Genomic DNA, 57242 nt, shown 5'->3' on the forward strand with positions numbered 1-57242 from the left:
CTGGCCCCGTCGTCTAGCGGCCCAGGACGCCGCCCTCTCAAGGCGGTAGCGCCGGTTCGAATCCGGTCGGGGCTACATCTGTGCACAACCCGTCTCACCTCGGTGAGGCGGGTTGTTTCGTTGGCGCGCACGGCCGTTTTGTTGGCACGCACGGTCGTCGACGGTGCCCACACCCCACGCTCGCCCCGACGGACGGTGCCGCTAGACTACAGCGGCGCCGCCTGTGAGGGTGGTGAACAGGAAAGTTCTGGCCCCGTCGTCTAGCGGCCCAGGACGCCGCCCTCTCAAGGCGGTAGCGCCGGTTCGAATCCGGTCGGGGCTACAAAACCAAGGCTCACCTCGCCGCGCGAGGTGAGCCTTTCCCGTACCCGCCCGTCTCCCCATCCCGTCTCCCCGGCCTTCCCGCGTTGATCATGAGGTTGACGGGTGCGACACGCCGACTCGAGCGACGCCAACCTCATGATCAACGCGGGGTGCGGGGTGCGGGGTGACGGTTAGAGGCCGGAGAGGCGTTGGCCGGCTCTTACTACTGCCATGGCGTGGCGTTCGCCGGGGCGGCGGCCGAGGCGCTCTATCGGGCCGGAGATGCTCACCGAGGCGATCACGCGGCCGGTGCGGTCGCGGATCGGGGCGGAGACGCTCGCCACACCGGCCTCACGTTCGGCCACGCTCTGCGCCCAGCCCCGGCGGCGGACCTCCGCCAGTGTGCGACCGGTGAACTTGCTGCGCGGCAGCAGCGGCATGACCGCCTCCGGAGGCTCCCAGGCGAGCAGGATCTGGGCCGCCGAGCCGGCGGTCATCGGCAGCACCGAGCCGACCGGGACGGTGTCCCGCAGCCCGCTCGCGCGCTCCGCCGCCGCCACGCAGATTCGCTCGTCGGCGCGGCGCAGGTAGAGCTGCGCGCTCTCACCTGTGGCGTCGCGCAGCGCGGCCAGCAGCGGCTCGGCGGCGGTCAACAGGACGTCCGGCGCCGCGTTGGCCAGCTCACCCAGCCGGGGGCCGGGACGCCAACGCCCCTGGGTGTCCCGGACGAGCATCCGATGGATCTCCAGCGCCTGTGCCAGCCGGTGCGCGGTGGCCCGGGGCAGCTTCGTGCGTTCAACGAGTTCGGCCAGGCTGGCGCCGTCGACACAGGCGGCCAGGATGACCACCGCCTTGTCGAGAACGCCGACACCGCTCATACTGTGTCCCACAAGCCGAAACTTACCTCCCAGAATTTAGGATGTCCAGATGGTGGGAGTCACTCCTGAGCCGAGGACCCTGGCCGAGAAGGTCTGGGACGCGCACGTCGTACGGTCCGCCGCTGGTGAGCCGGATCTGCTCTTCATCGACCTGCACCTGCTGCACGAGGTGACCAGCCCGCAGGCGTTCGACGGGCTGCGGCTCGCCGGACGCCGGGTGCGCCGTACCGACCTGACCCTCGCGACCGAGGACCACAACACCCCGACCGGGTACGCCGATCCGGCGTTCCGGCTCCGCCGCGGTGACCTGCTCACCATCGCGGACCCGACGTCGCGTACGCAGATCGAGACGCTGCGCCGCAACTGCGCCGAGTTCGGCGTGCGGCTGCACCCGCTCGGCGACGAGAACCAGGGCATCGTGCACGTCATCGGCCCGCAGCTCGGTGTCACCCAGCCCGGCATGACGATCGTCTGTGGCGACTCGCACACCGCCACCCACGGCGCGTTCGGCGCGCTCGCCTTCGGCATCGGCACCAGCGAGGTGGAGCACGTGCTGGCCACCCAGACGCTGCCGCAGAGCCGGCCGAAGACCATGGCCGTCAACGTCACCGGCCAGCTCGCCCCCGGCGTCACCGCCAAGGACCTGGTGCTCGCGCTGATCGCCCAGGTCGGCACCGGTGGGGGTCGCGGGCACATCGTCGAGTACCGCGGCGAGGCCATCCAGGCCCTCTCCATGGAGGGGCGGATGACGATCGCCAACATGTCCATCGAGTGGGGCGCCAAGGCCGGCATGATCGCGCCGGACGAGACGACCTTCGCGTACCTCAAGGGTCGGCCGAACGCGCCCCAGGGCGCGGACTGGGACGCGGCGGTTGCCTGGTGGCGGACGCTGCCCACCGACGAGGGCGCGCGCTTCGACGCCGAGGTGACCCTGGACGCCAGCCGCGTCACCCCGTTCGTGACGTGGGGCACCAACCCCGGGCAGGGCGCGCCGCTGAGCGCGCCGGTGCCCGACCCGGAGGAGTTCGTCACCGACTCGGAGCGCGCCGCCGCCCGCCGCGCTCTGGAGTACATGGACCTGCGCCCCGGCACCCCGCTGCGGGACCTGCCGATCGACGTGGTCTTCGTGGGCTCCTGCACGAACGGCCGCCTTGAGGATCTGCGGGCCGCCGCCGACGTGCTGCGCGGTCACCGGGTCGCCGACTCCGTTCGGATGCTCGTGGTGCCTGGGTCCGCCGCCGTCCGGGAGGCCGCCGAGGCCGAGGGCCTGGACAAGGTCTTCGCCGACGCCGGCGCCGAGTGGCGGTTCGCCGGCTGCTCGATGTGCCTGGGCATGAACCCCGACACGCTCAAGCCCGGCGAGCGCTCGGCGTCCACCTCCAACCGCAACTTCGAGGGCCGGCAGGGCCGGGGTGGTCGTACCCACCTGGTCTCCCCGCCGGTCGCCGCAGCCACGGCCGTGGTCGGGCGGCTGGCCGCCCCTGCCGACCTGTAGAAGGGACTCCAGGAGATGGACAAGTTCACCACCCACACCGGCACGGCCGTACCGCTGCGCCGGTCCAACGTGGACACCGACCAGATCATCCCGGCCGTGTACCTCAAGAGGGTGACCCGGACCGGCTTCGCCGACGGGCTGTTCAACGCTTGGCGGGAAGACCCGGCATTCGTTCTCAACGATGAATCCTATTCCGGTGCGTCGATCCTCATCGCCGGTCCGGAGTTCGGCACCGGCTCCTCCCGGGAGCACGCCGTGTGGGCACTGCGGGACTGGGGCTTCCGCGCAGTGGTGGCCCCACGCTTCGGTGACATCTTCCGCGGCAACGCGCTCAAGGAGGGGCTGCTGCCGGTCGAGTTGGAATTGAAAGCCGTCGAGGAGTTGTGGGATCTCGTCGAGGCGGATCCGACCACTCCGGTGACCGTCGACCTGACCGCCCGACAGCTCCGGGCGGGGGACGCGACCTGGTCGTTCCCGCTGGACGACTTCAGCCGGTGGCGGCTGCTGGAGGGCCTGGACGACATTGGACTCACCCTCCGCCACGCCGCCGACATCGACTCCTACGAGGCGTCCCGACTGCCGTTCCTGCCCTCGGTGGCATAGCCGTACGCGCGCCCGCACAGCGGATTTCGCCCCCACCGGTCCGACCGGCGGGGGCGAATCCGTTACGACACAAGGGCTTTTTTCCACCGAATGTTTGTGTCCAGGCAGCACAGGGCATACGGTGCGCGCAGAATGGCTCGCGTCGAGTCAGTTGCACAATCGGGAGGAAGTCGTGAACAAGGCCGAGCTCATCGAGGCGCTCGCCGTTCGCCTGGGGGACCGGAAGACGGCGACGGCCGCGCTCGACGCGGTCCTCACTGAGGTCCAGGCGGCGGTCACCAAGGGCGAGAAGGTGGCGATCACCGGATTCGGAGCATTCGAAAAGCGTGTGCGTGGCGCACGAACAGCGCGCAACCCGCGTACCGGCGAGGCGGTGAAGGTCAAGAAGACGTCCGTCCCGACCTTCCGCCCCGGCGCCGGGTTCAAGGAGATGGTGGCCAGCGGCAAGGTGCCGAAGGCCACGGTGGCGGCGAAGAAGACCGCCACCACCACGGCCAAGACCGCCGGCACCAAGGCGGCGGGCACCAAGGCGGCGGGCACCAAGGCCACCGCCACCAAGGCGGCCAGCAAGAAGACCGCCCCGGCCAAGGCGAGCAAGACGACCACCACCGCCGCCACCAAGGCGGCCAGCAAGAAGACCGCCCCGGCCAAGGCGAGCAAGACCACCACGGCGACCAAGACGGCCGCCAGCAAGAAGACCGCTCCGGCGAAGAAGACCGCCGCGGCGACCAAGTCCGCCACGGCGAAGAAGACCACCGCGGCGGCGAGCAAGAGCACGGCGGCCAAGAAGGCGCCCGCGAAGAAGGCTCCGGCCAAGAAGACGGCCAGCAAGCGCTGACCGCCTGTTTGCCCAAAGGGCGCCCACCGTCTCGGTGGGCGCCCTTTGCGCGTGCCGGGACCATTGACCCGGCCGGGCCGTACGCGCAAAATCGCCGTGCCGGCCCCCCTCATGGACCGGTCCGCCGACGGGAAATGGGGCGCCGGTGCGCTACCGCCAGCTCACCACCGGGTCGCTCGCGCTGGGCGTCGTCCTGTTCATCGACGTGCTGCGCGTGTGGCTACCCGGCATCATCACCATCTTCGGGCAGGCCGCGTCCACCCCTGCGGAGTTGATGGGCGCGTTCGCGCTCGGCTGGTTCGTCCTGGCGATGGCCGCGCCGGCACTGGTCCGGCGGGTGGGCCCTCGGTGGGTCGCCGGCACCGCTGCCGTGCTGCTGGCCGTGGCACGGCTCGCGCTCACCAGCACCCCCGGCGGCCGTCCGCAGCTCTGGTTGGCCACCGCCGGTCTGCTCGCCGGCCTGATCTGGTTGGTGGGTGTCGCAGGTGGCACCGACCGTCCGGTGCCGGGACTGGCCCTGGGGTTGGCGGTCAACGCCGCCGTGCACGCGATCCTGGACACCTACGACCTCGTCTGGCGGGGCGGCTGGGTGGCCTGGCTGCTCAGCGCCGTCGCGGTGGCGCTGTTCCTGCTCGGCACGGCGCTGAGCATGGCGTTGCCCGCCGCGTCACCGGGTCCGGGTGGCGCCCGGTCCTGGCTGCTGGCCGGGCCGGTGCTGCTGCTGGCCGGCATGGTGGCTCTCGCTCCGGCCCTGGCCGAGGCGGGAATGTCGTACCTGGTCGCCGGTGGCGACGTCGCCCGCTCACCGCTGTTCGGCCTGGCGCCGGTGCCGCTGGCGGTCGCCGGGTTCCTGCTGGCGGCTCTGGCGGGCCCGACCCGACGGTGGGGCCGACCACTCGGGCCGGTGGCCCTGCTGACGGGCGTGGTGCTCTTCGCCCTCGACCGTGGCGACCTGCTCGTCGCGGCCATCCTGCTCACCGCCGTCGGCCTCGGCGCCTGCCTGGCCCTCACCGACGTTCCGGGCCGCACCGACGCCGTCGGCACCGCCGCCAACGATGCCCCCGCCAACGATGCCGCCGACCAGACCGACGCCGACGCCGAGGCCGCAGGCGATGCGGGAGCGACAGGCGCGGACGACACGCGCCGAGCGGCGGCCCGCCGGGGGTACGCGGTCGCTGCCGGTCTGCTGCTCTTCGTGCTGGGGGCCGTGGGCTACTACTCCGCCTACGACCTGGGCTACCCGAACGCGGCGTTGCCGGTGGTGGTTGCCGTGGTGGTCGCCGCCGTGGCCCTGGTAGCCCGTCCATCGGACCACTGGCGTCCCGGCCCGCTTCCGCCGCTGCGGACCGCCGGCGCGGTCGCCGCGCTGGCTCTGCTCGCGCCGCTGCTGGCCGACGAGGTGGCGGTGGCGAGCAACCGGGAGGGTCCGCCGGAGCGGTTGCGGGTGGTGGCGTACAACATTCGGATGGGCTTCGGGTTGGACGGCCGGTTCGACCTGGCCGGGCTGACCGCCGCGATCGACAGGCAGCGACCCGATGTGGTGCTGCTCAGCGAGGTGGACCGGGGCTGGCTGCTCAACGGCGGCCACGACACGCTGGATCTCCTGTCCGACCGGCTCGGCATGCCGTACGTGTTCGGGCCGGCCGCCGATCCGGTCTGGGGTGACGCGGTGCTCAGCCGGTGGCCGGTGAGCGACCTGCGGTCCCGGTCGTTGGCGTCCCTCGGGGCGCCCACCGGAGCGCAGGCTCTCGCCGTCACCCTGGACCTCGGCGACGGCGTGCGTACCGCAGTGGTGAGCACCCACCTGCAGCCGCCGCCCGACGCGGGCCCGGTGGCGCAGGCCCGCGCGGTAGCCGACTTCGCCCTCGGGTACGCGGCCGGCCGGCCGCTCGTGGTGGCCGGCGACCTGAACACCGAGCCGGGCGACGAGGCGTTCGAACAGTTCACCAGGGCCGGCCTGGTCGACGCGTTGTCCGCCGCCCGGCCGCTGGCGACGAGCCCCGCCGACGATCCGCGCCAGCAGATCGACCACGTCTTCGTCTCGCCCGGCCTGGCCCCGAGCGATCCGGTCGCGCCACGCGGCGAGGCCAGCGACCACCTGCCGGTGGCGGTGACCCTCACCCTGCCACCCCGCTGACGGCCGCCAGTAGGCGTTCTGGCCGGCCGCTGGAGGCGGTTGGCGGCGAGCCGACGGCGCCCGCGTACAGGCCGCTACAGGCGGTCGGTGGCGAGCAGTCGGTCGCCGTCGAAGGCGAGCAGCCAACCGCCGCCCTTCGGGGTGGTGAAGTCCTCGTCGGCGCGGCCGGTCAGCCGCTCCAACGCGCCCGGCAGCACCTTGCCCTGGCTGCACACCGCCACCTGCCCGCCGGCGCAGGCCAGCTCCAGCAGTTGGGCGGCGGTGGCGAGCACCCGCTCGTCGCGTTGTTGACCCGGCTGCGGCTCGTCCAGGTCGCCGCAGATCTCGATGGGGAGGTCGAGTAGCGCGGCCGTCGGGTCCAGGGTCTGCACGCAGCGTCGCGGCGAGGCCGACAGGAGCCGGGCCGGCCGGACCACGGCGATCAGCGGTGCCAGGGCGTACGCCTGGGCCCAGCCCTCGTCGTCGAGCGGACGGGCGGTGTCCGGGCCGCTCCAGGTGGCCCGTTTGCCGGCGTGGCCGTGCCGGACCAGCGCGACGGTCGCGGTCACCGGCGGCAGCGCGGCGAACGCGGCAAGCACCTCGGCGTCGTGCGGGTAGCTGACCAGTCGGATCGCGTCGTCCACGGCGAGCCACCGGATGTCGTCGACCTCGGTGCCCGGCTGGAAACCGCCGTCGGCGACCGCGAGTATCGACCAGTAGTCGACAAGCTTGGACTGCCCCTCGCTGCGGTAGCGCACCGACGGCAGCCGCACCTGCGGCACACCCCGCACGTCGGCTTCCTCGGCCACCTCCCGCACCGCCGCGACGAGCGGGTGCTCGCCCGGTTCGAGCTTGCCCTTGGGCAGCGTCCAGTCCCCGTAGCGGGGGCGGTGCACGACGCACACCCGTACGCCGTCGGCTGTCGGTCGCCAGCAGACCCCGCCGGCGGCCCGGATGCCCGTCACGGCAACCATCTGGTCCGCCGTCGGCGGGTGGCCCGGTGCCACGCGGCGGGGAACCGGTCCCGCATCAGGCGGACCGTGTGGCGTTCCCGCTCGGCCAACCGCCCGGCGGTGACCGCCAGCTCGTGGTCTTCCGGCCGGTCGGCGGCGAGGGCGAGCCAGGTCTCGGCGGCGACCGCGGCGTCCTGGTGTTCGCCGAGCACGTCCTGGACGCGTGCCAACGCGCGGGCCAGCCGCCGTGCGTCGCTGCCGACGGCCGGGAGCACGGCGGTGACCGCGTAGCGGGCCTGCTTGCCCTCCTTGCGGACGGCGTGCCAGCGGTCGTCGGGGGCCGACGGGTCGAGCCCGTCCACGCCGTCCGGGCCGGCGAGCTGCCGCCACGGGCGGGCCACCAGCTTCGGTAGCGTCCGCGCCGCGGGGGTGGCCGCCCGGCGGGTGAGCCGGGGCGCGCGGGCGGCCAGCACCAGGGAGTCCACCAGGGCCAGGTAACGCGGCGAGCGCAGCGCCTCGTCGATGGCGGCGTGCGCCTGCCGCTGCCGTTGCGCGAGCGCCTCGTCCAGCCGGTCCACCGCGCCCGCGTCGAGCGGGCTGAGCGGGTCGGCGGTCGCGGTGCGCCGCAGCCTGTCGCGCAGCACCTCGGCGTCGCGGGCCGCGCCGAGCACCCCGGCCAGCCAGCGCAACTCGTCGCGTAGGGGCCGGGCCCAGCTCCGGCGCACCAGCGGCCGGAAGGTGCGCAGGTCGCTGCGCAGCCGTCGGCAGGCCACCCGCATCTGGTGTACGGCGCTGTCGCCGCCGTCGGTCGAGGTGCGCAACCGCACCAGCGGGTCGTGCGCCAGGAGCCGGCCCACCTCCTTGCGAACCGCCTCGGTGACCAGCTCCCCGGCGCTCGGGTCGGTCGTCAGCCCGCCCGGCCCGACCAGGTCGGGTTCGGACTGCGCCACCTCCCCCAACGCGCGTACGTGCTTCGGCGTGAACGATCCGCCCCGCGCCCCTGCCTCGCGCAGCACGCCGCCGATCCGGTCGAGCAGCTTTCGGTTGCCGGCCTTCCGCTCGACCTCCACCTCGCGAAACGTGTCGGAGGCGGTGCCGGCCTCGTCGAGCACTGTCACCCGGTCGTCGACAACCTCGGCGAGCACCCTGCCGGCCCGGTCGCACACCTCGTGGGCGTGCCGGACGGTGCGGACGACAGTCACGGGCGCCAGCGGCGCGCCCCGATGCAGGGCGGTGACCAGCTCGACCAGCTCCGGCGGAGGCTGCCTGACCGGCCCGGGGCGGGAGATCTCGTGCCGGACGCCGGGCGTGCCGGTGGGCAGCTTCACCGTCCACGGCAGCTCGTCACCCTCGCGGTGGCGCAGCGACGCCCCGGCGCGGGCCAGCCGCAGGTCGACCGTGTCGAGGTAACGGGCGACGAGCGTCACCGGTGGCAGCTCCCGGACCCGGCCGCCGGCCGGGGCCACGGCGGACAGGTCCGGCAGCACGAAGCTGTCGTCCACCTCGTACTTCTGCTCCTCCTCGACCATCAGCTCAGCCTATGCCGCGATCGGTCAGCCGGCCGTGCCACCGACGCGGCGCAGCAGCAGTTCCTGCAGATGCACCCGGGCCGCCTCCTCGCCGCCGGTACGCCGCGTCCAGGTGCCGTCGCCGGCCAGCTCGAACGCGTCCACGTCCGGGCTCATCGCGGCGGTCAGCACGTGGTCCAGTTCGGCGCGGGCGACCGGATCGGTCACCTGCACCAGCGCCTCCACCCGCCGGTCCAGGTTGCGGTGCATCAGGTCCGCCGAGCCCATCCAGAACTCGGCCTCCCCGTTGTTGCCGAACCGGAAGACCCGGGAGTGCTCCAGGAACCGGCCGAGGATCGAGCGGACCCGGATGTTCTCCGACAGCCCCGGCACCCCCGGGCGCAGCGTGCACATGCCCCGGATGAGCAGGTCGACGTGGACGCCGGCCTGGGAGGCACGGTAGAGCGCGTCGGTCACGCCCTCGTCGACCAGCGAGTTGACCTTGAACTGGACCAGACCGGGCATGCCCAGCCGGACGTGCGCGATCTCCCGTTCGATGCGTTCGATGAGGCCGCTGCGGATGCCCTGCGGGGCGACCAGCAGCCGCCGGTACGCGGTCTGCCGGCTGTAGCCGGTCAGCACGTTGAACAGGTCGGTCAGGTCCGCCCCGATCTCCGGGTCGGCGGTGAGCATGCCGAAGTCCTCGTACAGGCGGGCGGTCTTCGGGTGGTAGTTGCCGGTGCCGATGTGGCAGTACCGGCGGATCTGGTTGCCCTCCTGCCGGACCACCAGCGCGGTCTTGCAGTGCGTCTTGAGCCCCACCAGGCCGTACACCACGTGGCAGCCGGCGCGCTCCAGCGTGCGGGCCCAGCCGATGTTGGCGACCTCGTCGAAGCGTGCCTTCACCTCCACCAGCACCACCACCTGCTTGCCGGCGGCGGCCGCGTCGACGAGCGCGTCGACGATCGGCGAGTCCCCGCTGGTGCGGTAGAGGGTCTGCTTGATGGCAAGCACGTTGGGGTCGGCGGCGGCCTGCTCGATGAAGCGCTGCACGCTCGTGGCGAACGAGTGGTACGGGTGGTGCACCAGGATGTCCCCGTCGCGCAGGGTGGAGAAGACGCTGCGCGGCACCTCGCCCTCGGCGAGGCGGGGATGCGTGGCCGGCACGAACGGCGGGTCCTTGAGATCGGGGCGGTCGGCCTCGCCGTACACCTGCCACAGCGCGGACAGGTCCAGCAGGCCGGGCACCCGCAGCACGTCCTGGTCGTCCATGTCCAGCTCGCGGACGAGCAGTTCCAGTACGTGGTCGGAGATCGAGGCGGCGACCTCCAGGCGGACCGGCGGCCCGAACCGGCGTCGGGCCAGCTCCCGTTCGAGGGCCTGGAGCAGGTCCTCGTCGCGGTCCTCGTCGACCTCCACCTCGGCGTTGCGGGTGACCCGGAACAGGTGGCACTCGACCACCTGCATGCCGCTGAACAGCTGGCCCAGGTGCACCGAGATCAGGTCTTCCACCGGCAGCATCCGCACGCCCGGCTGGTCCCGGTCCACCCGTACGAAGCGGGGGACGTTGTTGGGCACCTTCACCCGGGCGAACAGTTCGGAACCGCCGTCCGGGTCGCGAACCGCCACCGCCAGGTTGAGCGACCGCCCGGAGATGTACGGGAACGGGTGCGCCGGGTCCACCGCGAGCGGGGTCAGCACCGGGAAGATGTGCTCCCGGAAGTAGGTGCGCAGCCGCTCCCGCTCCGGATTGCCCAGCTCACTCCAGCGCAGTATGCGGATGCCCTCGTCGGCCAGCTTGGGCAGCACGTCGTCGACGAAGCAGGCGGCGTGCCGGGCGCCCAGTTCGGCGGTCCGCTCGGCGATCAGCTCCAGCTGCGTACGCAGGGGCAGCCGGTCCCCGCCGCGCACCGGCAGGCCGGCGGAGAGCCGCCGCTTCAGCCCGGCGATCCGCACCATGTAGAACTCGTCGAGGTTGCTGGCGAAGATCGCCAGGAACTTGGCCCGCTCCAGCAGGGGGGTGCGCTGGTCCTCGGCGAGGGTGAGCACCCGCGCGTTGAAGTCGAGCCAGGACAGCTCCCGGTTGAGGAACCGGTCCTCCGGCAGCGGGGGAGCAGCCGGCGGGTCGTCTTCCTCACCGCCAGCGGAGGGGCCGCCGGGCAGGGCCGCCCCGGCCGCCGGGCCGTCCGTCTCCGTGGGAGGAACGCCGGGTTCGATGACCTCGTCGAGCCCGGAGGAGGCGGCGCCCGGGTCGTCGGCGAGAGTGTCGGCGCGGGCGGCGCCGGCCCGTTCGGCCCGGGACGGGCGGAAACGGCCGTCGGTGCCGCGGACGCGGGCGCCGTTGCGGGGGTCGGTGGCGGGAGAGGTGACCGGATGCTCGCGAGGGGTGCTCACCCGCTCATAATCACCCGATTCGAGTTAACGCAAAATGAACTTGGCCTCGCCAGCTCAGTTCATCGTCGGCAATGTCACCCGGACGACCTCGCCGTCGGGATCGGTGTCGATGCGGACCCGCTGGCCGAGGCGGAGCAGCCGCAGGCCGGAGGCGTCGAACGCCCGGGCGGGAAAGCGCAGCTCGGTGCCGTCGTCGAGCAGCAGGACACCGCTGCGCGTCGCCGCGTCGTAGGTGGCCACCGTGCCCTGCATGCTGGCACCGTACACCGGCGGGGTCGGCTCGTTCAGCGCGCCGGGCAGCCGGCGGCTCGGCTCGTTCAGCGCGCCGGGCAGCCGGCGGCGAGCAGCGCTGCGGTGCGCGGGCCCAGCCCGAGCCGCTCGGCGGCGGCCAGGTCCTCGGCGGTGTCCACGTCCCGCCGCAGGCTGGGCCAGTCGCCGGCCAGCGGCAGCGCCCCACTCTCCGCGTGCGCCGCCGCCGACCCGACCCCGAACCGTGGGTCGAGGTCGACACCCGGCGGCGCGGCGAGCAGCACCGTCCCACCGCCGGGGGCGTCCGCCACGAACCGGCGTACCCCCACTGTGTCGTGCTGGGCGGCGAGCAGCGCGTCGGCCAGCTCGGCCGGGCGCAGCGCCGGCAGGTCGGCGGTGAGCCCGGCCACCCACCGCCCGGGGGTTTGTGCCGCACCGTGCCGGAACGCGGCGTTCAGGCCGGCATCCGGCACGTCGGGCAGCGTCCGCGCCCCGGCGGCCCGCGCCGCGGCCGCCACCCGTGCGTCGTCGGTCACCACCAGGGCCTCGGCGACCGCCGGGCAGGCCAGCACCGCGCGGAGCGTGTCGGCCGCCAGCGCCAGCGCCAGATCCTCATGCGGTACGCCGGGCAGCGCGCCCCGCAGCCGGCTCTTGGCCGCGGCCAGACGCTTCACCGGCACCACCACTGCCCACCTCGGCTGACTCACGTCCGCAATCCTGCCAGCCGGACGACGGGACCCTCGCTGGCCGTACCGGGGGCGAGCAGGCATGATTTCCGCTGCGGGTGTCGCGGGTGGGGCACGCGGCGGGTCGGGGCGCGACGAGGAGGCACAGTGGCACGGCGGAGGCTGGGGTTCTGGCAACGGTTCGCCGTGGGGCTGGTCAAGCCGGTGATGACCGTCTGGACCCGGCGGACCTGGCGCGGCCAGGAGCACCTCGCCTCCGACGGCGGGATGATCATCGTCGCCAACCACATCTCGCACGCCGACCCGCTGGTCTCCGCGCACTTCATCTACGACTCCGGGCGGTGGCCGCAGTACCTGGGCAAGGCCAGCGTGTTCCGGGTGCCGGTGGTCGGGTGGATCCTGCACCGCTGTCGGCAGATCCCGGTCGAGCGCGGCAGCGTGGACGCCGTCCGTTCGCTCGACAGGTCGATCGCCGCGCTCGACGAGGGGGGCGCGGTGGTGATCTACCCGGAGGGCACCACCACCCGGCAGCCGGACCTGTGGCCGATGAAGGCAAAGACCGGCGCCGCCCGGCTGGCCCTCGCCACGGGCGCACCAGTGGTGCCGCTGGTGATGTGGGGGCCGGAGCGGATCTTCGACCCGCGGACCAGCCGGCTGAACCCACGCCCCCGGATCCCGGTGACAGTGGTCGCCGGCGAACCTGTCGACCTGAGCCGCTGGGCGGGCGCTCCGCCGACCCGGGCCACCCTCGAGGAGATGACGGACGCCATCATGCTGCGGCTGCGGGACATGCTCGTCGAGATCCGTGGCGGCACCCCGCCGCCGTTGTGGGAGCGACCCATCCGACCGTCCGTCGAGCGCCACCACGGTGAAGCGGCATGAGCGGCCACGTCGCGGTGCTGGGCGCCGGCTCCTGGGGCACCGCCTTCGCCAAGATCCTGGCCGACGCGGGGCGGGACGTGACCGTGTGGGCCCGCCGCGCCCCGGTGGCCGAGAGCATCCGCGCCGAGCGGCGCAACCCGGAGTACCTGCCGGACCTGCTGCTGCCCGCCCGGGTCACCGCCACCACCGACGCCGTCGAGGCGATCAGCGGCGCCGAGGTGGTGGTGCTGGCCGTGCCCTCGCAGACCCTGCGCGGCAACCTCGCCGAGTGGGCCGGGCACCTGCACCCGGACGCCACACTGGTGTCGCTGATGAAGGGCATCGAACTCGGCACCACCAAGCGGATGAGCGAGGTCATCGTCGAGACCGCCCGGGTGGCCGCGGACCGGGTGGTGGTGGTCTCCGGCCCGAACCTGGCCCCCGAGATCGCCGCCGAGCAGCCGGCCGCCACGGTGGTCGCCGGCACCAACAACGACCGCACGGCCCTCGTGCAGTCGTCGATCCGGACGCCGTACCTGCGTCCGTACACCAACGACGACGTGATCGGCTGCGAGTTGGGCGGCGCGGTCAAGAACGTGATCGCGCTGTCGTACGGCATCGCCACCGCGATGGGCTTCGGCGACAACACCCGAGCCATGCTGATGACCCGGGGGCTGGCCGAGACGGCCCGCCTCGGTGTGGCGCTCGGCGCGGACCCGATCACCTTCGCCGGCCTGGCCGGCATGGGCGACCTCGTCGCCTCCTGCTCGTCCCCGCTGGCCCGCAACCGCACCTTCGGCGAGCACCTGGGCCGGGGCGAGACGCTGGAGCAGGCCCAGGCGGCGACGCGACAGACCGCCGAGGGAGTCAAGAGCTGCCTCGCGATCCGTGACCTGGCCCGGGCGCACGGGGTGGAGATGCCGATCACCGAGCACGTCGAACGGATCTGCCACGAGGGGATGGACCCGCGCCTCGCCGTGGACACGCTGATGAGCCGAACCGCCAAGCCCGAGTCGTACGAGTGAGGGAACCGATGAGCGAACTGGGAGACGGCACCCGCTGCGTACGCGCCGGCCTGCCCGAGCCGGCACCGGGCGACCCGTTCCTGCCCGGTCCGGTCTTCGCCGCGCCCTACCACCTCGACCCCTGGCAGGGCCAGGGCACGTCGCCTAACGGCTACGGCCGCCCGGACAACCCGACCCGGCGGCTGCTGGAGGCCGCCGTGGGCGAGTTGGAGGGCGGGGACTGCCGGGTCTTCGCCAGCGGTCAGGCCGCCATCACCGGGACGCTGCTCACCCTGCTGCGCCCGGGGGACACCGTGGTGCTGCCCACCGACGGCTACTTCCCCGTCCGGGCGTTCGCCACCGCCGTGCTGGAGACGATAGGCGTGCGGGTGGTCTTCGTGCCGACCGTGGGGCCGTACCCGTCCTTCGAGGGGGTCCGGCTGGTGCTGGTGGAGACCCCGGCCAACCCGGGTCTCGACGTGGTGGACGTGGCGGCCCTGGCGGAGCGGGCGCACGCCGCCGGCGCCCTGCTCGCTGTCGACAACACCACTGCCACCCCGCTCGGGCAGCGCCCGCTCGACCTCGGCGCCGACCTGGTGGTGGCCTCCGGCACCAAGGCGCTCACCGGCCACTCCGACCTGCTGCTGGGCTACCTGGCCAGCCGGTCCGCCGAGGTGATCGAGGCGGTGACGCTCTGGCGTACCGGCACCGGCTCGGTCCCGGGCGCGTTCGACGCCTGGTTGGCGCACCGGTCGCTGGCGACCCTCGACCTGCGGCTGGCCCGGCAGAGCGCGAACGCCGCAGCCGTCGCCGACCTGCTGGCGGCCCGGCCGGACGTGACAGGTCTGCGCTGGCCGGGGCTGCCGGCCGACCCGGCGTACGCGGTGGCCTCGGCGCAGATGCGCCGGATGCCCGGGGTGCTCTCGTTCGACCTGGGTGACGCCGACCGGGTGGCCCGCTTCGTCGAGGCCGCGCGGCTGGTGGCGGCGGCCACCTCCTTCGGGGGTCTGCACACCACTGCCGACCGGCGGGCGCAGTGGGGGGACGACACCGCCCCCGGCTTCGTCCGGCTCTCCTGCGGCGTTGAGGACACGGCCGACCTGGTGGCGGACATCACCGCCGCCCTCGACGCCGCCGGGCCGGCCTGAGGGGTCCTGTGACGTTGAGCGACCGATCCGCCCTGGTACGCCGGCTGCGCGCCGCAGGCTGCGTGTACGCCGAGGACGAGGCGGAGCTGCTGCTTGCGGCTGCGGACTCCCCGGCGACGCTTGCCGATCTGACCGCCCGCCGCGTGGCCGGCGAGCCACTTGAGTACCTGCTCGGTTGGGCCGAGTTCTGCGGCCTGCGGATCGCCGTCGACGCGGGCGTCTTCGTGCCGCGCGGCCGGACGGCCCTGCTCGTCGACGCGGCAGTCGAGCTGACCGGCCCGACGCCGGCAGTGGTCGACCTCTGCTGCGGCTCCGGGGCCACCACCGTCGCGCTGGCACGCCGGCTCGCGCCGCGCTGGCTCGCCGCCGCCGACATCGACCCGGCGGCAGTCGCCTGCGCCCGCCGCAACCTCGCCGGCCTGCCCGCCGAGGTGTACGAGGGCGACCTGTTCGCGCCGCTGCCGGCGCAGTGGCGGGGGCGGCTCGACCTGGTGGTGGCCAACGCCCCGTACGTGCCCACCGACGCGGTGGCGCTGATGCCGCCGGAGGCGCGGCTGCACGAGGCCCCGGTGGCGCTCGACGGCGGGCCGGACGGGCTCACCGTGCTGCGCCGGGTGGGCGTCGACGCGGCGCACTGGCTGGCACCCGGTGGACACCTGGTCGTCGAGGCCGGCACCACGCAGACCGACGCGCTCTGCGACGCGTTCCGCGCGGCAGGGCTGGTTCCGAGCGTGCGGCACGACGAGGATCGGGACGCCACGGCGGTAACCGCCCGCCGTCCAGCCTGACCTCGCCCGTGGGTGCTGTGGCACCCCACCCGGTTTCGGTGGGCGGGCGTGGCGGGGGAGCCGGGTTGGCACTAGCCTCGGCTCACACTCACGAGGGCGGGAGGCGGTTTCGGTGGGCAGCGCAGGGGTGCCGGTGGTCGTCGGCCTGGACAACGGTGGCACCAGCAACAACGCCACCGTGCTGACGCTGGACGGCCGTTTCCTGGTCGACGGCCTGCTGGAGATTCCCAGCGAGGTACGCGCCGGGCCGGACGCGGCGATCGAGGCGCTGGCCCGGGCGCTTGACGGCGCCCTGGCGCAGACCGGCGTGCCGCGCGAGTTGGTCCGGGCGGTCGGGCTGGACACGCCCGGCCCGGCCAGTGCCACAGGCGTCATCTCGTCGCGCGGCTCGACCAACTTCTCCCAGCCGGCCTGGCGCGGCTTCGACGTGCGGGGGGCGCTCCAGCGGCGGCTAGGCCTGCCGGTGATCTACCACAACGACGGCAACGCGGCCGCGCTCTACGCCCACCACGTGTACTTCGGCGACGAGGCGATGAGCCGCTCGTCGGTCTCGGCGATCGTCGGCACCGGCCTCGGCGGTGGGGTGATCGAGAGCGGCAGGGTGATCGCCGGCGCGGCCGGGATGGCCGGCGAACTGGGCCACGTGCACATCCCGCTGAACGGGCTGCTCGGCCCGGGGCAGTCGGAGCCCACCTGCGCCTGTGGCTTCACCGGCGACGTGGAGAGCGTCGCCTCGCTTACCGGTATCGAGCGCAACCTGCTGCCGTACTGGCTGACCCGCCATCCCGACCACCCGCTGGCGGCCGAGCCGGTGGCGCGGGCGGCGAAGCTCGTGCGGGGCTACGGCGAAGCCGGTGACGAACTGGCCCGTGGCCTCTTCGGCCAGCAGGCGATGGCGCTGGGCCGCCTGTTCACAGTGGCGGCCAACTTCACCGACCCGCACGCGTACTTCGTCGGGGGCGGGGTGGTCGAGGCGGCGCCGGAGTTCCGCGACTGGTTCCTGGCGAAGGTCCGCGAGCACACAGTCCTGCGCGAGGAGCAGGCCGCGGTGGCCACCTTCGCGCTGGTGCCGGACCGCGACATGGCCGGCGCCCGGGGCGTGGCGATCGCCGCCCTGGAGGCGCTTCGCGCGGTGCCCGAGCCCCGCCCGCTTGTCGCCTGAGCACTCGCTCGTCGGCCCGCTCGCTCGCTGCGTACCTGTGCCGCGCCCCGCGCTCCGGGCTGTGCGAGTCCGGAACGCGGGGCGGCGGGCCGTCGGTGGTCGGGGGCCGGGTTCGGTAGGTGCTCCGGTCAGGGGCGTGGCGGAGCCTGGGCGAAGGCCGCCCAGGCCGCCGGGGGGAACAGCAGGGCCGGGCCGGCCGGGTCCTTGGAGTCGCGGACGGCCACCAGTCGGGGGATCGTGGCCACCTCCACGCAGGCGCCCTCATCGCCGCTACGGCTGCTCTTGCGCCACGCCGCCGCGGCCAACGCCGCTGTGATCGTCGGTGTCATCGGTCCTACCGTCCCTTCAGGACTGACAGAAGCTTCGCCCGGCTGTCCGCCGGACTGAGCGCCACGCTGCGCAGATGCTCCATGATCTTGGTGCAGGTACGTGTCTCGCCCGCGCGGTCGAGGATCATCTGACCGGCGACGGTCTCCACCGAGGCGATGATCGGGTCCTCCGGGTCGGCGAACTCCAGGATGTGCAGCGAGCCTCGGGTGCCCCGGTGGTAACCGGCGGAGAGTGGGATCACCTGGACGGTGATGTTCGGCAGTTCGGCCATCTTGACGAGGTGCCTTAGCTGGCCGTCCATCACCGACGGGTCGCCGACCGGGCGCAGCAGCGCGCCCTCGTCGATGATCGCGTCGAGGATGGGTGGTGTGTCGGCGGTGAGCCGCACCTGGCGGTCGAGGCGGACCTTGACCCGCTGCTCGACCAGCTCGTCGCTGAGGGTGTGCGGGCCGCCGCGCATCACGCCGCGGATGTAGTCGGCGGTCTGCAGCAGGCCGGGCACCACCGACGGCTCGAAGTTGGCGATGGCGGTGGCCTCCGCCTCCAGGGCGATGAAGTCGATGGTGCGCGGGTCGAGCAGGTACGAGTACGACACCCACCAGCCCGGTTTGCGGGCGTCCTTGGCGAGCTGCACCGCGGCGGCCACCTCCTCGGAACTCACCCCGTACGAGGTGAGCAGGGCGCGCACGGTGGCCGGGCTGATGAGCGTCTGGGCGTTCTCGTAGCGGGAGAGGGTGCTGCGGGTGCTGTTGATCTCATCCGCGGCGGTCTCCAGTGTCAGCCCGGCGGCTTCCCGGTGGTGGCGCAGGGCGATGCCGAGTCGGCGGGCGCGGGCGGTCTTCGGGGCCATGCATCGATGGTCGCACACATTCATGGGAACGGGTACATGAGAGATGGCCGATGAGAGTTGCATTCATGGCTGTAGACGTGTCAATCTGTCATCGCGTCCTCACCGCCGGTTGTCGTGGCGACGGTGGTGGTGAGCGACCGGAGGGGATAGGGCGCGCGGTGATCGGGTTTCTCCCCCGTACCCGATCGCCGCGTGCCGTCCGTTCCCGACCGCCGGAAGGAGACGACGTGCGTACCGATCCGAAGTCTCCTGCCCCGCAGCGCGAGGGCCGGCGATGACCCGCTTCCTGGTCGTGCTCACGGACGTGCGCCCCGTCGAGGGCATCGACCGCAACGAGCGCGTCGCCCCCGAACGTCGCCGCCAGGTGGTCGGCGCCAGCAGCAGGGAGGCCGCCGACCGGATCGCCGGGGCGTTCATGGCGCTCGGCATGGTGCGGGCTGGCCGGCAGCGGGTGAAGGTGATCGCGGTCGGCCGGCGGCACACCGGAGACTGAGCAGCGCCCTGGAGCATTCCGTCACGCACCGTATATGCTCCGTTGACCGATTGCGTGTCGGTCCGTGGCTCGCCGGGTATCGCCCCGCCTGATCGCCACGCACAGTAAGGTCAACCGCGTGAGCGCCACCGGCGAGCACGACCAGCCGCAGTCGCGTACGAAGAGGTGACCGGAGTGACCACCCCAGGCAAGACCCGCGTGGCGATCGTCTTCGGCGGTCGCAGCCCGGAGCACGGCATCTCCTGCGTCAGCGCCGGCAGCGTGTTCGGGGCGCTCGACCCGGACGAGTACGAGGTGGTGCCGGTGGGCATCACCCGCGCCGGCCAGTGGGTCCTGACCAGCGGCGATCCCGCCCAGCTCGCCATCAACGCCCGCCAGCTTCCGGAGATCACCGCCGACTCGGGCGCGGACATCGTGCTGCGCGCCGACCCGACCGGCAACGGGCTGATGGTGCTCGACCCGACCGAGGGCCCTCGGGCGCTTGCCGACGTGGACGTGGTCTTCCCGGTCCTGCACGGCACGTACGGCGAGGACGGCACCATCCAGGGCATGCTGGAGATGGCCGGCATCCCCTACGTGGGGGCGAACGTGTTCGCCTCCGCCGCCGCGATGGACAAGGAGTTCACCAAGAAGCTCTGCGCGGTCGAGGGCATCCCGGTCGGCGCGTACGCGGTGCTGCGCAACGGGATGACGCTTGGCGAGCAGGACAAGGAGCGACTCGGCCTGCCGGTCTTCGTCAAGCCGTCCCGCGCCGGGTCGTCGTTCGGCATCACCCGGGTCACCGACTGGGCGCAGCTGGACGCCGCGGTCGCCACCGCCCGGCAGTTCGACCCGAAGGTCATCATCGAGGCCGCGATCGTCGGCCGCGAGATCGAGTGCGGCGTGCTGGAGGGCGAGGCCGGTGGTGCCCCCGAGGCGTCCGTGCTGGCCGAGGTGCGGGTCGTCGCCGACCACGACTTCTACGACTTCGAGGCCAAGTACCTCGACGACTCCTGCGAGTACGACATCCCGGCCGGACTGCCGGACCGGGTGACCCGCCAGGTGCAGGAGTACGCCGTCCGCGCGTTCACCGCGCTTGACTGCGCCGGCCTGGCCCGGGCCGACTTCTTCGTCACCCCCGAGCTGGACGTCTACCTCAACGAGATCAACACGATGCCCGGGTTCACCCCGACGTCGATGTTCCCCCGGATGTGGGCGGCCTCCGGCCTGGAGTATCCCAAGCTGGTCAACCGGCTGATCCGTACCGCCCAGCGGCGCGGCGTCGGCCTGCACTGAGCCGCCTGCCCCGACGCGTGGCCCGCCGTTGCGGGCCGCGCGTCAGTACGTCAGCGCTGGCAGCCGGCGGGGACGGCCCCGCCCGAGGGCACCGACGCCACGATCGCGCTGGAGATCGGCGAGGCCCACTGCAACGGCTGCTCGTACGAGCGCGGAATGCGGACGGTGACAGGCGTCTCCCGGTCGACGGTGGTGAGCACCGTCACGTCGGCCTCCTCGACGGGGTGCCAGCAGACCCGATTCACCACCCAGACCTCGTCGGTGGCCGGGACCGTCGGTTCGGTGCCCCCACAGGCCACGGTGAGCGCGGGGTCGCCGTACGCGGCGTTCTGCTCCGGACCCGCGGTGACCGGGCGCTGGGCCAGGTCACGGATGGTCTGCGGCAGTTGGGAGAGCAGCGCGCGGCAGACCGTGGCCGGACGCTCGGCCAGCGCCGGGGCGGCCATCTCGACCGGAGCGGTGGACTGCACGCGTGCCGTGCTCGCCGAAGGGCTCGGCGCGGCGGCCGGCGTGTCCGGGGCGAGCTTGGCGAAGGCCAGCACGGCCACCAGCAGCGTGACCGGCAGTGCGATCAACGTGGCCAGCAGGGCGGCGCCCCGGATGGTCCGGTCCCGGCCGGCCGGCGCGTCGGCGCCCGGGTCGGCGCTCTCACGGATACCGTCAGCCGGCTCGGGCGTTCCGTCAGTCGGCTCGCGGTTCCCGTCGTCGTCCAGGGCAGCCGAGGAGGTCGTCATCTCGTCCACTTACAGCCGCACCACCGAACACGTGAGGGTGCGGGTGATGCCGGGCACCATCTGCACCTTGCTGACGATCAGTTTGCCGAGCTCGTCGACGGTGTTCGCCTCGGTGAGGACGACCACGTCGTACGGCCCGGTGACGGCGTCGACGCGTACCACGCCGGCGATGTCCGCGATGAGACCCGCCACGTCACGTGCGCGGCCGACCTCGGTCTGGATGAGGATGTACGCCTGTACCACGACTCGACCTCCGTCCGTCGCCGCCCGGGAGCGGCCCGAAGGGTGAAACTACCTTACGGACCAGGTCTGATCCCTATCGGTGGTCAAGGAGCAGCGGTGAGCGAGCGCGGCGGTGCCGGGCAGCACGGGCGGAACGCCGGCGGTGGGGCCAGCGTGGCCGGGATCGGCGAGTTCGGGCTGATCGGGCGGGTCACCGCCCGGTTGGCGATGGGCCCGACGACACTGCTCGGCCCGGGTGACGACGCGGCGGTGGTGGCCGCGCCGGACGCCCGGGTGGTCGCCTGCACGGACGTGCTTGTCGACGGGCGGCACTTCCGGCGGGACTGGTGCTCGGCGGCGGACGTCGGCCACCGGGCCGCAGCGGCCAACCTGGCCGACATCGCGGCGATGGGCGCCACCCCGACAGCCCTGCTGGTCGCTCTGTGCATGCCCGCCGACCTGGAGACGAGCTGGGCGGAGGGCCTGGCCGACGGGCTGGCCGCGGAAGCCGCCACGGTCGGCGCGAGCGTGGTCGGCGGGGACATGTCGGCGAGCCCCACCCTGACCATCGCGGTCACCGCGCTGGGCGACCTCGGCGGCCGGGCGCCCGTGGTGCGCTCCGGCGCCCACCCCGGGGACGTGCTGGCCCTGGCCGGCCGCATCGGGTACGCGGCAGCTGGGCTGACCGTGCTCACCCGGGGGTTCCGCACCCCCCGGCTGCTTGTCGAGGCGTACCGGCGGCCGCAGGTCGCCTACCCGGCCGGGCCGCAGGCCGCCCTGCTCGGCGCGACCTCGATGATCGACGTGTCGGACGGGCTCCTCGCCGACCTCGGGCACGTGGCACGGGCCAGCGGTGTGGCGATCGACGTGCACCGCGACGCGTTCGAGGTGCCCCGGCAGATGGCCGACGCGGCGCAGGCGCTCGGCGTCGACCCGTACACCTGGATTCTCGCCGGTGGCGAGGACCACGCGTTGGCCGCGACCTTTCCCCCGACGGTGGCGTTGCCGCCGGAGTGGCGGCCCATCGGTCTGGTGACGGAGGGTGCCGAGGTGACAGTCGACGGCGGCGCGTACGACGGGCCCCGGGGCTGGGACCACTTCCGCTGACGCCGGGAGCCCGCCGTATTCTGGGCACTGTGAGTGAGATCGAGATCCGGGTCGTGCGGTTCGACGCGCCGGTGGCGCAGCAGTTGATCCGGGCCGCGCTGGCGGACCTGGCGACCCGTTACGGGGGTACCGGCGACGACACCCCGGTCGCCGCCAACGAGTTCGAGCCGCCGGACGGCGCGTTCCTCGTCGCCTACCTGGCCGGTGAGCCGGTCGGCTGCGGCGGCTGGCGCAGCCACGGCGCGGACACCGCCGAGCTGAAGCGGATGTACACCGCCCCGGCGGCCCGTGGGCGTGGCGTGGCGCGGCGGGTCCTCGCGGCCGTCGAGCGCTCGGCCCGCGAGCAGGGCCGCAAGCGGATGGTCCTGGAGTGTGGGGACAAGCAGCCCGAGGCGATCGCCATGTACGCGTCCGCCGGTTACGACCGGATCCCGAACTTCGGCTTCTACAAGGACGCGGAGGGCTGCCTCTCCTTCGGCCGCACACTCTGACCGGCCGGTGCCCACCCGAGGGTGGACACGACAGAGCCGGCGGACCGCAGGGGGCCGCCGGCTGAGCCGAACGAGAAGAGTTGGTGCTGCCGCGTCAGGCGCGGGTGACCTTGCCGGCCTTGATGCACGAGGTGCAGACCTGCAACTTCTTGGTGTTGCCGCCACCGGCCGGGGTACGCACCGACTGGATGTTCGGGTTCCAGCGGCGGTTGGTCCGCCGGTGCGAGTGGGACACGTTGTGGCCGAAGCCCGGTCCCTTGCCACAGACGTCGCACACGCTAGCCACGGGATACTCCTGGGATTGAAACGTTCATGAGGTCGCCGGCAGGTGCTGCCCGGGCGACCTGGTCAGGTTACCCGATGACTCGCCGGACCGGCCAACCGGCCCGGTCGGGCGGTCGTGCCCGGCCCGGGGCTGGCCTGCCGGTGGGCCGGTGGGCCGACCCGACGGCAACCGTACCGGAGGCGTCGACCAGGGCCGGGAGCACCTTCGGAGCGGGCGCGGACGGACACGCCGGACGAGCCCGGCGCGTGTCGGTGCGCAACAGTAGGCTTCTGGCCGTGCTGGACACCCTCGACGCCGCCGCGGTCCGCCGCTGGTGTGCGAGCGGGCTGGCCGCGCTCAAGCGCCACCAGGGCGAGATCGACGAGCTCAACGTCTATCCGGTGCCCGACGGTGACACGGGCACCAACCTGGTGCTCACCCTCACCTCGGCCCAGCAGGCGCTCTCGATGGACCTGGACACCCTCCCCGACAGCGGCCCCACCGCCCACGGGCACGTCCTGCGGTTGATGGCCCAGGGGGCGCTGCTCGGCGCCCGGGGCAACTCGGGGGTCATCCTCTCGCAGATCCTGCGCGGCTTCGCCGACGCCGTCGTCGCCGTGCCGGCGGTGCGCGGGCGGGCCCTGGCCGTCGCGCTGCGGGCCGCGACCGTCGCCGCGTACACGGCCGTCAGCCGTCCCGTCGAGGGCACCCTGCTCACCGTCGTCGCCGCGGCCGCCACCGGAGCCGAGCAGGCGGGCAGCGACGACCTGCCCGCGGTGGCCCGCGGCGCGGCGCGAGCGGCGACCGAGGCCCTGGCCCGCACGCCCGAGCAACTGCCGGCCCTGGCCCGCGCGGGCGTCGTCGACGCGGGCGGCCGGGGGCTCTGCGTCCTCCTCGACGCCCTGGTCGAGGTGCTCACCGGGGAGAGCGCTGGCGCACTCGCGCCGCCGCCGCGCACCGCCCGCCCGGCGGCCACCGTCGCGCGGGAGACCGGCTCCGAGGAGTACGCCTACGAGGTGCAGTTCCTGCTCGACGCGCACCCCGACGCGGTGGCCGTGCTGCGCCGGACACTGGAGGCGCTTGGTGACTCGCTCGTCGTCGTCGGCGACGGGCGCGCACCGGGCGGCACCTGGAACGTGCACGTGCACGTCAACGACGTGGGCGCGGCGGTCGAGGCGGGGGTGACCGCCGGCCGCCCGTACCGGATCTCGGTGACCCGCTTCGCCGACCAGCCGGAGCCGTCCGTCGGCCCGACCGAGGACGGTCGGGCCGCCGTGGTGGTGGCCACCGGCAGCGGGATCGCCGAGCTGTTCGCCGCCGAGGGCGCGACCGTGGTGCCCGGCAATCCGTCCACAGGTGAGCTGCTGGACGCCGTGCGCAGCACCGGAGCGGCCCGGGTGGTGGTGCTGCCCAACGACCCCAACGCCGAGGCGGTCGCGAGCGCGGCGTCCCGCGAGGCGCATCGGCACGGCATCAAGGTGAGCGTGGTGCCGACCCGGTCGCCGGTGCAGGCCCTCGCGGCCCTCGCGGTCCGGGACGGCACCCGCCGCTTCGAGGACGACGTGATCGCGATGGCCGAGGCGGCCGGCGCCTGCCGCTACGCCGAGGTCTGCCACGCCACCCGGGAGGCGCTGACGGTCGCCGGCCCCTGCCGTCCCGGCGACGTCCTGGCGCTTGTCGAGGGGGAGGTGCACCTCATCGGCACCGACCTCACCGACACCTGCGCCGCCGTGGTCGACCGGATGCTCGGCGGCGGCGGGGAGTTGGTCACCCTGCTGGCCGGGGTGGACGCCCCCGCCGGGCTCACCGATGCCGTCCGCGCGCACGTCGCGCGGCGCTGGCCGTTCGTCGAGGTGCAGGCGTACCCGGGCGGTCAGCCGTTCTATCCGCTCCTGGTGGGGGTCGAATGAGCGAGCCGGCCACTGTCGACACGCCGTTGAAGAAGCTCGTCGGGGACAAGACGGCCAAGGCACTGGCCGCCCACCTCGACCTGCACACCGCGGGTGACCTGATCTACCACTTCCCGCGCCGCTACGACGAGCGCGGCGAGCACACCGACATCCGGTCGCTGGACGTCGGCGAGCAGGTCACCGTGCTGGCCCAGGTGCAGCGCACCGCCGTACGGCCGATGCGTCAACGCCGGGGCAACCTGCTGGAGGTGACAGTCGGCGACGGCTCCGGCGGCCTGCTGACGCTTACGTTCTTCGGCAACCAGGCGTGGCGTGAACGCGAGCTGCGGCCGGGTCGGTGGGGGCTGTTCGCCGGCAAGGTCACCGAGTTCCGCAGCAAGCGTCAGCTCAACGGCCCGGAGTACGTCCTGCTCGGCGAGGGCGGTGAGGGCGAGGCGGCGGTCAGCGACGAGATCGAGGAGTTCGCCGGCGCGCTGATCCCCGTGTACCCGGCGGCGGCGGCCGTCCCGACCTGGGTGATCGCCCGCTGCGTACGGGTCGTGCTGGACACGTTCACGCCGCCGGAGGATCCGCTGCCGGCAAGCGTGCGGGCCGACCGCAAACTCGTCGGCCTGGGCACCGCGCTGCGCGAGATCCACCGGCCGTCCAGCAAGGAGGAGCTCTACCGGGCCCGACACCGGCTCAAGTGGGACGAGGCGTTCGCCGTCCAGCTGACACTGGTGCAGCGCAAGCACCGGGCCGCCGACTGGCCGGCCCGCCCCCGCCCGCCGCGCGCCGGTGGGCTGCTGGACGCGTTCGACGCGCGACTGCCGTACGAGCTGACGGCCGGTCAGCAGGACGTCGGCCGGGAGATCGCCGCCGACCTGGCCGCTGCGCACCCGATGCACCGGTTGTTGCAGGGCGAGGTGGGCTCGGGCAAGACGGTGGTGGCGCTGCGGGCCATGCTCCAGGTGGTCGACGCGGGCGGCCAGGCCGCGCTGCTGGCACCCACCGAGGTGCTGGCCGCCCAGCACCACCGGGGCATGCTCGACCTGCTGGGGCCCCTCGGGCGGGCCGGTGAGCTGGATTCCGCCGAGTACGCCACCCGGGTCGAGCTGGTCACCGGCTCGCTGGGGGCAGCGGCCCGCCGGCGGGCGCTCGGCGAGGTGGCAAGCGGCAACGCCGGGATCGTGCTCGGCACCCACGCGCTGCTCTACGAGGGCGTCGACTTCGCCGATCTGGGTCTCGTGGTGGTCGACGAGCAGCACCGCTTCGGTGTGGAACAGCGCGACGCCCTGCGGGCCAAGGCCGACCAGCCGCCGCACACGCTGGTCATGACGGCCACCCCGATCCCGCGCACGGTGGCGATGACCGTCTACGGCGACTTGGAGGTGTCGACCCTCTCCCAACTGCCCCGGGGCCGGTCGCCGATCGCCTCGCACGTGGTGCCGGCCGCCGAGAAGCCCGCCTTCCTGGACCGGGCCTGGCGTCGGCTGCGCGAGGAGGTGGCCGCCGGCCACCAGGCGTACGTGGTGTGCCCGCGCATCGGTGAGGGGCCTGCGTCGGAGGACGAGCCGCCACCCGAGGACGACAACGGCCGCCGGCCGCCCCTCGCCGTGACCGAGGTGGCCCCGCTGCTGGCCGAGGGGCCGCTGCACGGTCTGCGGATCGGGGTCCTGCACGGTCGTCTGCCCGCCGACGAGAAGGACGCGGTGATGCGCTCCTTCGCGGCAGGTGACCTGGATGTGCTGGTGGCGACCACGGTCATCGAGGTCGGTGTGGACGTGCCGAACGCCACCGTGATGATCGTGTTGGACGCCGACCGGTTCGGTGTCTCCCAACTGCACCAGTTGCGCGGTCGGGTCGGCCGGGGCGCCGCCGCCGGGCTCTGCCTGCTGGTCAGCGAGGCCGCCGAGGGCTCGTCGGCGCGGGAACGGCTGGACGCGGTGGCCTCCACAGGCGACGGGTTCAAGCTCGCCGAGCTGGATCTGGAGCAGCGCCGCGAGGGCGACGTGCTGGGCGCCACCCAGTCCGGTCATCGCTCGCACCTGCGGTTGCTGTCCCTGAAACGCGACGCCGACCTGATCCGCGACGCTCGGGCCGAGGCGATCACCCTGATCGAGGAGGATCCGGAGTTGACCCGGAACCCGGCGCTTGCCGCGTCGGTCGCGGCCCTTGTCGACGAGGACCGGGCGGAGTACCTGGAGAAGGGCTGAAGCCCGCCGGGCCGACCTGGGCCGTTGATCCACTCCAGTTCCAGGAAACCGGGGTGTCCCTGCCAAGGGGACACCCCGGTTTCAGTGATCCCGAGTCGCGGTTAACGACCGAGGGCGCGTCGACCGGGTGGTCGACGCGCCCTCGGGCTTCAGCGCAGGTCAGGTCAGGCGGTGAAGGTCACCCGACGCCGACGGGCGATGACGAAGAGCACCGCGCCCGCGATCAGCAGGGCGACCGCGCCGGCGGCGATGCCGCCCGCCGCCGCGCCGGTGACCGGGAGGCCCGGCTCGTCGTCGTCGCCGCCACCGCCACCGCTACCGCCGCAGTTGCCCTCCGGCGTGTAGATGGCTTCCAGCTCCAGGTCCATGTCCGGCAGGGCGACGATCGCCGTCTTGTCCTTGCCGGCCTTGAAGGTCACCGTCTCCGAGGCGCCGGCCGCGACCGTACGGGTCTCGGTCTTGTCGCCGTAGGTGAAGGTGGTCTTCACCGGGAGGCCACCCTCGGGGTTGGTCACGGTGAGGGCGAACTCCTTGCAGTCGGCCTTGGTGGTGACGGCCGGCAGCGGGCAGTCCTCGGGGCGCTGCCACGAGTACGTGCCGTTCTCGATGACCTTGCCGTCGACCAGCACCTCGATCTTGCCGGCATCGGCGGCGGGCACCACGATGCTGCTGTCGGCCTTACCCGGCGCGACGGAGACCTTCTTGGTGAAGCCGTTCTCGCCCTTGACCTCGAACTCGACGGCGTACTTGCTGATCTTGCCGTCGTTGCTCAGCGAGACGGCGACCGAACCGTCGCACTTGGACGCGAAGGTCGAGGCCGGGGTGACGCAGCTCTTGCTGCCGCCGTTGTACCAGCCCTGCGGGCCCTTGGACCGGTTGCCCGGGGCGCCGGGGGAGCCGAGCTTCATGTTGTCGTAGCGCTTGCCACCGTCGACGATCTCGTCGATGACCTGGTCCTTGTCGCCCCAGATGAGGTCGACCTGCGTGTGGCAGTCCGGGATCTCGACGTTCAGCGTGATCTCGGTCTGCTTGGCGCTGACGAAGTCGCTGTCCGGCGTGCCGTAGACGTACTGCGGGGTGGCGAACTGCGGCCGGGGCGCGAAGTAGGACACCAGCGTGAAGTACTGCTTGCCGTCACCGCAGAGCGGCAGGTCACCGTCGAGCTTGACGGTGGCGGTGCCCTTCGGACCGTCGAAGGTGTGGCTGAACTTGGCCTTGTTGACGTCGACGCACGTCGGCGCCGGCGCGCAGGACCGGTCGGCACCAATGGTGATCGTCTTGTCCCTGGTGTTGTCGGCGGTCTTGACGCCGTCCACCAGCCACTCGGCGTACACCTTGAGGTTCGCCGTGGTGGTGTTGGCGGGCACTCGCTGCTCGGCCTTGACAGAGCTGCCCTGGTCGATGACGTAGCCCTGCAGCGGTACAGCCTTGGCCGTCTTGGTGAGCACGTTTACCGGGGTACCCGGGGTGGTGGTCACCGTCTGAAGCGTGGCGTCCTTGTTGGTCTCGCTGTTCTCCACCTTCCACGTGATCACGCGCTCGCCGGTGAGCCGGTCGCAGCCGACGGTGGCACTGATCTCGGTGTGGTGTGCGCTGGCTGGGGTGGCCACCGCGGCGACCCCGGTGAGGCCGACGAGGGCGGCTCCCAGGATTGCCAGCGGTCGCCGGAGCGACAGCTTGGGACGGATCACGGGGTACTCCTGGAGTGCTGAAGCGTCAGGGGTGTGGCACGGGAGCGACAGTGGACGGTCACTGCACGTCCGATCGGTGAGGCGCCCTCCCGAGCCGTGGGCCGGTGGGTTGGCCGCCGGCACCCGGCAGACCCTAGCGAGATCGCCGCGCGTGATACAGCGCTCAGGATTTGCTAAGACGGATGTTATGAACTTGAGATCATTGATATACGAGAAGTGATCACGTCGTCCTCGTGGCGGTACCGACCGTGTCGGATGGCTGGTCCAGGGGGTCGCGTAGCGTCGGGGCCATGAGCAGGAGGAGACGGTGACCCGGATCGTGGCCGGGACGCTCGGGGGCCGGCGGATCGCCGCGCCGCCCGGCGCCGGCACCCGACCCACCTCCGACCGGGTCCGGGAGGCGCTGTTCAGTGCCGTCGAGGCCGAGGTCGACCTGGACGGCGCGCGCTTCGCCGACCTGTACGCCGGTTCCGGCGCGGTCGGGCTGGAGGCGCTGTCCCGGGGCGCCCGGCACGTCCTGCTTGTCGAGTCCGATCCGCGGGCGGCGCGCGTGATCCGGGAGAACGTGGCGACCCTGCGGGCCGGTCCCGCCGTCCGCCTGGTCACCGCCAGGGTGGCGACGGTGCTGGCCTCCGGGCCCGACGGTGGGCCGTACGACGTGGTCTTCGCCGACCCGCCCTACGTCGTGCCGGACGCGGAGATCACCGCGCTGCTGACGACGCTCGTCGACGGGGGCTGGCTGGCGCCGGACGCGTTGGTGGTGGTGGAGCGGTCCCGCCGGACCAGGCAGTTCGAGTGGGTGGAGGGGATCACCCCCGAGCGCAGTCGCCGGTACGGCGAGACCACCCTTTGGTACGGTCGCCGATCATGAGACGTGCGGTGTGTCCCGGCTCGTTCGACCCGGTCACCAACGGACACCTCGACATCATCGGCCGCGCCAGCCGACTGTTCGACGAGGTGATCGTCGGCGTGCTGGTGAACCAGTCGAAGAGCGGCCTGTTCACCGTCGAGGAGCGCATCGACATGCTCCGCGAGGTGACCTCCTCGTACGGCAACGTACGGGTCGAGTCGTTCCGGGGGCTGCTTGTCGACTTCTGTCGCGCCCAGCAGGCGAGCGTGTTGATCAAAGGGCTGCGGGCGGTCAGTGACTTCGACTACGAGTTGCAGATGGCCCAGATGAACATCGGGCTGGCGGGTGTCGAGACGCTCTTCATGCCGACCAACCCGCTCTACTCGTTCCTCTCCTCAAGTCTCGTCAAGGACGTGGCCAAGTGGGGCGGCGACATCTCCGCCCACGTCCCGGACCCGGTCCGCGAAGCCCTCCAGGCCCGCCTGGGCCCCCGCCCCTGACCGTCGATCGCGCGCCCACCGCTCCCGGAGTGTCCCTTTGCGGGTAGTTTGGCGCGATCAGAAGTGCGCGATTGGCGGGGAGTGACTATGTCGCGACTCGCCGGGTTGGGGTGAGGGGGGCGTGGGTGGGGCGGGCACGACATGATTGGTCGAGCAGGAACCCGGCCGTGGCCCGCATCATGGAGGTCGGCCGACGAACGACAGGAGTGAGGTACCGGTGGACCCGCTCGACCGCATCGACGAACTGATCGCCATGGTGGAGCAGGCGCGCTCCGTCCCGATGTCACGCAACAACTGCATGGTCGACCGGGGTGAGGTGATCGCCGCCCTGGACGAGATGCGCGCCGACCTGCCCGCCGACCTGCGTCGGGCTGCCGCGCTCCTGGACGAGCGGGACAAGATCATGGACGCTGGTAAGCGCGAGGCGGACCGGATCATCAGCGAGGGTGAGGCAGAACACGCCCGCCTCGTGTCGGTGAACGAGATCACCGTGTCGGCCGAGCACGAGGGCGCCCGGATCATCGCCGAGGCCCGTGCCGAGGCGCAGCGCCTGCGCGAGGAGGTCGACGACTACGTCGACACCGCGTTGGCCAACTTCGAGCAGTTCCTCACCCGGGCTCTCGCCTCGATAGAGCGTGGCCGGGACAAGATGCACGCGCTGCGGGAGATCGGTACCTTCGGTGGGGATGAGGCGGAACGCCCGCTACCCTTCTGAGCGGCACCTCACCAGCCGACATTCTCACCGCAGGCGTCCCCCCGGTTCGACGGTCCGGCGGTCGCCCAGGTAACCTTTTTTGTCGGCCTCTCACCGGCCGGAGTCTGACTATGCCCAAGCACTCGCCATCGACACTCGACCCCAGGGCGCCGCTGGTCCTCGACACGAGGGACCTGCCGCGTCGCCCTGGCGCGTTGCGTGAGGTCCAGCGGGTCGTGCCGGCACCGGCGGACCTCGGTGTGGAGTTGATCGGTGTGCCGGAGGGCGCGGACCTCGACCTCGATCTGAGGTTGCAGTCGGTGTCCGAGGGCGTGCTCGTCTCCGGGACCATCACCGGTCCCATCCGGGGCGAGTGCGGGCGTTGCCTGCGCGAGATCAACGAATCGATGGCCGTGACGCTCCAGGAGCTGTACGCGTACGAGAACAGCACCACGGACGCCACGACCGACGAGGACGAGGTGGGCCGGATGCAGGGCGATCTGATCGACCTGGAGCCGGCGCTGCGGGACGCGTTGGTGCTCACGCTGCCGACCAACCCGCTCTGCCGGGAGGACTGCCCAGGACTGTGCCCCGAATGTGGGGCGCACTGGGACGATCTGCCGGCCGACCACAGTCACCAGCAGATCGACCCGCGTTGGGCGGGCCTGTCGCAACTGACCGTTACAGAGGAGTAAGAACCGTGGCCGTCCCGAAGCGCAAGATGTCGCGCAGCAACACCCGGTCCCGCCGGGCGAACTGGAAGGCGACAGTGGTCGCGACCGTCGCGTGCCCGCAGTGCAAGTCCCCGAAGCTGCCGCACGCCGCCTGCTCTGTCTGCGGCACCTACAACGGCCGCCAGGTTCTCGAGGTCTGACCTGGACGCCGAGTGACGCCCCCGACCCCAGGTCGGGCGGCGCGCGCACCCTGGCATTCGCCCGGTGCCCCGGCTCCCTCCGACACCGGCCGGCCCAACCCGGCCGGTGTTCCGATGGAGCCGGGCACCGCGCGGATCGCCGTTGACCTCCTCGGCGGGGACGACGCTCCCGCCGTCGTGGTTGACGGCGCTCTGCGGGCCGTGCGCGCCGATCCCGATCTGCACCTGCTGCTCGTCGGCCCGACCGAGGTCGCCGAGGCGCTCATCGCTGCCCTCGCCCCGGCCGAGCGTTCCCGGATCACGGTCCGCCCGGTCCGCTCCGCCGTCGGCATGGCCGACCACCCCAGCGCCGCCCGCGCGGAGAGCACCGTCCGGGCCGCCGTCACCGCCGTCCGCGACGGCACCGCCGACGCTCTCGTCTCGGCCGGCGCGACAGGCGCCACGGTCACCGCCGCCGTGCTCGGTCTCGGCCGCTGGCCGGAGATCCGCCAACCCGCCCTGGTCGCCACCCTGCCCGCGGTCGCCGGGCCTGTGGTGCTGCTCGACGTGGGCGGTTCCCTGGAGCCCCGCCCCGCCACGCTGGCCCGGCACGCCGTGCTCGGCGCCGCGTACGCCGCGGTGGCCCACTCGGTCGTCGCGCCGCGGGTAGGCCTGCTCTCGGTCGGCACCGAGGCCGGCAAGGGCGACCGGGTACGCCGCGCCACCGACCCCCTGCTCGCCGTCGAACCGCTGCCCTGCGGGGCACGCTACGTCGGCCTGGTCGAGGGGTACGACGTGGCCCTCGGCGCGCGCGCCGATGTGGTGGTCACCGACGGCTTCACCGGTAACGTGCTGCTCAAGGCGATCGAGGGCGCGTACGCGATGGCCGGCGGCCCGCCCGTCGGCGGCGGCGCGCCCCGGGCCGCCGCCCTGCTCGGCGTCGCCGGAACGGTAGTCGTCTGTCACGGCTCCGCTCGCGCCGACGACGTCGCCACCGGCATCGCTCTCGCCGCCCACCTGTGGCGGCGGCGCGCCACCGAACTGGTCTCCGCGTTGCTCGACGGCGACGCCGCGACGGACCGCACCGACCGCTCCACCGACACCGAGGTACGCACATGAGCAACGACAAGCGGCGGCGGGCGTCCGTCGGTCATCTGGAAGCCGCGTTCGGCGTCAGCCTGGAACCGGACCTGCTGCAACGCGCGCTGACCCACCGCTCGTACGCGTACGAGAACGGCGGTCTGCCCACGAACGAGCGGCTGGAGTTCCTCGGCGACTCGGTGCTCGGCGTCGTGATCACCACTGCGCTGTTCCGCAACCACCCGGACCTGCCCGAGGGACAGTTGGCGAAGTTGCGGGCGAGCGTTGTCAACATGCGGGCGCTCGCCGACGTGGCCCGTGGCCTGGGCCCGGACGGCCTCGGCGCGTACCTGCTGCTCGGCAAGGGTGAGGAGACCACCGGTGGCCGGGACAAGGCGAGCATCCTCGCCGACACCCTGGAGGCGCTGCTCGGCGCGATCTACCTGCAGTACGGGCTGGACACCGCCGGGATCGTGATCCATCGGCTCTTCGACCCGCTGATGGCCGAGTCGGCCGGCCGAGGTGCGGCCCTGGACTGGAAGACCAGCCTGCAGGAGTTGACCGCCGCGCTCGGTCTCGGCGTGCCCGAGTACCGGATCGAGGGCACCGGACCGGATCACCTCAAGACGTTCACGGCCTGGGTCGTGGTGGCCGGCAACCGGTACGGCGGCGCGGAGGGGCGCAGCAAGAAGGAGGCCGAGCAGCGGGCCGCCGAGGCGGCCTGGCGGATGCTCACGGACCAGCACGAGCAGAACAACCAGAAGGACCAGCAGGACGGGGACGACCCGAGCGAGTCGTTCGGGCCGCTGGAGAGCGCCGAGCAGGCGGCCCGGACCGAGGAGGCCGACCACCTGGCGCAGGTCATGCCGGCCGACGTCGCGGACCAGCAGGCCGCGCCCGAGCCGCCGACGTCGGCAAACGGCGGCGCCCCGACCGCCGATCGCGACGCCGGTGCCCGGACCGGTGCGGCCCGCGATGCCGAGGCTCCGACCGGTGGTCGCGAGACGGGTGTACGCCGTGCCTGAACTGCCCGAGGTGGAGACCGTCCGGCAGGGGCTGGCCCAGTGGGTCACCGGCCGACGGATCGCCTCGGTCGAGGTCCGGCACCCACGCGCCGTCCGGCGGCACATCCCGGGTGACGCGCACTTCGCCGACGTGCTCGTCGGCCGCACGGTGCTGGACGCCCGCCGTCGCGGGAAGTACCTGTGGCTGCCGCTCGACAGCGGTGACGCCATCGTCGGGCACCTCGGGATGTCCGGCCAGATGCTGCTCCAGCCGCCTGGCGCTCCCGACGAGACCCACCTGCGGGTCCGGTTCCGGTTCGCCGACGACGGGCCCGAGCTGCGCTTCGTCGACCAGCGCACGTTCGGCGGGCTCGCGGTCAGCGAGGGCGGCGCGGACCTGCCCGCGGAGATCGCGCACATCGCACGCGACCCGATGGACCCGGAGTTCTCCGACGCGGCGTTCGTCGCCGCGCTGCGTCGGCGGCGAACCGAGGTGAAACGGGCCCTGCTCGACCAGACCCTGATCTCCGGCGTGGGCAACATCTACGCCGACGAGGCGCTCTGGCGCGCCGGACTGCACGGCGCCCGCCCCACCGACGCGCTGACCGGGCCGGCCGCGCAGCGTCTGCTCGGTCACGTCCGCGACGTGCTCGGCGAGGCAATCACACAGGGCGGCACCAGCTTCGACGCCCTCTACGTCAACGTCAACGGCGAGAGCGGTTACTTCGACCGGGCTCTGAACGCCTACGGCCGCGAGGGCGAGCCGTGCCGGCGGTGCGGAGCGCCGATCCGCCGCGAGTCGTTCATGAACCGCTCCTCGTACAGCTGCCCGCGCTGCCAGCCCCGGCCTCGGGGTGCCCTTCGGGGATGACCCGGAGTCGACTCCGGGTCGGTGCCGGCGGGTCGCGGCCGAACCCTCCGGGCCACACCCCGGCGTACGCCCGAATCGCCGGTTGATGCCCGTCCGGCGGACCCGCCGCCCTGCGCGGACCGACTCCGGGGTGGACGGGGGCCGTTCCCCGATGTGACCGCCTCGTCACGCCCCTAACGTCAGCAGCGTTGACAGGGGGTCGACGTGACAGGGGGACACGAGATGGGCAACAGACCGGTGACGGTGCGGATGGCACGGTGGAGCGCCGAGCATCCGTGGCGGGCGATCGCGATGTGGGTCGTGTTCGTGGCGGTGTGCTTCGTCGGTGGCAACGCCGCCGGCCTCAGCGAGGCCACAAGCGGGGACCAGGCGATCGGCGAGGCCGGACGTGCCAGCATCATCGTGGACGACGGGGCTTTCGACGACCCGGCGGTGGAGAACGTCCTGATCACGCCACGTGGTGGCGCCCTGGACCCGGCGGCGGCGAAGGCGGCCGCCGACGACGCGGCGGCCCGACTGCGTACGGTCACCGGGGTTGCCGAGATCGGCCCGCCGGTCACCGCGCGGGACGGGTCGGCGCTGCTGCTGCCGATCACCATGTCCGGCGACCCGGAGACCGCGTCGGACCGGGTGCAGCCGCTGCGCGACGCCACCGCCACCGTGCAGGACGCGCACCCGCAGCTCCGCGTCGAGCAGGTCGGCGGGGCGTCGATCGGCCAGGCGCTCGACGACACCCTGGGCAAGGACTTCGAGCGCGCCGAGCTGCTGAGCCTGCCCGTCACCCTGGCCATCCTGATCATCGCGTTCGGCGCGTTGATCGCGGCCAGCGTGCCGGTGCTGCTCGCGCTCTCCTCGGTCGCCGCCGCGATGGGCCTGTCCACACTCGCCTCGCACCTGGTGCCGGCCACCGACACGACCGCACCGGTGATCCTGCTGATCGGCATGGCGGTGGGGGTCGACTACTCGCTGTTCTACATCCGCCGGGAGCGCGAGGAGCGGGCCAAGGGCCGCTCCGGCCTGGACGCGGTGGAGATCGCCGCGGAGACCTCCGGGCACGCCGTGGTGGTCTCCGGCTTCGCCGTGATCATCGCGATGGCCGGGCTGTTCCTCGCCGGCGACGTGGTGTTCTCGTCCCTGGCCGTCGGCTCGATCCTGGTGGTCGCCGTCGCGGTGACCGGCTCGCTGACCGTGCTGCCGGCCCTGCTGGCCAGGCTGGGCCGCTGGGTCGACAGGCCCCGCGTGCCGCTGCTCTGGCGGCTGACCGCGCCGCGCACCGGTCGGCACGGCGAGCCGCGTACGCCCCGGCTCTGGCCGGCGCTGCTCCGGCCGGCGCTGCGCGCCCCGGTCGTCACGCTCGTCATCTCGGTCGGGTTGCTGCTCGCGCTGGCCGCGCCGGCGCTCGGCATGAAGCTGAAGTTCCCCGGCATGGAGGACCTGCCGCGCACCACGCCCGCCATGCAGGCGTACGACAGGCTCACCGCGGCCTTCCCGAGCACCGGCACCAACCACGTGGTGGCCGTCCGGGCACCTGCCGAGCAGGCCGACCGGGTCAACGCGGCGCTCACCGACCTGGCCGGCCGCGCAGGCGGCGACCCGCTGTTCGCCCCCATCGAGGCGGACGGCCCGAAGATCAAGGTGTCGGCCGACCGGCGGGTGTCGGTGCTGGACGTCGCCACCCCGTACGCCAGCCGGGACGACAGGTCGGTGCAGTCGCTGGAGAAGTTGCGGGCCGACCTGGTCCCGGCCGAGCTGCGGGGGATCCCCGGGATCGAGTACGCGGTCGGCGGGAGCGTGGCCGACAGCGAGGACTACGCGTCGCACGTGCGCGACAAGCTGCCGCTGGTGATGGGCTTCGTGCTGGTGCTCACGTTCCTGGTCATGACCCTCACGTTCCGCTCGGTGGTGGTGGCGGCCAGCTCGATCGCGCTGAACCTGCTCTCCGCCGGCGCCGCGTACGGGCTGCTGGTGTTGGTCTTCCAGGGGGAGTGGGCCGAGGGGCTGCTCGGCTTCACGTCGATGGGAGCGATCGTCTCCTGGCTGCCGCTGTTCCTGTTCGTGGTGCTCTTCGGCCTCTCGATGGACTACCACGTCTTCGTGGTGAGCCGGATCCGCGAGGGGGTCCGGGCCGGCATGTCCAACCGTGACGCGGTGTCGTACGGCATCACCTCGTCGGCCGGGGTGGTGACAAGCGCGGCGATCGTCATGGTCGGGGTGTTCTCGATCTTCGCTACGCTGAGCACCATCGACATGAAGCAGCTCGGCATCGGCCTGGCGGCGGCGATCCTGCTGGACGCCACGATCATCCGGGGAGTGGTCCTGCCGGCCCTGATGACCATGCTCGGTGACGCCAACTGGTGGGCCCCGCGGTTCCTGCGGCGACGCCCGGCGCCCGCCCCCACCGAGCCGCCGGCCCCCGCGCCGGAGCTGGTGCCGGTGTCCTGAGCCACCCCGCTGAGGCCGGGCCGCGACCGCGGCCCGGCCTCAGCCGGCGCATCGGAACCGCAGGATTAACCAGGCTGAGGGCGGGGCATCTGGCCCGGCATGGACGAACAGCGCACCCCGGCGGCCCTCCCGCGGGCCGACGCGCCGGGGGATACCGAACCCCGCCGGAGTACGCCATGAGCAACGTGCAGACCGGCACCGTACGCACAAACGTTCCCGCCCGGCTCGACCGCCTTCCGTGGTCCCGCTGGCACTGGATGATCGTCATCGGTCTGGGCACGGTGTGGATCCTCGACGGCCTCGAGGTGACAATCGTCGGCAACCTGTCCGGCAAGCTCGCCGAGCCCGGTAGCGGTCTGGACATCACCCAGAGCCAGGTCACCGGGCTCGCTGCCGCCCTCTACGTGGCCGGCGCCTGCACCGGCGCGCTCTTCTTCGGCTGGCTCACGGACCGGTTCGGTCGCAAGAAGCTGTTCCTGCTGACCCTGGGGCTGTACCTGGTCGCCACCGCGCTGACCGCGCTCTCCTTCGACACCTGGTGGTTCTTCCTGTTCCGGTTCCTGACCGGCATGGGCATCGGCGGCGAGTACGCGGCGATCAACTCGGCGATCGACGAGCTGATTCCGGCCCGGCACCGCGGCCGCATCGACATCATCATCAACGGGACCTTCTGGCTGGGCGCCGCGATGGGGGCCCTGCTGACGGTGCCGCTGCTCAACGGCCTGCCGACCAATCTCGGCTGGCGGGTGGCCTTCGGCCTGGGCGCCATCCTCGGCGTGGTGATCCTGCTGGTCCGCCGACACGTCCCGGAGAGTCCACGCTGGCTGTTCATCCACGGCCGGGCAGACGAGGCGAACGAACTGGTCGACTCCGTGGAGGCCGAGGTCCACCGGGAGACCGGCCGGGAACTCACCGAGGCGGACGACTACATCACCATCCGGCAGCGTCGCAGCACGAACTTCGTGTCGATCGCGAGGACGCTCTTCGCCCGCTACCCGAAGCGCGCGATCCTGGGCTTCTCGCTGTTCATCGGGCAGGCGTTCCTCTACAACGCGATCACGTTCGGGTTCGCCCAGATCCTGGAGACGTTCTTCGACGTGCAGCCGGGCAACAGCGGCTACTACTTCGCCGTGATCGCGGTGGGCAACCTGGCCGGTCCGCTGCTGCTGGGTCGGCTCTTCGACACGGTGGGCCGGGTTCCGATGATCGCCGGCACGTACGTGCTCTCCGGCCTGCTGCTGCTGGGCACCGCGTGGCTGTTCCACAACGGCTCGCTCAGCGCCACCACGATGACCGCCTGCTGGTGGATCGTGCTCTTCTTCGCCTCCGCCGGCGCGAGCGCGGCGTACCTGACGGTGAGCGAGATCTTCCCGATGGAGACCCGCGCCATGGCCATCGCGTTCTTCTACGCGATCGGCACGGCCGCCGGTGGCATCACCGGCCCGCTGCTCTTCTCGAAGCTGGTCGGTACCGGCAAGGTCGACGACACGGTGCTGGCCTTCGTGATCGGCGCCATCGTGATGATCATTGGTGGGCTCGTCGAGATGGCGCTCGGCGTCCGTGCCGAGGGACAGTCGCTGGAGAACCTGGCCACCCCGCTCAGCGCGGAACAGGCCGAGGTGCCGTCCCCCCGCACGGCGGACGAGCGCAGCCCGTCCACCACCGGCTGACCCCACCACCGGTTGACCCCGCCGTCGGTGCCCCCGTTCGCGACCTCGGACGGGGGCACCGACGCGTCGCCCTCCACCGCGCACTCGACGCGATCGCAGGTCACGGCAACGCGCAGGGTTCCCGCCAGGCGTCGAGCGCCCGCTCCTTGCGGATCGACGCGAAGCCGTAGCCGACGGTGGTGACGCAGAAGTCGTCGGTCGACCCGGTGTACTCGACGTGGAAGACCGGCTTGCCCGCGTCCACGAACGGCAGGAGCTTTGCGCACTGGTCCAGCCGGACGCAATCCTCGTTCACCACGAAGTCGAAGTCCGGTGCCAGCGCCGCGAGCTGCGGCACGTCGTTGACCAACCCGGGGGAGAGATCCAGTGAGCGCGCCAACTGGGCCAGCCGGCGGTTGAACAGCAACTGGTCGTCGAAGCCGAGGGGGAAGCCGCTGCGGTGGGCGTAGCCGTCGGCGTCGGCCAGCGCCACCGCGCCGAAGCCCTTGCCCCGGCACAGCCGGAACCGGTCGGCCAGCACCGGCTCCAACGCGTCCCACAGCCGCACGTCCAGCCACCGGCTGCCGGGCTGTGGGCCGGCCGCGCCCCGCACGGCGGCGGGCACCCGGCTGGCGTCCGGGTCGGTCGCGCGCAGCGAGCCGACGGGCACCTGGCAGATCAGCCGCCGGTCACGGGCGCGCAGGTCGGCCGTCTGCGCGGCGGTGGTGGTCACCGGGTCGAGCAGGAAGACGTCGGCGTCCACAGTCGGGTCGAGCGGGCCGTCGAGCTGCCACTGCCACCGCCAGTGGCGAGCCTGCGTGGCAGGCCACGGGGTGGGCGCGCCCGGCGGGGTCAGCTCGCGCCGGCACCCGTACGCCGGCACCACCAGGACGAGCGCGACGCCGGCCGACGCGATCCGGCGCAGCGGGCGTACGGCGGCACGTCGCCGCGGCCGGATCCGCATCGGCAGCTCCCGGGTCCCGGGCGGCCCGTCGCCACCCTCACCAGTACGCCGCCCCCACGTCCGGCCCGGCGTACCTCACCGGGTCCAACGAGCGCGCGAGCGCGGGAGACGCGCCCTCAGCGTGGCGCCGCGAAGACCTGCGTCCAGTACGGCCCGTTGCTGTTGGCGATGCCGACGCCGATCTCGGTGAACGCGCAGTTCAGGATGTTTGCGCGGTGCCCGGAGCTGTTCATCCAGGCGTCCATCACGGCGGCGGGCGTCTTCTGGTTCCACGCCACGTTCTCGCCGTAGGTGCGCCAGGCGTAGCCGACGCGGTCCAGCCGGACGCCGGTGTCGCTGCCGTCGCTGCCGGTGTGCGTCATGTTCTGGTGGTCGGCCTGGTCCTGGCTGTGCCGCTGGGCGGCGGTCATCAGCTTGTCGTCGACGCTCAGCGCCTTGCAGCCGGCCTTGGCCCGCTCGGCGTTGACCAGGTCCACCACCTGTTGGGCCTGGGTTCCGACGGTGCCACCGGTGCTCCCGGAGCCACCTGTGGTGCTCGGGGCCTTGCTGCGCTCGGCGGTGCGTCGGGACGTGGCGGTGGTGCGCGAGGCGGCCGGGGTGGGCTTGACCACCCTGCTCGGCGACGGGCTCGGCCGTGCCGGGCTGGCCGAGCTGGTCGGGGAGGGTGCGACAAGGGTGTCGCCCGCCGGTTGGCCGGTCGGGTCCGCGGGCGCGGCGGCGACGGTGTCGTCGACGGCGGTGCGTTCGTCGGCCGGGCCGTCGCCGCGGGGCATCGCGAGCGCGCCGACGCCGACGCTCACCACGAGGGTGGCCGCCGCGGCGGCGCCGCCGATCATCAGCGGGCGACGCCAGCGCCGGGGCGAGCGATGCCGCCCCTCGCCGGGCCGACCGGCACCGCTCCGGCCGCCGGTGGCCTGCGCGTCGCCGGTGGCCTGCGCGTCGGCCTGGGTACGCCAGCCGCCGGTCTGCACGTCGGCCCCGGTGCGCCAGCCGCCGGTCTGCGCGTCGGCCCCGGTACGCCAGCCGCCGGTGGTCTGCGCGTCGGCCTCGTTGCGCCATCCGTCGTCTACTTCGGCGGGCCGGGGGTCGGCGCGCCAGCCGCCGGTCGCCTCGTCACCGCGTTCGTGGCCCGGCCAGCCGGTGCCGGGCGCCTCTACCGGTGCGGCCGGGGGCGCGGGCTGCCAGCGGGCGGTGGGCTCCGCGCGGTGCCACTCGTCGCCGGGCTGGTCGGGGTCGTCCCCGAAGAGGTAGGCCGAGCGGGGCTCCGGGCGGTCGCGCAGCCAGTCCGGCTCGTCGGTCGGCCGCTCGGCGCGCCGGGGGGCGCCGTTCGGGTCCATCGGGTCGGTCCTGCCGTACACGCCTTTGCCTCCACGGGGTCGGTTGCGGGCCGGGGTGACGCTACGACTCGGCCGCGACCTGCGGCAACGTGGCTAAGGAAGAGTTAAGAGCAAGTCGGACGTCAAGGCGCTGACTTCCCCGAATCCGGGCGTACAGTAAAGGTGTCCGGACAGAGCGTGTCCGTGCCTTGCGGCAGCCCCCCCGACAAGTGGACAGGTCGACGTAGAGATGATCTACGGCCTGCGAGAACTTGACGAAGGAGGGGTTTGCGGCTCAATATATAGGTGTCGCCAGTCGCGCCCGGTCATGCCCAGATACAGCTGGAATGACAGCCGCGTACAAAATTGGGCGCGCGTTTGGCCGGCCTTTCCGGCAGCGCATATCAAGGAGTCAGCATGGCGAAGGCCCTCTACGGCCACGTAGGTGCAGCGCCCGACCGGCGTCTGCTCGACGAGGTCACCCGACTGCGTGCCAGGGTTCAGGCACTGGAGTTCGAGATCACGCGTCTGCGTGCCGACAATGATCGGCTCGCGGCGGCTGCGGCGGAAGCGGACGATCTGCTCCGTCTCGCCGAGCCGGCGCTGACCTGATCTTCGGGTCGGAAAACTGAATCGCAGCACCACCGCAAAAATGCGCGCCGACACCTCTGTGCCGGCGCGCAACGCTGTCCGGCGCCTTTCGCGCCCGACCATTTGTGATCTTGTGGCTGGCCTCGCGATAACCGCACCCGGGGTTTCGCCGAAACGCCTCGACCGGCGGGCCGATCATGAAAGGCGTTTGTCTTTTCCGTCGTCGCAGCGACAACAGCGCGCTCGGCCGTGCCCGCCGCCGACACGGCCCGGGGCGGGTCGCGTGCCGGGTCGGTCCCGCCACCGGGTTAGTCTGCGGGTTCACCCAGGTCCCCGCAGCCGGCGACGGTACGGCGGCCACCGGACGAGGATCGAGTAGGTGTATCTCAAGAGCCTGACGGTGAAGGGCTTCAAATCCTTCGCCTCCGCCACGACGTTGAAGCTGGAGCCCGGGATCACCTGCGTGGTGGGCCCGAACGGCTCCGGCAAGTCCAACGTCGTCGACGCCATCGCCTGGGTGCTCGGCGAGCAGGGCGCCAAGGCGCTGCGCGGCGGCAAGATGGAGGACGTCATCTTCGCCGGCACCGCCGGCCGTGCGCCGCTGGGCCGGGCCGAGGTCACCCTCACCATCGACAACACCGACGGCGCGCTGCCCATCGAGTACACCGAGGTCTCCATCACCCGCCGGATGTTCCGCTCCGGCGAGAGCGAGTACGAGATCAACGGCAACTCCTGCCGCCTGCTCGACATCCAGGAGTTGCTGTCCGACTCCGGCATCGGCCGGGAGATGCACATCATCGTCGGCCAGGGCCGGCTCGACGGCATGCTGCACGCCAAGCCGGAGGACCGCCGCTCGTTCATCGAGGAGGCGGCAGGCGTCCTCAAGCACCGCAAGCGCAAGGAAAAGGCGCTGCGCAAGCTCGACGCCATGCAGGTGAACCTCAACCGGCTCACCGACCTCACGGCCGAGCTGCGCCGCCAGCTCAAGCCGCTGGGCCGGCAGGCGGAGGTGGCCCGGCGTGCCGCCGCCATCCAGGCCAACCTGCGCGATGCCCGACTGCGACTGCTCGCCGACGACCTGGCCACCCTGCGGACCACCCTGGACCGGGAGATCGCCGACGAGACCGCGCTGCGGGAGCGGCGTGAGCAGATCGAGGGCGAGCACGCCGAGGTGCAGGGCCGGCTCGGCGAGTTGGAGGCCGCCCTCGCCGAGGACGCTCCACTGCTCGCCGCCGCACAGGACACCTGGTACAGGCTCTCCGCCCTCCAGGAGCGCTTCCGCTCGATCGAGCAGTTGGCCCGCGAGCGGCTGCGGCACCTCAGCGCCACCGGTGACGACGAGCGGCCCGGCCGCGACCCCGACCAGCTGGAGGCCGAGGCCGAGCGGGTCCGCGAGCAGGAGGAGGAGTTGCGCGCGGCGCTTACCGACGACCAGATCCGGCTCGCCGAGGCGGTCGAGCACCGCCAGGAGCTGGAACGGCAGCTCGCCGCCGCCGAGCGGGAGCTGGTCGCCGCCGCCAAGGCCATCGCCGACCGGCGCGAGGGCATGGCCCGCCTCACCGGCCAGGTCAACTCGGCCCGCGCCCGGACCACAAGCGCCGGCGAGGAGATCGAACGCCTCGCCGTCGCGCACGCCGACGCGCTGGGCCGCGCCGAGCAGGCGCAGGCCGATCTGGACACGGTGGCCGCGCAGTCCACCGAGGCGGACCGGGACAACGCCGATCTGGACGCCCGGCACGCCGAGGCGGTCGCCGTCCAGGAGCGGGCGCAGGCGACCGTCCGGTCGCTTGCCGACGCCGAGCGGGCCGCCGAGAAGGACGCCGCCACCTGGAAGGCCCGCGAAGAGGCGCTCGCCCTCGGGCTGCGGCGCAAGGACGGCGCGGGAGCGCTGCTCGCCCGCGCCGGCGACGTACCCGGCCTGCTCGGCAGTCTCGCCGGGCTGCTCACCGTCGCGCCGGGGCACGAGGCCGCGCTGGCCGCCGCGCTCGGCGGGCTCGCCGACGCGGTCGCCGTCAGCGGGGTCGACGAGGCCGTCGAGGCGATGCGACTGCTCAAGATCTCCGATGCCGGCCGGGCCGGTCTGCTTGTCGGCAGCCCAGCCGGACCGGGCATGACCGGCTCCGTCGACGCGCTGCGCCCGAAGCTGCCCGACGGCGCCCGCTGGGCCCCCGACCTGGTGGAGTGCACGCCCGACATTCGTCCGGCCGTGCACCGGGCGCTGCGCGACGTGGCGCTTGTCGACGATCTCGCCGCCGCGGCCGAGCTGGTCGCCGGCAACCCCGAGCTGCGGGCCGTCACCCCGGACGGGGACGTGGTCGGGGCGTACGCGGCGGCCGGCGGGTCGGCCAAGGCCCCCAGCTACATCGAGGTGCAGGCGGCCGTCGAGGAGGCCCGCACCAACCGGCTCGCCGCCGAACACTCCGGCGCGGAGCTACGCGATCAGCTCGTCGAGGCGCGCGCCGAGGTGGCCGCCGCGAAGGAGGCCGTGCAGCACGCCGCCGCCGAGAAGCGCGAGGCGGAGAGCCACCGCAACGCCGCCGCCCGCAGGCTCGCCGAGCTGGGCGCGGCGGCCCGCTCGGCGAAGGCGGAGACCGACCGGCTGGGCGAGTCCCGGGCCCGCGCCGAGGCGGCCCGTCAGCGGGACCTCGCCACGCTCGACGAGCTGGAGGAGCGGCTGCGACTGGCCGAGGACACCCCGATCGACGCCGAGCCCTCCACCGAGGAGCGGGACCAGCTCGCCGCGATGGTGCCGCAGGCACGGCAGAACGAGATGGAGGTCCGGCTCGCCGTGCGTACCGCCGAGGAGCGCGTCTCCTCGATCGCCGGCCGGGCCGACTCACTGGCCCGGCAGGCCACCGCGGAGCGGGCCGCCCGGGAACGCGCCGCCGCCCGGCGGGCCGCGCGCATCCGGGGCGCGGGCATCGCCCGGGCCGTCGCCGGCGGCGCCCGGGAGGCGCTCACCCGCCTCACCACCTCGATCGCGGCGGCCGAGGAGCACCGCGACGCCGTCGCGCGGGAGCGCGCCGCCCGCGAGGCCGAACTCCAGGAGGTACGCGGAGCGGCCAAGCGGCTCGGCGCGGAGCTGGAGCGGCTGACCAGCCAGGTGCACCGCGACGAGGTGGCCCGAGCCGAGCAGCGCCTGCGCATCGAGCAGTTGGAGGCGAAGGCCGCCGAGGACTTCGGGCTGGACGTGGAGACCCTTGTCGCCGAGTACGGCCCCACCCAGCCCGTTCCGCCGACCCAGGTGGACGTGGCGGCGGCCGAGCGCGACGGGCTGCCGGTGCCCGAGCCGGTCCGCTACGAGCGGCCGGTGCAGGAGAAGCGGGCCGCCAAGGCGGAACGCGAACTGGCCCTGCTCGGCAAGGTCAACCCGCTCGCGTTGGAGGAGTTCGCCGCGCTGGAGGAGCGCTTCAAGTTCCTCTCCGAGCAGTTGGAGGACCTCAAGGCGACCCGGCGGGACCTGCTCACCGTGGTCAAGGACGTGGACGAGCGGATCCTGGAGGTCTTCGCCAGCGCGTTCGAGGACACGGCCCGTGAGTTCGAGCAGGTGTTCACGGTGCTCTTCCCGGGCGGTGAGGGACGCCTGATCCTCACCGACCCCGAGGACCTGCTCACCACGGGCGTCGAGGTCGAGGCCCGCCCGCCGGGCAAGAAGATCAAGCGGCTGTCGCTGCTCTCCGGTGGCGAGCGGTCGTTGACCGCGGTGGCGATGCTGGTGGCGATCTTCCGCGCCCGGCCCAGCCCGTTCTACATCATGGACGAGGTGGAGGCGGCCCTGGACGACGTGAACCTGGGCCGGCTGATCACGTTGCTGGCACAGTTGCGGGAGAAGAGTCAGCTGATCGTCATCACGCACCAGAAGCGGACGATGGAGATCGCCGACGCGCTCTACGGGGTGACCATGCGCAGCGGGGTCACCCAGGTGATCAGCCAACGGCTCAACCGGGCCGACGAGGACGACAGGCGGCACCGCCGCGGCGAGGAGAACGGGTAGTGGCTCGGGAACGCGCGACGGCGCTCCTGCTGGATCTGGACGGCGTACTGCGTCGGTTCGACCTGACGGTGGCCGCCGGGGTGGAGCGGGAGTACGGCCTCGCCGACGGTGTGCTCAGCGAGATCGCCATGCAGTGGGGCCGTCTCCAGCCGGTGCTCACCGGCCAGGTCAGCCACGCCGACTGGATGAGCAGTGTGGCAGACGCCCTGGCCGAGCCGGCCGGTGGCGCGGACCGGGCCCGGTCGGCGGTTCAGCAGTGGCAGCGCTACCGCGGTGAGGTCGACACCGAGGTGCTCGACTTCGTCCGGGAGGTGCGTGCCGCCGGTGTCCGGGTCGGCCTGGCCACCAACGCCACCGACCTGCTCGACGCCGACCTCACCACGCTCGGCCTGGTCGGCGAACTGGACGTGGTGGTCAACTCCTCGGCGCTCGGGGTACACAAGCCGGCCCCGGAGTACTTCCAGGCCGCCTGCGCGGCGCTTGCCACCCCGCCGGCCCGGGTGCTCTTCGTCGACGACGAGGACTGGGCAGTACGGGGCGCCCGGTCCGCCGGGCTGTCGGCGCACCGCTGGGGCGGCCATGGTGACCTTCGCTACCTGCGGGCGGCGCTCAGCTACTGAGGCCGCTCACTCGCCGGTCACGCCGTCGATGCGCTCCCGGATCAGGTCGGCGTGGCCGTTGTGCCGGGCGTACTCCTCGATCATGTGCACGTACACCCAGCGCAGGCTGAAGGTGCGGGTGCCGTCCCTGCGGGGGAGCGTGAACGTCTCGTCGAGGGACCGTCCCTCGGTCACCGCGCGAGCCGCGTCGACCTCGGCGCGGAAGGCGGCGAAGGCGGCCTCCGCGTCGGCGTCGGCCGCGGCGTGGAAGTCGGCGTCGTTGTCGGCGTCGAAGTCGTAGAGGTCGGGCAGGTCCTGGCCGGCGAAGCACTGGCGGAACCAGGACCGCTCGACGTCGGTCATGTGCAGGACCAACCCGAGCAGGCTGAGGCCGGACGGCTCGACGCTCGCCACGCGCAGCTGCTCGGTGGTCAGGCCGGCGCACTTGTGCAGCAGGGTGTCGCGGTGGTGGTCGAGCCAGCCCTCCAGCATGGTGCGCTCGTCAGCGACCAGGGGCTCCTGGGTGCGATCGATCTTCGGTGCTTGCCATGTCGTCATCGGGCCATCCTGCGGCTCGGGTACGACAGTCGCGAGCGGATTTCAGGGCACCACGACGACGGGCCAGTGACCCTTGCGGACCAGCCGGGTGGCGACCGAGCCGACCAGCCGGTGACCGGCCTGCTCGGACGCGCCCACCACCACCATGTCGGCCTGGAACTCGTCGGCCGCCGCGCACAGCTCGGCGTACGCGTCGCCGCGCCGGCACAGGAACGTCACCGGAATGCCCAACTGCTCGGCGGCACGCCGGCACTCCCGGCGTAGTTCGTCGGCCAACTCGTCGTGGGTGCGCTGGACCGCGCCGGCGTCCATGCCGGGCACGAGGGAGGTGATCCCGCTCGACGAGCCGACGAAGACCACCACCAGGGCCGCGCCCTGCCGGCGGGCCAGCCCGGCGGCATAGGCACCGGCCCGCGCGGACGTACGGGTGCCGTCCACGCCCACCATGACCACCCGCGGGCCGTCCGTGCCCCGCTCGAAGGGCAGCGGGTTGATCCGAGGGCCGTACTCCTCGCGGTCCGGCGCTCCCACGCTCATGGCTCTACCTCACCTCTGCTCGCCGGCCCGGACCACACCGGAGACGAGGTTCGATTCCCCGTCGGCCGCACCGGAAACCGGGTTGCCGCTGTGTTGCCGCAGCGGCACCTCCTTGATGAAGCTCACCGCGATCAGCGCGATGAGCGCGAAGGGAGCCGCGGCCAGGAAGATGTCACCGGCGCCGTGGCCGTACGCGCTCTCCACCACCACCCGCAGCGGACCGGGCAGGGTGTGCACGTCGGGCAGCGTGCCGCCGCTGCCGGAGCTGGACGCCGGGATGCCGAGCTGGGCCAGCCCGTCGGCGGTGTAGTCCTTGACCTTGTGGGCGAGCACCGCGCCGAGGGCGGAGACGCCGATCGCGCCGCCCAGACTGCGGAAGAACGCCACCACCGAGCTGGCCGCGCCCAGTTCGTGCGGGCCGACGGTGTTCTGCACGGCGAGGACGAGGTTCTGCATGGTCAGGCCCAGGCCGACGCCGATCAGCGCCATGTAGACGCTGAGCAGGGTGAAGCTGGTGTCCGCGCGCAGCGTGCCCATGAGCGCGAAGCCGACGGTGAGCAGCGCCGAGCCGAGCACAAGGAACCGCTTCCAGCGGCCGGTCCTCGTGATGATCCGTCCACCGACAGTCGAGGCGACCAGCAGGCCGAGGATCATCGGCAGGGTCATCAGGCCGGCCATGGTCGGGGACTCGCCCCGGCTGATCTGGAAGTACTGGCCGAGGAAGATCGACGCACCGAACAGGCCCACGCCCACCGCGACGCTCGCGACGACGGCGAGGGTGATCGTGCGGCTGCGGAACAGTCGCGGCGGGATCACCGGCTCGGCGGCCCGGGTCTCCACCCGGATGGCGAGCGCGCCGAGGAGCAGGGCACCGAGGACCATGGCGACTGTCTGCCAGGAGCCCCAGGCGAACTGGTCGCCGGCGAGGGAGACCCAGATCAGCAGCACCGAGACGGCCGCGGTGATCAGGGTGGCGCCCCACCAGTCGATCTGCGCCTTGCGCTTGATCACCGGCAGGTGCAGGGTCTTCTGGAGCACGACGAGCGCGGCGATGGCGAACGGCACGCCGACGTAGAAGCACCAGCGCCAGCCGAGCCACGAGGTGTCGACGATCACGCCGCCGATAAGCGGTCCGCCGATCGTGCCGACGGCCATCACGGCGCCGAGGTAGCCGCTGTAGCGGCCCCGCTCGCGCGGCGCGATCATCGTCGCCATGATCACCTGGGCGAGGGCGGTGAGGCCACCGGCGCCGACGCCCTGGACCACCCGGCACGCGATGAGCTCGCCGGTGCCCTGGGCGAGGCCGGCCAGCACCGAGCCCAGCACGTAGATCCCCAGGGCCAGCTGGACCAGGGTCTTCTTGCTGGTCAGATCGGCGAGTTTGCCCCAGATGGGGGTGGTCGCGGTGGTCGCGAGCAGGGCCGAGGTGACCACCCAGGTGTACGCGGACTGGCCGCCGTGCAGCTCGGTGATGATGCGCGGCAGCGCGTTCGAGATGACCGTGGACGAGAGGATCGCGACGAACAGGCCCAGCAGCAGGCCGGAGAGGGCCTCCAGGATCTGCCGGTGGGTCATGTCGACGGCGGGCGCCCGGGACGCTGTCGCCTGGCTCATCGTGTAGTGCCTCCGAGCGGAGTAGAGGTGGCGGGCCGCATTACGGATCCCCGCCTGGGAGTTGCCTGGGGCAACCGTACGTTTTTGGTTGCCTAAAGCAACAACCAGGCGGACGACTGGGACATTCCCCACCCTCGCCAGGTCATCTCCAGGATTCGTTGAACCGGCCGAGCAGTCGGGCGAACTCCTCGACGTCCCGGGACGGCCAGTCGTCCAGAGCACGCAGGAACTCGCCCAGCCGGGCGGACCTGGCGACGTCGAAGCGGCGCTGGCCCTCCTCGGTGAGGCTGATCTGCGCCGCCCGCCTGTCACTCGGATCGGGGTCGCGGTGCACCAGACCGAGCACCTCCAGGCCGTTGATCTGCCGGCTCAGCGTCCCCTTGCCGACGCCGAGCCGCGCCGCCAGCTCGGTCAACCGGATCGATCCGCTGCGCCGCAACCACAACAGCAGCCCGTACGTGTTCGGTTCGAGGTGCGGGTGCACCTCCCGGGCGATTTCCCACGAAACCGCCCGTCCCCGGCGCAGCAACGCGGTCAGCTCGTGCTCGACGGCCCGGATCGGCTCCGGCAGGTGCTCGTCCACGGGCTAGAGAGTACGGCGGGGCCCGGTCAGTCGTCGCCGGAGAGGCGGCGGCTCATCACCGGCCGTAGGTGCCCGTCGCTCGTGGTGCCCTCGATTGTCACCTCGGCCCGCCGACCCCGGTGGGTGAGCGTGGCCACGGCATTGCCGAAGTAGGGGCCGGCCAGCTTGCGCCAGCGCACCCCCGGGCGTCGGACACCCGCCGAACGGGCCAGCGCCCGGGTGGCGCCCGCCGGCCCCGACGACCAGCCCAACCGCATCAACGGACGGATGCCGGCCGGCACCTGGTTGTGGATCGGTGAGCAGGTGAGCTGGTGCACCGGGGTGACCACCGAGGGATCGGCGAACCGGGCCCGGGCCACGTACGAGTGGTGCACGTCCCCGGAGAGCACGCTTATCGACGCCGGTGGGGCGTAAGCCGGCCCGGCGCCGACCCGGGCGCCGGACTGCGTCGGCGTGCCGGTGCCGATCCGGGCGAAGGTCTCCCCGAGCGCCTCGAAGGAGCGCCGGAACGCCGCCCAGTGCTCCAGGTCGAGGGCGCGGCGCAGCTTCTCGGCCCCCCGGGCCACCCAGGGCCGGCGCGAGTCGGCCAGCTTCTCGTTCCACGCCTCGATGTGGTGGATGCCCTGCGGCAGCAGCCAGGGCAGCGAGGCGCCGACCACCAGGTGGTCGTAGACCCCGTGCGCCTGGTCCAGGAACCACGACCACTCACCCGGCGGCAGCATGGCCCGGCTGCCCGGCTCCAACACCCGGCTGCACCTGTTGTCGAGCATGACCAGCCGGGTACGCCCCAGATCGAGCGCGTAACTCCACTGGTACTGCACCGCGCGCCAGCGTTCGGTGTCGTGCGCCAGGTCGGACTCCTGGTCGACCCGGTGCCCGAACTCGCGCAGCACGCTCGTGGCGTCCTCCGCTGCGGCGACCTTGGCGAAGACCGGGTCGGCGGCGATCTCGTCCGGGGAGAGGTTGCCCAGGTGCTGGTAGACCCAGTACGAGGCCAACCCACTGCCGATCCGTTCGGCCCACCACGGCTGCTCGCGCATCTCGGCACGCCAGGCGGCCGAGGTGTTCCAGTCGTCGATGATCTCGTGATCGTCGAAGATCATCACACTGGGCACGGTGGAGAGCAGCCAGCGGATCTCCGGATCACGCCACGACTCCAGATACAGCTTGGTGTACTCGTCGAAGCTCACCACCTGGTCGGCAGGTGCGCCCTTGGGACGACGCCGCCGCCTGCGCAGCAGCCGCCGCACGGTCGGCGAGGTGACGTCGGCGTAGACCTGGTCACCGAGCAGCACCAGCAGGTCGGGCAGCGCGTTCGACTCGGGGTCGGCCATCAACCGGCGGGCGTACGCGTCCAGCGCGTCCGGCGGCAGCTTGCGAGTCGTGGCGTGCTGGGTGGTCTCCCGACAGGAACCGAAGATCAGATTGACCGGCTGGTCCAGGTCGTCGGCCGCCCGGGTGCGGATCACGCTGGGCGGAAAGCCGCTGTCCGGGACCGGCCAGACCAACTCGTCGTCGACGAGCACCTCGTAGGTCGTCGCGCTGTCCGGGTCGAGCCCCTCCACCACGACGAGGGCGTAGTGGTGGTCGTACGCCGAGAAGGTGGGTGCGGTGCCGGTGGCGCCGTGGGCGGTGCGGACGGTGACCACGGCGGGCGCGGCGGTCTCCACCCAGATCGTCGCCCGGGTGTCGACCACTCGCCGCAGAAGTGGGCCGATCAGGAGGTGTGCGGCGGGCATGCGGCGAGCCTACCGTCGGTTCGTGAGACCAGCCGGGTGCGGTGGCTGGGACGCCGCCGCCGGCATCTGACAGGATTCCGGCATGGCCGAATATCTCGTCCTCGCTCTGGTCCTGCTCGGTGTGCTGATCGCCGGCACAGTCGGGCTGGTCGTGCCGCGCCTGCGGCGGCGGCCCGAGCCCCCGCTGCCGCACACCGAGGTCGACACCCGCGCCGAGGAGGATCTCGCCGGCCCGCCGGTCGAGGCACCGGAGTCCGATCTGTCCACCGGCGTCCTGGTCGAACCGCCACCTGTCATCGAGGCGCCCGCCCCGACCGTGGAGGTGCCCGAGCCGACCGCCGGCCGCCTGGTCCGGCTCCGCTCGCGGCTGTCGCGCTCGCAGAACGTCTTCGGCAAGGGCCTGCTCGGCCTGCTCGCCCGCGACCACCTCGACGAGGACGCCTGGGAGGAGATCGAGGACAGCCTGATCACCGCCGACGTGGGCGTCGACGCGACCCGCGACATCGTCGACCGGCTGCGCGAGCGCACCCGGGTGCTGGGCACCCGCTCGGCCGGTGAGCTGCGCGCGCTGCTCGCCGCCGAGCTGGTCAACGCCCTCGACCCCGGCATGGACCGTTCGCTGCGGACCGCCCCGAAGGACGGCGTGCCGGCGGTGGTGCTTGTCGTCGGCGTCAACGGCGCCGGCAAGACCACCACCTGCGGCAAGATCGCCCGGGTGTTGGTCGCCGACGGCCGTACCGTGCTGCTCGGCGCCGCCGACACCTTCCGGGCCGCCGCCGCCGACCAGTTGCAGACGTGGGGTGAGCGGGTCGGCGCGGAGACCGTCCGGGGGCCCGAGGCCGCCGACCCGGCCAGCGTCGCCTTCGACGCGGTCAAGCGGGGCATCGACACCGGCGTGGACACCGTGCTCATCGACACCGCGGGCCGCCTGCAGAACAAGGTCGGCCTGATGGACGAGCTCGGCAAGGTCAAGCGCGTGGTGGAGAAGCAGGGACCCATCGACGAGACGCTGCTCATCCTCGACGCCACGACCGGCCAGAACGGTCTGGAGCAGGCCCGGGTGTTCACCGAGGTCGTCAACGTGACAGGCGTGGTGCTGACCAAGCTCGACGGCACCGCGAAGGGCGGCATCGTGATCGCCGTGCAGCGCAAGCTCGGCATCCCGGTGAAGCTCGTCGGCCTCGGTGAGGGCAAGGACGATCTCGCTCCGTTCGACCCGGCGCAGTTCGTCGACGCGCTGCTGGGCACCGAACCCGCCGGACGGGACGCGTAGTCTCGGGTGACCACTGACGATCGCGCGTACGCGGGCTGGCGCGACCCCGGCCACCCCTCGCAGCGCCTCGGGAGACCGTACGTGACTTCGCAGGAGATCCCGCTGCACGGCGGCAACGTGAGCACCGTGGTCCGGGTCGGTGACACGGTCCGTCGCAACGCCGGCCCGTGGACCCCGTCCGTGCACGCCCTGCTGCGGCACCTGGAGTACGTCGGGTTCACCGGTGCGCCCCGGGCGCTCGGGATGGACGAGCGCAACCGCGAGGTGCTGTCGTACCTGGAGGGGGAGTGCGGGGAGTACCCGCTCGCCCCGCACTGGGTGACCGACGAGGCGCTGGTCACCGTCGCCACCATGCTGCGGATGTTCCACGACGCGCAGTACGGCTTCGCCCCGCCGCCGAATGCGGTCTGGCGCTCGTTCGGGCCCCCGCCGCCGGACACCGAGGTGATCTGCCACCACGACGCCGCGCCGCACAACGTGATCTGGCGGCCCGACGGCACCCTCGGGCTGATCGACTTCGACCTCGCCTCGCCCGGCGCCCGGATCTACGACGTGGCGTACGCCGCCTGGACGTGGGTGCCGATCTTCGCCGACCGGGACTCGATCACGCTGGGCTGGAAGCACCCCGACCGGCCGCGCCGGCTGCGACTCTTCGCCGACGCGTACGGGCTGATCCCGCGGGACCGGCACCGGCTGATCCGCACCATCCGTAAGCGCATCGTGGACCACGTCGAGGGCATCCGCCGGATGGCCGCCGCCGGCGAGCCGGCGTTCGTGCGGATCGTGCACAAGGGGCACCTGCGGCGGCCGATGCGCGATCTGCGGCTGCTCGACTACGAGCGGCACGCGCTGGAGAACGCCCTCCGCTGAGCGCCTGTCGGTCGATGCTCGGTCGGGTCAGTCACGCGCACCGGTCGATGCCACTGACCGGTCAGCCATCGACGATCGACGTCCGGGCGATCCACAGTCGTCCATGCTGATGACTGTGCGGAGTTCGTGACACGTCCGAAACAACTGGTCACGAGACGGAAACCCGCACGGGACCCTGGGTGAAACAGCCGGCCGCGAAGCTTCCGCGCAACCGGCCTACGGGCGACGCTGCCCCGGAAAGCCGCGAAGGAGGACTTCACCTTTAGGAGGCCAGCGTGCCTGAAGCACCGACGATCGACGGCGCCAATACCACATGGCTGCTGGTTTCGACCGCGCTCGTGCTGCTCATGACCCCCGGACTGGCGCTGTTCTACGGCGGCCTCAACCGGGCCAAGGGCGTACTCAACATGATGATGATGAGCTTCTCAGCCATCGGGCTCATCTCTGTTCTGTGGTGGTTCTACGGCTTCAGCGTCGCCTTCGGGACCGACGTGAACGGCTTCTGGGGTGACCCGGGCGCGTACCTCGGCACCAAGACGTTCCTCGCCGAGACCGACCTGTGGGGTGCCACGGCGGAGAACCCCAGCGGCATCGGGATTCCGCTCTACGTGTTCATGGCCTTCCAGATGGTCTTCGCGGTGATCACCGTCGCGCTGATCAGCGGTGCCATCGCCGACCGGGCCAAGTTCGCCGGCTGGCTGCTGTTCGCGTTCGGCTGGGCCACCCTGGTCTACTTCCCGGTCGCCCACTGGGTGTGGGGCGGCGGCATCATCGGCGCCGACATCCACGCGCTGGACTTCGCCGGTGGCACCGCGGTGCACATCAACGCCGGTGCGGCCGCCCTGGCCGTGGCACTGGTGCTCGGCAAGCGGCTCGGCTGGCCCCGCGAGGGCATGAAGCCGCACAACATCCCGCTTGTCGCGCTCGGCGCCGGTCTGCTGTGGTTCGGGTGGTTCGGGTTCAACGCCGGCTCGGAGCTGACCGTCGACTCGGTCGCCGGTCTCGCCTTCATCAACACCCAGCTCGCCACCGCCGCCGCGGTGCTCGGCTGGCTCGCGGTCGAGTGGTTCAAGGACCGCAAGCCGACAATGGTCGGCGCGTCCTCCGGCGCGGTCGCCGGCCTGGTCGCGATCACCCCGGCCTGTGGTTTCATCGCCCCGTGGGCGTCCGTGCTGCTCGGCATCGTCGCCGGGGTCGTGTGCGCGCTCGCGGTCAGCCTCAAGTACCGGCTCGGCTACGACGACTCCCTCGACGTGGTCGGCGTGCACTTCGTCGGCGGCTGGATCGGCTCGCTCTGGCTCGGCCTGTTCGCCACCAACTCGGTAAACGCCGCGATCAGCGACGTGGTGGGCGCCTCCGACGGCCTGTTCTACGGCGGCGGCGCGACCCAGCTCGGTCGGCAGGCCCTCGCCGGCCTGATCGTCACCGCCTGGTCGTTCGGTATCGCCTGGGTGCTCGCCTTCGTCATCGAGAAGACGATCGGCTTCCGCGTCAAGGGTGAGGCCGAGGTCGAGGGCATCGACATCGCCGAGCACGCCGAGAGCAGCTACGACCTGTCCCCGGCCGGCGGCGGCACGGGCGGCGCGTTCGCGATGGCCGGCATCGGCACCCCCGGTGGCGGCACGCCGAGCGCTGGCACGCCGGAGGCCGAGCCCACCGAGCCGGTCAGCGCCAAGGTCGCCGGTTAACGTTCCTGGGATGGAGGGGTTGGACATGAAGCTGGTGACCGCGGTCATCAAGCCGTACCAGCTGGACGCGGTGAAGGAGGCTCTGCACGCCCTGGGCGTCGCCGGGCTGACCGTCAGCGAGGTCCAGGGGTACGGACGGCAGAAGGGGCACACCGAGGTCTACCGGGGTGCCGAGTACACGGTCGAGTTCCTGCCCAAGATCCGGGTCGAGGTGCTCACCGACGAGATCGACGTGGAAAAGATCGTGGACGCCATCGTCGGCGCCGCCCGTACGGGCAAGATCGGCGACGGCAAGGTGTGGGTCACAGGTGTCGAGGAGGTCGTCCGGGTGCGTACCGGCGAGCGCGGCCTCGACGCCCTCTGATCCGGGCCACGACGACATGACCTCGTTGATCAAGAAAGACGCGTCAGGGCACGCCGGTGACGGCGACGCGAACCTCTTGATCAACGAGGTCGTCGGCGTACCCGGGGGGATCGGGGAGGCCGCGCGCCGGGCGCGGGCGGCCGCGTACGACGAATTTCTGCGCGGACTGCTGCCGGCGCGCGACGGGGTCGCGCTGATGGCAGTCGGGGGGTTGGGGCGGCGGCAGTGCGCCCCCTACGGCGACCTCGACCTGGTGCTGCTGCACGCCGGGGTGCCCGGCACGGACGAGTTGGCGGCCTCGGTCTGGTACCCGATCTGGGACGCCGGCCTGCGCCTGGACCACTCGGTGCGGACCGTCTCCGAGGCTCTCTCGGTGGCCCAGGACGACGTCAAGGTCGCCCTCGGGCTGCTCGACGCCCGCCTGGTGGTCGGCGACCAGGCGCTCGCCGACGCCCTGATCCGCACCGCCGCCGACCACTGGCGGCGTACCGCCGTCCGCCAGTTGCCGGGCCTGCGGGAGGTCACGGTCGCCCGCTGGCAGGCACACGGCGAACTGGCCTTCCTCCTCGAAGGCGACCTGAAGGAGGCCGCCGGAGGGCTGCGCGACGTGGGACTGCTGCGCGCGATCTCCGCGGCCGGGATCACCGACGCGCTGCGCCCCGCCGTCCGAGCCGCCCACCTGCGCCTGCTGGACACTCGCGACGCCCTGCACCAACAGGTCGGTCGCCGGGTCGACCGGCTGGTCGCCCAGGAACGCGCGGGTGTCGCCGCGCTGCTCGGGTTGGAGGACGGCGACGCCCTCCTCCGACGGGTGGCCGGGGACGCGCGCACGGTCAGCCACGCCCTCGACGACGCCTTCCGCGCCGCCGACCGGCTGCGCTCCGGCCGATCCCGGGGCGGGAACGGCGCTCCCGTGCGCCGGCCCGTGGCCCGGGACGTGGTCGAGCACGACGGAGAGCTGGTGCTGGCTCGTACGGCGATCGGTGCCCGCCCCGACCCGAGCCTGTCGCTGCGGGTGGCCGCCGCGGCGGCCACGACCCGGCTGCCGATCGCCCGGGCCACCTGCGAGTGGCTGGCGGCGTACTGCCCGCCGCTGCCCGCGCCCTGGCCGGCCGAGGCCCGGGCCGCACTGACCACTCTGCTCGGCGCCGGTCCCGGCCTGGTCCCGGCCTGGGAGACGTGCGACAGGTACGGGCTGGTGGACGGGTGGCTGCCCGAGTGGACCAGGCTGCGCAGCCTGCCCCAGCACAACCCGGTGCACCGCTACACCCTGGACCGGCATCTCGTGCAGGCCGCCCACGAGGCCAGCCGGCACGCCCGCGAGGTGGACCGCCCCGACCTGCTGCTGCTCGGCGCTCTGCTGCACGACATCGGCAAGGGCCTGCCCGGTGACCACAGCACCGTCGGGGTGCCGCTGGCCGAGACGGTGGCGACCCGGGTCGGGCTGCCCGCCCCGGAGGTCGAGCTGATCGGCACGCTGGTCCGGCTGCACCTGCTGCTGCCCGACGTGGCCACCCGCAGGGACCTCGCCGACCCGGTGACCATTGCGTCGGTCGCCGAGGCGGTGGGGGACACCGGCACCCTCGACCTGCTGCACGCGCTGGTCCGGGCGGACGCCGCGGCCACCGGACCGGCCGCCTGGTCGGACTGGAAGGGCCGACTGGTCGCCGAGCTGGTGGCCCGCGTCCGCACCGCCCTGGACACCGGGGTGCTGCCTGAGCCACCCGCCCCGGATCCGGCGCTGCTGGACGGCCCGCTGCCTGTCGTCCACCTGACCGGGGACCGGGTGGCGGTGGCCGCCGCCGACCGGCGGGGCCTGCTCGCCACGGTGGCCGGCTGCCTGGCCCTGCACCGACTGGAGGTGCTCTCCGCGGACGCCTCGGTGGTCGACGGCCGAGCCCTCGTCGAGTGCCGGGTGCAACCCCGCTACGGCCTGCCGGCCGATCCGGTCCCGCTGCGCGCCGACCTCCGTCGTGCGGTCGCCGGCGACGTGTCAGTCACCCAACGGCTGCGCGGTCGAGCTCTCGCCGCCCGGGGCAGCGGTGCCGCCCCGCGGGTCG

General features: G+C 72.7%; 51 protein-coding genes, 2 tRNA genes and 1 pseudogene (1 of these 54 running past the window's edge). 35 read left to right on the top strand and 19 right to left on the bottom strand.

Annotation, left to right across the window (positions count from 1 at the left end; genetic code table 11):
- Positions 1–2: 2 nt before the first annotated feature.
- Positions 3–75, top strand: a tRNA-Glu gene (locus tag ACLQ26_RS10090).
- A 174-nt stretch (positions 76–249) separates the two neighbouring features.
- Positions 250–322: transfer RNA gene (locus ACLQ26_RS10095), tRNA-Glu, on the top strand.
- A 172-nt stretch (positions 323–494) separates the two neighbouring features.
- On the opposite strand, the gene ACLQ26_RS10100 is transcribed toward ACLQ26_RS10095, so the two are convergent.
- Positions 495–1181 carry an IclR family transcriptional regulator gene (locus tag ACLQ26_RS10100; protein WP_007456408.1) on the bottom strand — a complete coding sequence of 229 codons (687 nt, stop codon included), beginning with the start codon at positions 1179–1181 and terminating at the stop codon, positions 495–497.
- Between the two features lie 49 nt (positions 1182–1230).
- Between ACLQ26_RS10100 and leuC the strand changes: the two genes are divergently transcribed.
- The 4 genes from leuC to ACLQ26_RS10120 all read left to right on the top strand — a co-directional run bounded on the left by leuC (position 1231) and on the right by ACLQ26_RS10120 (position 6254).
- On the top strand, positions 1231–2676 hold the full coding sequence (gene leuC / locus ACLQ26_RS10105) for a 3-isopropylmalate dehydratase large subunit (protein WP_425744182.1): 1446 nt from the start codon (positions 1231–1233) through the stop codon (positions 2674–2676).
- Between the two features lie 15 nt (positions 2677–2691).
- Complete coding sequence (gene leuD, locus ACLQ26_RS10110; protein WP_363679348.1) at positions 2692–3279, top strand: 3-isopropylmalate dehydratase small subunit; 588 nt, start codon at positions 2692–2694, stop codon at positions 3277–3279.
- A 172-nt stretch (positions 3280–3451) separates the two neighbouring features.
- A complete protein-coding gene (locus tag ACLQ26_RS10115; protein ID WP_425744183.1) occupies positions 3452–4117 on the top strand; it encodes an HU family DNA-binding protein in 666 nt (221 codons plus the stop codon).
- Between the two features lie 145 nt (positions 4118–4262).
- A complete protein-coding gene (locus ACLQ26_RS10120) occupies positions 4263–6254 on the top strand; it encodes an endonuclease/exonuclease/phosphatase family protein (protein WP_425744184.1) in 1992 nt (663 codons plus the stop codon).
- Between the two features lie 74 nt (positions 6255–6328).
- Here the strand turns inward: ACLQ26_RS10120 and ACLQ26_RS10125 are convergent, their stop codons facing one another.
- The 5 genes from ACLQ26_RS10125 to cofC form a co-directional block, all read right to left on the bottom strand.
- Positions 6329–7207, bottom strand: a complete 879-nt coding sequence (locus ACLQ26_RS10125; RefSeq protein WP_425744185.1) for an NUDIX hydrolase — start codon at positions 7205–7207, stop codon at positions 6329–6331.
- A complete protein-coding gene (locus tag ACLQ26_RS10130; protein ID WP_425744186.1) occupies positions 7195–8715 on the bottom strand; it encodes a CHAD domain-containing protein in 1521 nt (506 codons plus the stop codon). The genes ACLQ26_RS10125 and ACLQ26_RS10130 overlap by 13 nt, the downstream gene beginning before the upstream one ends.
- Positions 8716–8739: 24 nt before the next feature.
- On the bottom strand, positions 8740–10857 hold the full coding sequence (locus tag ACLQ26_RS10135) for an RNA degradosome polyphosphate kinase (protein ID WP_425744401.1): 2118 nt from the start codon (positions 10855–10857) through the stop codon (positions 8740–8742).
- A gap of 285 nt (positions 10858–11142) precedes the next feature.
- Positions 11143–11340, bottom strand: a complete 198-nt coding sequence (locus tag ACLQ26_RS10140) for a cold-shock protein (RefSeq protein ID WP_363679360.1) — start codon at positions 11338–11340, stop codon at positions 11143–11145.
- A gap of 65 nt (positions 11341–11405) precedes the next feature.
- Positions 11406–12044, bottom strand: coding sequence for a 2-phospho-L-lactate guanylyltransferase (gene cofC / locus ACLQ26_RS10145; protein ID WP_425744187.1), 639 nt, complete (start codon positions 12042–12044; stop codon positions 11406–11408).
- A 126-nt stretch (positions 12045–12170) separates the two neighbouring features.
- Between cofC and ACLQ26_RS10150 the strand changes: the two genes are divergently transcribed.
- The 5 genes from ACLQ26_RS10150 (at position 12171) to ACLQ26_RS10170 (ending at position 16986) form a co-directional block, all read left to right on the top strand.
- A complete protein-coding gene (locus ACLQ26_RS10150; RefSeq protein ID WP_425744188.1) occupies positions 12171–12905 on the top strand; it encodes a lysophospholipid acyltransferase family protein in 735 nt (244 codons plus the stop codon).
- Positions 12902–13909: an NAD(P)H-dependent glycerol-3-phosphate dehydrogenase gene (locus ACLQ26_RS10155; protein WP_425744189.1), complete on the top strand. Its 1008-nt coding sequence runs from the start codon at positions 12902–12904 to the stop codon at positions 13907–13909. Before ACLQ26_RS10150 ends, ACLQ26_RS10155 begins: the two co-directional genes overlap by 4 nt.
- A gap of 8 nt (positions 13910–13917) precedes the next feature.
- Complete coding sequence (locus tag ACLQ26_RS10160; RefSeq protein WP_425744190.1) at positions 13918–15036, top strand: cystathionine gamma-lyase; 1119 nt, start codon at positions 13918–13920, stop codon at positions 15034–15036.
- A gap of 8 nt (positions 15037–15044) precedes the next feature.
- Positions 15045–15824 (top strand): putative protein N(5)-glutamine methyltransferase, encoded by a 780-nt coding sequence (locus tag ACLQ26_RS10165; RefSeq protein ID WP_425744191.1) that lies wholly within the window; start codon positions 15045–15047, stop codon positions 15822–15824.
- 112 nt (positions 15825–15936) lie between these two features.
- Complete coding sequence (locus ACLQ26_RS10170; protein WP_425744192.1) at positions 15937–16986, top strand: ROK family protein; 1050 nt, start codon at positions 15937–15939, stop codon at positions 16984–16986.
- Between the two features lie 128 nt (positions 16987–17114).
- On the opposite strand, the gene ACLQ26_RS10175 is transcribed toward ACLQ26_RS10170, so the two are convergent.
- Positions 17115–17315: a DUF397 domain-containing protein gene (locus ACLQ26_RS10175; RefSeq protein ID WP_363679374.1), complete on the bottom strand. Its 201-nt coding sequence runs from the start codon at positions 17313–17315 to the stop codon at positions 17115–17117.
- A 5-nt stretch (positions 17316–17320) separates the two neighbouring features.
- Positions 17321–18166, bottom strand: coding sequence for a helix-turn-helix domain-containing protein (locus ACLQ26_RS10180; protein WP_425744193.1), 846 nt, complete (start codon positions 18164–18166; stop codon positions 17321–17323).
- Between the two features lie 274 nt (positions 18167–18440).
- Here ACLQ26_RS10180 and ACLQ26_RS10185 point away from each other — a divergent pair, with 274 nt between their 5' ends.
- Both ACLQ26_RS10185 and ACLQ26_RS10190 read left to right on the top strand, forming a co-directional pair.
- A complete protein-coding gene (locus tag ACLQ26_RS10185; RefSeq protein WP_363679378.1) occupies positions 18441–18659 on the top strand; it encodes a hypothetical protein in 219 nt (72 codons plus the stop codon).
- 174 nt (positions 18660–18833) lie between these two features.
- The gene (locus tag ACLQ26_RS10190; RefSeq protein WP_425744194.1) at positions 18834–19934 is read left to right on the top strand and encodes a D-alanine--D-alanine ligase family protein; all 1101 of its coding nucleotides are present in this window, start codon (positions 18834–18836) and stop codon (positions 19932–19934) included.
- Between the two features lie 50 nt (positions 19935–19984).
- On the opposite strand, the gene ACLQ26_RS10195 is transcribed toward ACLQ26_RS10190, so the two are convergent.
- Positions 19985–20668: a DUF3515 family protein gene (locus ACLQ26_RS10195; protein ID WP_425744195.1), complete on the bottom strand. Its 684-nt coding sequence runs from the start codon at positions 20666–20668 to the stop codon at positions 19985–19987.
- Positions 20669–20677: 9 nt separating this feature from the next.
- Positions 20678–20911: an Lrp/AsnC ligand binding domain-containing protein gene (locus ACLQ26_RS10200; protein ID WP_007456453.1), complete on the bottom strand. Its 234-nt coding sequence runs from the start codon at positions 20909–20911 to the stop codon at positions 20678–20680.
- Positions 20912–21064: 153 nt separating this feature from the next.
- Here ACLQ26_RS10200 and ACLQ26_RS10205 point away from each other — a divergent pair, with 153 nt between their 5' ends.
- Positions 21065–21997: a thiamine-phosphate kinase gene (locus ACLQ26_RS10205; RefSeq protein WP_425744402.1), complete on the top strand. Its 933-nt coding sequence runs from the start codon at positions 21065–21067 to the stop codon at positions 21995–21997.
- A 29-nt stretch (positions 21998–22026) separates the two neighbouring features.
- Positions 22027–22488 (top strand): GNAT family N-acetyltransferase, encoded by a 462-nt coding sequence (locus ACLQ26_RS10210; protein WP_425744196.1) that lies wholly within the window; start codon positions 22027–22029, stop codon positions 22486–22488.
- Between the two features lie 94 nt (positions 22489–22582).
- Here ACLQ26_RS10210 and rpmB read toward each other — a convergent pair whose 3' ends face one another.
- On the bottom strand, positions 22583–22774 hold the full coding sequence (gene rpmB, locus ACLQ26_RS10215; protein ID WP_007456456.1) for a 50S ribosomal protein L28: 192 nt from the start codon (positions 22772–22774) through the stop codon (positions 22583–22585).
- A 275-nt stretch (positions 22775–23049) separates the two neighbouring features.
- Between rpmB and ACLQ26_RS10220 the strand changes: the two genes are divergently transcribed.
- The gene (locus tag ACLQ26_RS10220) at positions 23050–24663 is read left to right on the top strand and encodes a DAK2 domain-containing protein (protein WP_425744197.1); all 1614 of its coding nucleotides are present in this window, start codon (positions 23050–23052) and stop codon (positions 24661–24663) included.
- Positions 24660–26858 carry an ATP-dependent DNA helicase RecG gene (gene recG / locus ACLQ26_RS10225; RefSeq protein ID WP_425744198.1) on the top strand — a complete coding sequence of 733 codons (2199 nt, stop codon included), beginning with the start codon at positions 24660–24662 and terminating at the stop codon, positions 26856–26858. The genes ACLQ26_RS10220 and recG overlap by 4 nt, the downstream gene beginning before the upstream one ends.
- Positions 26859–27022: 164 nt before the next feature.
- Here recG and ACLQ26_RS10230 read toward each other — a convergent pair whose 3' ends face one another.
- Entirely contained in the window at positions 27023–28549 is a 1527-nt protein-coding gene (locus tag ACLQ26_RS10230) for a cell wall anchor protein (RefSeq protein WP_425744199.1), read from the bottom strand.
- A 307-nt stretch (positions 28550–28856) separates the two neighbouring features.
- On the opposite strand from ACLQ26_RS10230, the gene rsmD reads away from it, so the two are divergent.
- The 10 genes and pseudogenes from rsmD to ACLQ26_RS10280 all read left to right on the top strand — a co-directional run bounded on the left by rsmD (position 28857) and on the right by ACLQ26_RS10280 (position 38513).
- A complete protein-coding gene (gene rsmD, locus ACLQ26_RS10235; protein WP_425744200.1) occupies positions 28857–29420 on the top strand; it encodes a 16S rRNA (guanine(966)-N(2))-methyltransferase RsmD in 564 nt (187 codons plus the stop codon).
- Complete coding sequence (coaD, locus tag ACLQ26_RS10240) at positions 29417–29899, top strand: pantetheine-phosphate adenylyltransferase (RefSeq protein WP_110562457.1); 483 nt, start codon at positions 29417–29419, stop codon at positions 29897–29899. The genes rsmD and coaD overlap by 4 nt, the downstream gene beginning before the upstream one ends.
- 217 nt (positions 29900–30116) lie before the next feature.
- Positions 30117–30614: a hypothetical protein gene (locus ACLQ26_RS10245; RefSeq protein WP_363679396.1), complete on the top strand. Its 498-nt coding sequence runs from the start codon at positions 30117–30119 to the stop codon at positions 30612–30614.
- Between the two features lie 110 nt (positions 30615–30724).
- Entirely contained in the window at positions 30725–31288 is a 564-nt protein-coding gene (locus tag ACLQ26_RS10250; RefSeq protein ID WP_363679398.1) for a YceD family protein, read from the top strand.
- 5 nt (positions 31289–31293) lie between these two features.
- Entirely contained in the window at positions 31294–31467 is a 174-nt protein-coding gene (gene rpmF / locus ACLQ26_RS10255; RefSeq protein ID WP_030335284.1) for a 50S ribosomal protein L32, read from the top strand.
- 114 nt (positions 31468–31581) lie between these two features.
- A complete protein-coding gene (locus ACLQ26_RS10260) occupies positions 31582–32565 on the top strand; it encodes a phosphate acyltransferase PlsX (RefSeq protein ID WP_425744201.1) in 984 nt (327 codons plus the stop codon).
- A pseudogene (gene rnc, locus ACLQ26_RS10265) lies at positions 32562–33278 on the top strand (ribonuclease III); the annotation flags it as partial. The gene ACLQ26_RS10260 and the pseudogene rnc, both read left to right, overlap by 4 nt.
- A 265-nt stretch (positions 33279–33543) precedes the next feature.
- On the top strand, positions 33544–34401 hold the full coding sequence (gene mutM, locus ACLQ26_RS10270) for a bifunctional DNA-formamidopyrimidine glycosylase/DNA-(apurinic or apyrimidinic site) lyase (RefSeq protein WP_425744202.1): 858 nt from the start codon (positions 33544–33546) through the stop codon (positions 34399–34401).
- 222 nt (positions 34402–34623) lie between these two features.
- On the top strand, positions 34624–36843 hold the full coding sequence (locus tag ACLQ26_RS10275) for an MMPL family transporter (protein ID WP_425744203.1): 2220 nt from the start codon (positions 34624–34626) through the stop codon (positions 36841–36843).
- 176 nt (positions 36844–37019) lie between these two features.
- The gene (locus ACLQ26_RS10280) at positions 37020–38513 is read left to right on the top strand and encodes an MFS transporter (protein WP_425744204.1); all 1494 of its coding nucleotides are present in this window, start codon (positions 37020–37022) and stop codon (positions 38511–38513) included.
- A 100-nt stretch (positions 38514–38613) separates the two neighbouring features.
- Here ACLQ26_RS10280 and ACLQ26_RS10285 read toward each other — a convergent pair whose 3' ends face one another.
- Together ACLQ26_RS10285 and ACLQ26_RS10290 are read right to left on the bottom strand one after the other, a co-directional pair.
- On the bottom strand, positions 38614–39456 hold the full coding sequence (locus tag ACLQ26_RS10285; protein WP_425744205.1) for an endo alpha-1,4 polygalactosaminidase: 843 nt from the start codon (positions 39454–39456) through the stop codon (positions 38614–38616).
- Between the two features lie 116 nt (positions 39457–39572).
- Positions 39573–40814: a CAP domain-containing protein gene (locus tag ACLQ26_RS10290; RefSeq protein ID WP_425744206.1), complete on the bottom strand. Its 1242-nt coding sequence runs from the start codon at positions 40812–40814 to the stop codon at positions 39573–39575.
- Between the two features lie 375 nt (positions 40815–41189).
- On the opposite strand from ACLQ26_RS10290, the gene ACLQ26_RS10295 reads away from it, so the two are divergent.
- From ACLQ26_RS10295 to ACLQ26_RS10305, 3 genes are all read left to right on the top strand, one after another.
- Positions 41190–41384 (top strand): hypothetical protein, encoded by a 195-nt coding sequence (locus tag ACLQ26_RS10295; RefSeq protein ID WP_007456482.1) that lies wholly within the window; start codon positions 41190–41192, stop codon positions 41382–41384.
- Positions 41385–41742: 358 nt separating this feature from the next.
- A complete protein-coding gene (gene smc / locus ACLQ26_RS10300) occupies positions 41743–45357 on the top strand; it encodes a chromosome segregation protein SMC (RefSeq protein ID WP_425744207.1) in 3615 nt (1204 codons plus the stop codon).
- The gene (locus ACLQ26_RS10305) at positions 45357–45977 is read left to right on the top strand and encodes an HAD family hydrolase (RefSeq protein WP_425744208.1); all 621 of its coding nucleotides are present in this window, start codon (positions 45357–45359) and stop codon (positions 45975–45977) included. The genes smc and ACLQ26_RS10305 overlap by 1 nt, the downstream gene beginning before the upstream one ends.
- A gap of 6 nt (positions 45978–45983) precedes the next feature.
- Here ACLQ26_RS10305 and ACLQ26_RS10310 read toward each other — a convergent pair whose 3' ends face one another.
- The 5 genes from ACLQ26_RS10310 to ACLQ26_RS10330 form a co-directional block, all read right to left on the bottom strand.
- On the bottom strand, positions 45984–46514 hold the full coding sequence (locus ACLQ26_RS10310) for a DinB family protein (protein WP_425744209.1): 531 nt from the start codon (positions 46512–46514) through the stop codon (positions 45984–45986).
- Positions 46515–46556: 42 nt separating this feature from the next.
- Entirely contained in the window at positions 46557–47051 is a 495-nt protein-coding gene (locus tag ACLQ26_RS10315) for a universal stress protein (protein WP_425744210.1), read from the bottom strand.
- 9 nt (positions 47052–47060) lie between these two features.
- Complete coding sequence (locus tag ACLQ26_RS10320; protein ID WP_425744211.1) at positions 47061–48665, bottom strand: MDR family MFS transporter; 1605 nt, start codon at positions 48663–48665, stop codon at positions 47061–47063.
- A 142-nt stretch (positions 48666–48807) separates the two neighbouring features.
- The gene (locus ACLQ26_RS10325; protein ID WP_393294496.1) at positions 48808–49248 is read right to left on the bottom strand and encodes a MarR family winged helix-turn-helix transcriptional regulator; all 441 of its coding nucleotides are present in this window, start codon (positions 49246–49248) and stop codon (positions 48808–48810) included.
- 26 nt (positions 49249–49274) lie between these two features.
- Positions 49275–50987 carry an alkaline phosphatase D family protein gene (locus ACLQ26_RS10330; RefSeq protein ID WP_425744212.1) on the bottom strand — a complete coding sequence of 571 codons (1713 nt, stop codon included), beginning with the start codon at positions 50985–50987 and terminating at the stop codon, positions 49275–49277.
- An 82-nt stretch (positions 50988–51069) separates the two neighbouring features.
- On the opposite strand from ACLQ26_RS10330, the gene ftsY reads away from it, so the two are divergent.
- From ftsY to ACLQ26_RS10355, 5 genes are all read left to right on the top strand, one after another.
- On the top strand, positions 51070–52260 hold the full coding sequence (gene ftsY, locus ACLQ26_RS10335; protein WP_363679426.1) for a signal recognition particle-docking protein FtsY: 1191 nt from the start codon (positions 51070–51072) through the stop codon (positions 52258–52260).
- Between the two features lie 6 nt (positions 52261–52266).
- Complete coding sequence (locus ACLQ26_RS10340; protein ID WP_266251417.1) at positions 52267–53130, top strand: aminoglycoside phosphotransferase family protein; 864 nt, start codon at positions 52267–52269, stop codon at positions 53128–53130.
- Positions 53131–53405: 275 nt separating this feature from the next.
- On the top strand, positions 53406–54818 hold the full coding sequence (locus ACLQ26_RS10345) for an ammonium transporter (RefSeq protein WP_425744213.1): 1413 nt from the start codon (positions 53406–53408) through the stop codon (positions 54816–54818).
- A 25-nt stretch (positions 54819–54843) separates the two neighbouring features.
- The gene (locus ACLQ26_RS10350) at positions 54844–55182 is read left to right on the top strand and encodes a P-II family nitrogen regulator (RefSeq protein WP_007456507.1); all 339 of its coding nucleotides are present in this window, start codon (positions 54844–54846) and stop codon (positions 55180–55182) included.
- A 16-nt stretch (positions 55183–55198) separates the two neighbouring features.
- Positions 55199–57242, top strand: partial view of a [protein-PII] uridylyltransferase gene (locus tag ACLQ26_RS10355; RefSeq protein ID WP_425744214.1) — the 5' portion only. Its footprint extends 233 nt past the window's final position; 2044 of the gene's 2277 nt are visible here — the first part of the coding sequence; the start codon lies at positions 55199–55201; its stop codon lies beyond the right edge, outside the window.

Origin of the sequence: Micromonospora sp. DT43 (assembly GCF_049841645.1) — a bacterium.
GTDB lineage: Bacteria > Actinomycetota > Actinomycetes > Mycobacteriales > Micromonosporaceae > Micromonospora.

Coding starts and splice junctions, on each gene's coding strand:
- ACLQ26_RS10100 (WP_007456408.1), bottom strand. CDS start 1,181: ATGAGCGGTGTCGGCGTTCTCGACAAGGCGGTGGTCATCCTGGCCGCC.
- leuC (WP_425744182.1), top strand. CDS start 1,231: ATGGTGGGAGTCACTCCTGAGCCGAGGACCCTGGCCGAGAAGGTCTGG.
- leuD (WP_363679348.1), top strand. CDS start 2,692: ATGGACAAGTTCACCACCCACACCGGCACGGCCGTACCGCTGCGCCGG.
- ACLQ26_RS10125 (WP_425744185.1), bottom strand. CDS start 7,207: ATGGTTGCCGTGACGGGCATCCGGGCCGCCGGCGGGGTCTGCTGGCGA.
- ACLQ26_RS10130 (WP_425744186.1), bottom strand. CDS start 8,715: ATGGTCGAGGAGGAGCAGAAGTACGAGGTGGACGACAGCTTCGTGCTG.
- ACLQ26_RS10140 (WP_363679360.1), bottom strand. CDS start 11,340: ATGCAGGGCACGGTGGCCACCTACGACGCGGCGACGCGCAGCGGTGTC.
- ACLQ26_RS10155 (WP_425744189.1), top strand. CDS start 12,902: ATGAGCGGCCACGTCGCGGTGCTGGGCGCCGGCTCCTGGGGCACCGCC.
- ACLQ26_RS10160 (WP_425744190.1), top strand. CDS start 13,918: ATGAGCGAACTGGGAGACGGCACCCGCTGCGTACGCGCCGGCCTGCCC.
- ACLQ26_RS10175 (WP_363679374.1), bottom strand. CDS start 17,315: ATGACACCGACGATCACAGCGGCGTTGGCCGCGGCGGCGTGGCGCAAG.
- ACLQ26_RS10180 (WP_425744193.1), bottom strand. CDS start 18,166: ATGGCCCCGAAGACCGCCCGCGCCCGCCGACTCGGCATCGCCCTGCGC.
- ACLQ26_RS10185 (WP_363679378.1), top strand. CDS start 18,441: ATGACCCGCTTCCTGGTCGTGCTCACGGACGTGCGCCCCGTCGAGGGC.
- ACLQ26_RS10195 (WP_425744195.1), bottom strand. CDS start 20,668: ATGACGACCTCCTCGGCTGCCCTGGACGACGACGGGAACCGCGAGCCG.
- recG (WP_425744198.1), top strand. CDS start 24,660: ATGAGCGAGCCGGCCACTGTCGACACGCCGTTGAAGAAGCTCGTCGGG.
- coaD (WP_110562457.1), top strand. CDS start 29,417: ATGAGACGTGCGGTGTGTCCCGGCTCGTTCGACCCGGTCACCAACGGA.
- ACLQ26_RS10250 (WP_363679398.1), top strand. CDS start 30,725: ATGCCCAAGCACTCGCCATCGACACTCGACCCCAGGGCGCCGCTGGTC.
- ACLQ26_RS10260 (WP_425744201.1), top strand. CDS start 31,582: ATGGAGCCGGGCACCGCGCGGATCGCCGTTGACCTCCTCGGCGGGGAC.
- ACLQ26_RS10275 (WP_425744203.1), top strand. CDS start 34,624: ATGGGCAACAGACCGGTGACGGTGCGGATGGCACGGTGGAGCGCCGAG.
- ACLQ26_RS10280 (WP_425744204.1), top strand. CDS start 37,020: ATGAGCAACGTGCAGACCGGCACCGTACGCACAAACGTTCCCGCCCGG.
- ACLQ26_RS10285 (WP_425744205.1), bottom strand. CDS start 39,456: ATGCGGATCCGGCCGCGGCGACGTGCCGCCGTACGCCCGCTGCGCCGG.
- ACLQ26_RS10295 (WP_007456482.1), top strand. CDS start 41,190: ATGGCGAAGGCCCTCTACGGCCACGTAGGTGCAGCGCCCGACCGGCGT.
- ACLQ26_RS10310 (WP_425744209.1), bottom strand. CDS start 46,514: ATGACGACATGGCAAGCACCGAAGATCGATCGCACCCAGGAGCCCCTG.
- ACLQ26_RS10315 (WP_425744210.1), bottom strand. CDS start 47,051: ATGAGCGTGGGAGCGCCGGACCGCGAGGAGTACGGCCCTCGGATCAAC.
- ACLQ26_RS10320 (WP_425744211.1), bottom strand. CDS start 48,665: ATGAGCCAGGCGACAGCGTCCCGGGCGCCCGCCGTCGACATGACCCAC.
- ACLQ26_RS10330 (WP_425744212.1), bottom strand. CDS start 50,987: ATGCCCGCCGCACACCTCCTGATCGGCCCACTTCTGCGGCGAGTGGTC.
- ftsY (WP_363679426.1), top strand. CDS start 51,070: ATGGCCGAATATCTCGTCCTCGCTCTGGTCCTGCTCGGTGTGCTGATC.
- ACLQ26_RS10350 (WP_007456507.1), top strand. CDS start 54,844: ATGAAGCTGGTGACCGCGGTCATCAAGCCGTACCAGCTGGACGCGGTG.